General features: G+C 41.7%; 38 protein-coding genes (1 of these 38 only partly in view). 10 read left to right on the top strand and 28 right to left on the bottom strand.

Annotation, left to right across the window (positions count from 1 at the left end; translation table 11 throughout):
* Positions 1-177 precede the first annotated feature (177 nt).
* The 15 genes from tnpA to V7R39_RS14890 form a co-directional block, all read right to left on the bottom strand.
* Positions 178-495 carry an IS66 family insertion sequence element accessory protein TnpA gene (gene tnpA / locus V7R39_RS14960; protein ID WP_334031662.1) on the bottom strand — a complete coding sequence of 106 codons (318 nt, stop codon included), beginning with the start codon at positions 493-495 and terminating at the stop codon, positions 178-180.
* Between the two features lie 353 nt (positions 496-848).
* On the bottom strand, positions 849-1,967 hold the full coding sequence (locus V7R39_RS14955; RefSeq protein WP_334031661.1) for a glycosyltransferase: 1,119 nt from the start codon (positions 1,965-1,967) through the stop codon (positions 849-851).
* The gene (locus V7R39_RS14950; RefSeq protein ID WP_334031660.1) at positions 1,964-2,974 is read right to left on the bottom strand and encodes a glycosyltransferase family 2 protein; all 1,011 of its coding nucleotides are present in this window, start codon (positions 2,972-2,974) and stop codon (positions 1,964-1,966) included. The genes V7R39_RS14955 and V7R39_RS14950 overlap by 4 nt, the downstream gene beginning before the upstream one ends.
* A 29-nt stretch (positions 2,975-3,003) precedes the next feature.
* Positions 3,004-3,834, bottom strand: a complete 831-nt coding sequence (locus tag V7R39_RS14945) for a glycosyltransferase family A protein (protein ID WP_334031659.1) — start codon at positions 3,832-3,834, stop codon at positions 3,004-3,006.
* A gap of 1 nt (position 3,835) precedes the next feature.
* Complete coding sequence (locus V7R39_RS14940) at positions 3,836-4,687, bottom strand: polysaccharide pyruvyl transferase family protein (protein ID WP_334031658.1); 852 nt, start codon at positions 4,685-4,687, stop codon at positions 3,836-3,838.
* Positions 4,688-4,742: 55 nt separating this feature from the next.
* The gene (locus tag V7R39_RS14935) at positions 4,743-6,677 is read right to left on the bottom strand and encodes an acyltransferase family protein (RefSeq protein ID WP_334031657.1); all 1,935 of its coding nucleotides are present in this window, start codon (positions 6,675-6,677) and stop codon (positions 4,743-4,745) included.
* A gap of 12 nt (positions 6,678-6,689) precedes the next feature.
* Positions 6,690-8,018 (bottom strand): O-antigen ligase family protein, encoded by a 1,329-nt coding sequence (locus tag V7R39_RS14930; RefSeq protein ID WP_334031656.1) that lies wholly within the window; start codon positions 8,016-8,018, stop codon positions 6,690-6,692.
* Positions 8,015-9,199, bottom strand: a complete 1,185-nt coding sequence (locus V7R39_RS14925; RefSeq protein WP_334031655.1) for a glycosyltransferase family 4 protein — start codon at positions 9,197-9,199, stop codon at positions 8,015-8,017. Before V7R39_RS14925 ends, V7R39_RS14930 begins: the two co-directional genes overlap by 4 nt.
* Positions 9,200-9,208: 9 nt before the next feature.
* Positions 9,209-10,321, bottom strand: a complete 1,113-nt coding sequence (locus V7R39_RS14920; protein WP_334031653.1) for a glycosyltransferase family 4 protein — start codon at positions 10,319-10,321, stop codon at positions 9,209-9,211.
* On the bottom strand, positions 10,321-12,219 hold the full coding sequence (gene asnB, locus V7R39_RS14915; protein WP_334031651.1) for an asparagine synthase (glutamine-hydrolyzing): 1,899 nt from the start codon (positions 12,217-12,219) through the stop codon (positions 10,321-10,323). Before asnB ends, V7R39_RS14920 begins: the two co-directional genes overlap by 1 nt.
* 11 nt (positions 12,220-12,230) lie before the next feature.
* Positions 12,231-13,316 carry a FemAB family XrtA/PEP-CTERM system-associated protein gene (locus tag V7R39_RS14910; RefSeq protein WP_334031650.1) on the bottom strand — a complete coding sequence of 362 codons (1,086 nt, stop codon included), beginning with the start codon at positions 13,314-13,316 and terminating at the stop codon, positions 12,231-12,233.
* A complete protein-coding gene (locus V7R39_RS14905; protein ID WP_334031649.1) occupies positions 13,306-14,334 on the bottom strand; it encodes a polysaccharide deacetylase family protein in 1,029 nt (342 codons plus the stop codon). Before V7R39_RS14905 ends, V7R39_RS14910 begins: the two co-directional genes overlap by 11 nt.
* The gene (locus V7R39_RS14900) at positions 14,327-15,439 is read right to left on the bottom strand and encodes a glycosyltransferase (protein ID WP_334031647.1); all 1,113 of its coding nucleotides are present in this window, start codon (positions 15,437-15,439) and stop codon (positions 14,327-14,329) included. The genes V7R39_RS14905 and V7R39_RS14900 overlap by 8 nt, the downstream gene beginning before the upstream one ends.
* Positions 15,440-15,441: 2 nt before the next feature.
* On the bottom strand, positions 15,442-16,407 hold the full coding sequence (locus tag V7R39_RS14895; RefSeq protein ID WP_334031646.1) for a glycosyltransferase: 966 nt from the start codon (positions 16,405-16,407) through the stop codon (positions 15,442-15,444).
* Between the two features lie 10 nt (positions 16,408-16,417).
* The gene (locus tag V7R39_RS14890) at positions 16,418-18,943 is read right to left on the bottom strand and encodes a hypothetical protein (RefSeq protein ID WP_334031645.1); all 2,526 of its coding nucleotides are present in this window, start codon (positions 18,941-18,943) and stop codon (positions 16,418-16,420) included.
* 275 nt (positions 18,944-19,218) lie between these two features.
* Here V7R39_RS14890 and V7R39_RS14885 point away from each other — a divergent pair, with 275 nt between their 5' ends.
* Positions 19,219-20,424, top strand: a complete 1,206-nt coding sequence (locus V7R39_RS14885) for a TIGR03087 family PEP-CTERM/XrtA system glycosyltransferase (RefSeq protein WP_334031644.1) — start codon at positions 19,219-19,221, stop codon at positions 20,422-20,424.
* Positions 20,421-21,002, top strand: a complete 582-nt coding sequence (locus V7R39_RS14880; protein WP_334031643.1) for an acyltransferase — start codon at positions 20,421-20,423, stop codon at positions 21,000-21,002. Before V7R39_RS14885 ends, V7R39_RS14880 begins: the two co-directional genes overlap by 4 nt.
* On the opposite strand, the gene V7R39_RS14875 is transcribed toward V7R39_RS14880, so the two are convergent.
* The 6 genes from V7R39_RS14875 to V7R39_RS14850 all read right to left on the bottom strand — a co-directional run bounded on the left by V7R39_RS14875 (position 20,956) and on the right by V7R39_RS14850 (position 28,498).
* A complete protein-coding gene (locus V7R39_RS14875; protein ID WP_334031641.1) occupies positions 20,956-22,065 on the bottom strand; it encodes a GNAT family N-acetyltransferase in 1,110 nt (369 codons plus the stop codon). The genes V7R39_RS14880 and V7R39_RS14875 overlap by 47 nt on opposite strands.
* Entirely contained in the window at positions 22,062-24,725 is a 2,664-nt protein-coding gene (locus V7R39_RS14870; protein ID WP_334031638.1) for a tetratricopeptide repeat protein, read from the bottom strand. Before V7R39_RS14870 ends, V7R39_RS14875 begins: the two co-directional genes overlap by 4 nt.
* A gap of 250 nt (positions 24,726-24,975) precedes the next feature.
* Entirely contained in the window at positions 24,976-25,854 is an 879-nt protein-coding gene (locus tag V7R39_RS14865; protein ID WP_334031637.1) for a PEP-CTERM sorting domain-containing protein, read from the bottom strand.
* 144 nt (positions 25,855-25,998) lie between these two features.
* Positions 25,999-26,853, bottom strand: coding sequence for a ThiF family adenylyltransferase (locus V7R39_RS14860; protein ID WP_334031635.1), 855 nt, complete (start codon positions 26,851-26,853; stop codon positions 25,999-26,001).
* A gap of 3 nt (positions 26,854-26,856) precedes the next feature.
* Positions 26,857-27,681 (bottom strand): PEP-CTERM/exosortase system-associated acyltransferase, encoded by an 825-nt coding sequence (locus tag V7R39_RS14855; protein ID WP_334031632.1) that lies wholly within the window; start codon positions 27,679-27,681, stop codon positions 26,857-26,859.
* 142 nt (positions 27,682-27,823) lie between these two features.
* A complete protein-coding gene (locus V7R39_RS14850) occupies positions 27,824-28,498 on the bottom strand; it encodes a YdcF family protein (RefSeq protein ID WP_334031631.1) in 675 nt (224 codons plus the stop codon).
* Between the two features lie 52 nt (positions 28,499-28,550).
* Between V7R39_RS14850 and V7R39_RS14845 the strand changes: the two genes are divergently transcribed.
* The 5 genes from V7R39_RS14845 to V7R39_RS14825 all read left to right on the top strand — a co-directional run bounded on the left by V7R39_RS14845 (position 28,551) and on the right by V7R39_RS14825 (position 33,826).
* A complete protein-coding gene (locus V7R39_RS14845; RefSeq protein WP_334031629.1) occupies positions 28,551-29,375 on the top strand; it encodes a S1 family peptidase in 825 nt (274 codons plus the stop codon).
* Positions 29,376-29,769: 394 nt separating this feature from the next.
* Positions 29,770-30,648 (top strand): hypothetical protein, encoded by an 879-nt coding sequence (locus V7R39_RS14840; RefSeq protein ID WP_334031628.1) that lies wholly within the window; start codon positions 29,770-29,772, stop codon positions 30,646-30,648.
* A 175-nt stretch (positions 30,649-30,823) separates the two neighbouring features.
* A complete protein-coding gene (locus V7R39_RS14835) occupies positions 30,824-31,711 on the top strand; it encodes an HprK-related kinase A (protein ID WP_334031626.1) in 888 nt (295 codons plus the stop codon).
* Position 31,712: 1 nt separating this feature from the next.
* Positions 31,713-32,813, top strand: a complete 1,101-nt coding sequence (locus tag V7R39_RS14830) for a nucleotidyltransferase domain-containing protein (RefSeq protein ID WP_334031624.1) — start codon at positions 31,713-31,715, stop codon at positions 32,811-32,813.
* The gene (locus tag V7R39_RS14825) at positions 32,810-33,826 is read left to right on the top strand and encodes an NAD-dependent epimerase (RefSeq protein WP_334031622.1); all 1,017 of its coding nucleotides are present in this window, start codon (positions 32,810-32,812) and stop codon (positions 33,824-33,826) included. Before V7R39_RS14830 ends, V7R39_RS14825 begins: the two co-directional genes overlap by 4 nt.
* A gap of 95 nt (positions 33,827-33,921) precedes the next feature.
* Here V7R39_RS14825 and V7R39_RS14820 read toward each other — a convergent pair whose 3' ends face one another.
* The 4 genes from V7R39_RS14820 to V7R39_RS14805 form a co-directional block, all read right to left on the bottom strand.
* Positions 33,922-34,821 carry a patatin-like phospholipase family protein gene (locus V7R39_RS14820; protein WP_334031620.1) on the bottom strand — a complete coding sequence of 300 codons (900 nt, stop codon included), beginning with the start codon at positions 34,819-34,821 and terminating at the stop codon, positions 33,922-33,924.
* A gap of 217 nt (positions 34,822-35,038) precedes the next feature.
* Positions 35,039-37,237: a malate synthase G gene (locus V7R39_RS14815; RefSeq protein WP_334031619.1), complete on the bottom strand. Its 2,199-nt coding sequence runs from the start codon at positions 37,235-37,237 to the stop codon at positions 35,039-35,041.
* Between the two features lie 215 nt (positions 37,238-37,452).
* A complete protein-coding gene (locus V7R39_RS14810; protein WP_334031617.1) occupies positions 37,453-38,397 on the bottom strand; it encodes a LysR family transcriptional regulator in 945 nt (314 codons plus the stop codon).
* Between the two features lie 269 nt (positions 38,398-38,666).
* Positions 38,667-40,262, bottom strand: coding sequence for an isocitrate lyase (locus V7R39_RS14805; protein WP_334031615.1), 1,596 nt, complete (start codon positions 40,260-40,262; stop codon positions 38,667-38,669).
* Between the two features lie 697 nt (positions 40,263-40,959).
* On the opposite strand from V7R39_RS14805, the gene V7R39_RS14800 reads away from it, so the two are divergent.
* From V7R39_RS14800 to glsB, 3 genes are all read left to right on the top strand, one after another.
* Positions 40,960-41,919 carry a chemotaxis protein CheV gene (locus tag V7R39_RS14800; RefSeq protein ID WP_334031614.1) on the top strand — a complete coding sequence of 320 codons (960 nt, stop codon included), beginning with the start codon at positions 40,960-40,962 and terminating at the stop codon, positions 41,917-41,919.
* Positions 41,920-42,420: 501 nt separating this feature from the next.
* Positions 42,421-43,779: an alkaline phosphatase gene (locus V7R39_RS14795; RefSeq protein ID WP_334031613.1), complete on the top strand. Its 1,359-nt coding sequence runs from the start codon at positions 42,421-42,423 to the stop codon at positions 43,777-43,779.
* A gap of 108 nt (positions 43,780-43,887) precedes the next feature.
* Positions 43,888-44,796, top strand: coding sequence for a glutaminase B (gene glsB / locus V7R39_RS14790; RefSeq protein WP_032097243.1), 909 nt, complete (start codon positions 43,888-43,890; stop codon positions 44,794-44,796).
* Positions 44,797-44,845: 49 nt separating this feature from the next.
* Here glsB and V7R39_RS14785 read toward each other — a convergent pair whose 3' ends face one another.
* The 3 genes from V7R39_RS14785 to V7R39_RS14775 form a co-directional block, all read right to left on the bottom strand.
* Positions 44,846-46,087, bottom strand: coding sequence for a lipocalin-like domain-containing protein (locus V7R39_RS14785; protein ID WP_334031611.1), 1,242 nt, complete (start codon positions 46,085-46,087; stop codon positions 44,846-44,848).
* On the bottom strand, positions 46,084-49,059 hold the full coding sequence (locus V7R39_RS14780; RefSeq protein ID WP_334031610.1) for an ABC transporter permease: 2,976 nt from the start codon (positions 49,057-49,059) through the stop codon (positions 46,084-46,086). Before V7R39_RS14780 ends, V7R39_RS14785 begins: the two co-directional genes overlap by 4 nt.
* Positions 49,060-49,189: 130 nt before the next feature.
* On the bottom strand, positions 49,190-49,466 hold the 3' end of the coding sequence (locus V7R39_RS14775; RefSeq protein ID WP_334031608.1) for an ABC transporter ATP-binding protein. It continues 503 nt past the right edge of the window; 277 of the gene's 780 nt are visible here — the last part of the coding sequence; its start codon lies beyond the right edge, outside the window — the gene reads right to left on this strand; it ends in the stop codon at positions 49,190-49,192.

Raw genomic sequence — 49,466 nt, 5'->3', positions numbered from 1 at the left:
ACTTTAGCAGCAGCGACAACTTGGCTATTTCGTTTTCTATGAGTCATATATATCGTGACCTGTTGATCCGTGATTCGTGTTCCCGGCACAGTGAACTTCCTTCGTTCTGCTGTGCCGAACCTTATCAGATCAACCGGCCAAGATAATTGACGCTAGACCGGCCACCGTAATTGTCGCTTAATACAATGCCTTCATCACAGCAGCAACCCAGTGAGGGTTAATAGTGGTTGGCACGCTAAGTTGGGCCTTACCCAATTTTAGAAGAAGTTCGCCAGCCATTTCTTCGGTGTAGGATTCAACCTTCGTGACTTCGCGTTTAACCTGAATGAACTTGCTACTTGTTCGTTGAAGCCGAATATCACGGCGCCGCGTATAGTAGGTTTGAACGTTAATCTGCTGCTGGCGACAAAACTCCACCGCAGTGAGTCCACTTTGTTTTTGTTGCTCAAATAAATTGAGCCAGTCTTGCATTTCTCTTCGTTGGTATTGCTGCATGGTCATTCTCCTAAGCAAAGAGAACACCATGCTGTAGCTAATTTAAGAATTGAATGTGGGGATTACCGGACGCTTACGAAGCGTGGAGCTAAATCCGGAGAATAAAAAAGAAGCTGCTTAACAGCTCAGGCGACAATTATCTTGAAAAACGCCGTGAATCGACCAAAAGCTAAATTGCAGGACTTATTCGCGGTTTCCCTAGGTAAAGAGGGTTCCAATAGCCATAAAATACAGCGAGGCGATCAGCAGAAACAGAAGCGCGATTTCAACTGATAGTCGCTTAGCCAGTGTTTAATAAACTAAAACGGTTATGGGTAGAAATAGGAAAATGAACTCGAATTAATTAAAAAGCATTATTCATTACCCGTCAAAAGTTTATCGTACTGTGTAATGAACTTGTTTACGAAAACATCAAGTGTGAAGTTATCTTCAATACTGCGTCGAGCGTTAGCCAACAACTGATCGCGAAATTCACGTTCGTCTATTAAACGCACAATATTACTCACCGCTTTATCAACGTCGCCAACGGCATTGAGTAGCCCTGTTATATTATCCACTACTGATTCGGGAATGCCGTCTACATCGGTACTTATTATAGATACTCCTTTTGCCATAGCTTCAAGAATATTCATTGGGAATGCTTCTTTTTTTGATGTGCAAACAAGAATATGCAAAGATTCTAAAGCGTCGGCTGGGTTATCGACGAAACCATGAAAAACAAAATGATCAGTTAACCCAGCATTAGATATGGTGTCTCTTAATACTTTTTCTCGTCCTGAACCGCTCTCTTCTTTTCCAAAGACATCAAAAACACAGTGATATCCTTTGGCAATTAACGCTTTCGCAATCTGAATAAAGTCCTCATGGCCTTTTCGTTCCTGAAAATTGCCAACTATGCCAATGTGGTGCGTTCCATCCAAGGTTTTTGGTGTGAAAGTAAACTGATTAAGATCAATACTATTATGAATAATCTCAATAGGAACATTACTATAGAAATCTGCAAGACCCGCTCTACTAGGTTGCGAAATGGACTCGCAACAAAAAACATGACACTCGGGCTTTTTTAGGTGCTTAAAAAACCACCGTAACGCATCTTCTGAATAGGGAAAGTGATGATGAAATATAATTTTGACGTTACAAATAGAACCAGCTATGGCGGTAGCTCTGTATGCGACGGGATCTACTGTATGGATAATATCGATATTGTTCTTTTTAAAAAGCGAAACAAGCTTTATTGTTGAAAGCAACGTCTTTAAGCAGTTCTTAATCACTAAATCATTGAACTCAAAGGCACATGGTGTTACACCATAGTACGCAGCTAGACTATTAAACTCTGTATTCTCAGGAGCATGAAGTAAGTACAAACCAAATCGTTTATGTTGTTTTAGACCCTTGAAAAGTAATTCACTAACTCGTTCGCCGCCGGCTAATGAACTACTGCTATGTACGAAAAGAATATTTTTTTTTTTCATTTTTTTATCTCAAACAACAATCTAATAAAACAAAGCACTGTGGTTTTATAGTAAGAAAGTGACAAGTTGTAGTACTTAAAAGCTTTAAAAAAGTACTTAAACGCTTTCCTTGGCTTGTCGCTTTGCCAATAAAGACTATAACCAACCCCCCAAAATAATTCGTCAGCGATTTTTTTTCTAATTGCTCTTTTTTCTTTTTTAGTAAAGTTACTGATAAAGTTTAATGTGTCTACATATGATTGAATTAAATGAAGGTTTATATTCACCCTTGATGATAAGTTTGCGCTTTTGTCTGTATCTGAAATATTTGAGTCATGAATATTATAGATAACAGTTACCTCATTTAGGTAAGCAATTACTATCTCGCTTTTGATAGCTTCAGTGATAAATAACCTATCTTCTCCTATCCTGTAGGGTCGAATTGGTACTTCTGATAAAACTTCTCTTTTAACAACACTGCATTGGAAACAAGCCTCTATACCGTATTGTATTGAATACAAAGCTGCTCTTTTGTCGTTAATAATATGAAAACTATCATAATTAAGAGTTTTTAACTCTTGGAAAGCTTTTGGCTTTCCATCTTCTTTAAAAAAGGAATTTTCTTCAACGACGTTTTTGCTGTAGTGATTTACTCTTTTTAGTGCTGTATAAACCCAATCTACCTCCGGGTAAGTTTTCAGATAATATATACACTGTTCAAGATGGTTGGGTTTCCATTCATCGTCACTATCGTAAAACGCAATAAAAGTACCATTTGCAACCTCAGTTCCTGCTTGTCTTGCGGCACCTGGGCCTGCGTTTTCTTGCTTTAAAAAAGTAAGATTTAAAGGATACGAACTAACTATATCTGATAAGTTATCCGTGGATCCATCATCAACTATGATTAATTCCCAGTCTTTATACGTTTGAGCCTCAATACATTTAATTGCATTTATGATGAACTTGGCTCTGTTGTAGACAGGAATAACTATACTTGTTTCTGCTTTTTCTTGTATTTTGTTGGTCACGACCATATCACCTACATTTCGGTACAAAATTAACCGTTTGTACTATGTTTATTATTCACTGAAAACCTTCGTATTATGTGTTTGTTTAAACGTTTGATGTAAGTAATAGCTCGAAAAGCTTCAACGATTTTTAAATTTCTAATGTGTGGCTTTACAAACATAGTAAAAATATCAGATGATTGGCTATGTGCATTCACATTGCCTATTCGATACATCGCACCAAAAAATGGGATTGGCATTAAACTGAAGCCAATTTCATTTAGCCACTCTTTAACCAGTAAATGACTACCAAGCCTTTCTTTAATTATATCTTCATCCAATTCGATATTAATTGTTTGAGGCGTATATAATTCGTTCCTGATGATTAGAGAGGTTCCGCACAATTGGTCGAAAAAATAGCATTCATATAGAAGGTTTTTACCCTCTGGCCAGACATAGCCTTTATCTATGTACCACCCGTTTTCTCCTCTATTTTTTTCAACGTACTCTACGAGAGAGGAATTTAAAAAGTCATCATCATCAACAACCATTAAATACTCTGAATTTGGTCTTGTTTTCATACCTGTAAGTATGCGGCGACCTTTATCTAGTCGGACGTAATCATGAACTTTTTCTAAATCGTGTTTATCCTTCTCGTAAAAAGGGTTTGGTAGAAAATCTACCCAAATTGCTTCAAATTTTTCAGGTAATTCTGGTAAGTCAGATCCGCTATTAGCAACGATTACACAATCCCAGTTATCGCTTTTCTGGTTTTGTATAGATTTGATCGTCTGAGACAAATTATTTTTTATTTGCTCCCAATTTTTTGCGTTGAGGTAATGCCTCACTGGAATGACGAAAGTAATTAGGTCTTGGCTCATACTATTTGACCTTAAAGTGGTCTGACTCAGTTAGCTTTAGCACGTCTCCAAGCTTTTGCTCGAAAACTTGCTCTGCACTTAAATAGGTCACGTCATCAACTAATGTTTTGAGTTTTGTTTTGAAAAGTGAAAATTTGATGTGCGACTTAACGTTTGATATCAGGCTAGTTGTTGGATCGTATATTGGCGTCAAAACATTGGGAGAGTAATCGATCCCCATTGAACTAGTCCAGTCTTCCCATTTAAATCCAAGTGCATTATGAATTTTTACTGGAATCCATGGCACACGTAAAGTATCGGCAACAATCGCACCATGCATTGCTTCTGTAATTACACTTTCTGATTTGTTTATCGTATCGAGGAATTCTTCTAGGTCTGCATTTGGGGCGATATAGCGAATATCTAGATCGTCGCATGCGCGTTTTATAATCTTACCGCTTGACCAATCGGTATTGATATGAGGTATAAAAGTGGTTTTATATTTCTTTTTTGTATCGATTTTTTTGTCAGCTAAAAGTATCGCTGCATCTGTTTTTGCTATATCTCCAGGTAATTTTAACGCCTCACATGATTTTGGGCCACGTACCCCAGCAAAAGTCAGCTTTTCATGGCCTATTAATTGTCCATGGTTGCCGTAACCCACTCCTGAGCAGAAGATAATAGCCTTTTTATAAGGTTTAATTTCAACAAGAAGACCGTTGTTTAATAGTGTGCCAATGCCAATAACGCACGTGTCTTCCGACGCAATGACTGATTTTGGCAGGAATCGTTGAAGAATATAGGGGTTAATGTCATCGCCAAAGTTGCGTTGCCCATGTTTTTTACTGAAGTCTGAATGATAATAAATTGCCAATTTTTAATTTCCTTTTGAGCAAAAATAACTTATAGCGAGCGATTTCATTAATTCTTTAGTTCGTCGAAGCACCATAAAATAGGCTTCTTTCTAACACATATTTTGAAGCCTCAACCGTTAAATGATTAGAATCAAACAGCACTTGACTCTCATTCAAAAAAAATGGACATACACCATTTTGTTGACACAGTATGTTTTCTACATTAACTATTTTGACTTTATCACTTTGTAAAGAGCTCAAGAGTTCGAAATTTGACGCTTGGTTAGTGAAGTTTTTTAGTTCTTTACCAACGCGTAAGTTACGAACTATGAGTTCCGGTGCTGGAGCTGCTGCTTCTGGTAAACTATTCATTATGACTATCTTATCAATAGAGGCCTCAAGATATTTAATAACAAGTTTGAGTTGTGTCTCGATGTCACTGTATTGACTTTTTTCATTATCTTGCAGCAGCTTCTTATCGGCATATACCGACCATCTGGCACTTATAACTGCGGTATTAATTAATGGCGATGTATCTAAAACACTTTTGAATCTGTTTTGAAGTTCCAGACATGCCTCACGGTTCAAATTTGTTTGCTCTAAAACTGCACCAAATAGCGGAGGGCATCCTCCTTTAGTAAGATATCTGGCTGACTCACCTTGTTGCACAAGCTTTTCATGCAACGCCCAAACATGCATTTGTGCATGAGAGTCACCATAAACCAGCATTGTTGGCTCAGCATCAACATTACCTACAATACAATCAAAATACTCATGTGTTTCATGTCTGGCTATACATCTTCCAGGCACTTTTGCCCACCTCTGAACACTTAGTAAATGGCGTTGATTCTCTGTAAGGCGATTAAGCAACTCAGGTGAAGTTTTATTCACTCCATATGCAATTACGCCTATGGATAGAGGAATAATCGCTAAAACAATCGCTATCCAATTATTTTGGAGCGTATTTTTTCTAAACATATTTTCGAAATAGCGGTGGGTTAAATCAGCTAGAACAAAGCTAGCGATACCAACGATAACTACTTGTTTTATGTCGGGTTCAGGCTGATATAGCCTCACACCAATTATTAAAGGCCAGTGCCATAAATACAAGCTATAAGAGATCTTACCGACGTATTTCATAAATTGGTTATCAATGATTTTTAACGCACCGAACGGAGTAACACGTGACAAACCTATCGCCAAAATTAAGCAAGTTGCTAGTGAAACCCAGATAGCGCTGACACCAGGAAAAAGCGTGTTTTTATCGTAGATAACCGATAAGGAGAGCAGAGTAACTATTGAAAGTATAGCCACAAAATTTGCGAGAAATTCGCTTTTACCCATATAGCGTTTAAGCAAATTCTTATTTTGCATGACGAAAACTAGCCCTCCGAGACTGAATTCAAACGCTCTAAATGGGGTTAGGTAGAATACAGCGTCACTACTGCGGCTCAAATAGAACTGAGCCGCTATTAATGTAATCAAACTGAGTAGTGAAAGACAAAGAAAAGCGAAACGTCCGCGAGCAAATAAATAAATGATGAATGGATATAGAAGATAAAACTGCCATTCAGCGGATAGAGACCAAGTATGTAGAAGCATGTTGTTATCTTTGGTACTATCAAAATAGTTCGCTGTAAAAAAGAAGAAAACGTTTGATGCATAGACTGAAGCTGCGATTATAGACTTACTTAGGGCATTAATTTCTGTAGGCAGTGCAATGAAAAAAATCCCCAGCAACGCAATAACTGCAATGACAAGAGCCATTGCTGGTACGAGACGTCTCGCTCTGGCCAGAAGGAACTGAAAGTATGGGAGCTCCTTTTTTTCTATCAATATTTGTGTAATTAAAAAGCCCGAGATAGTAAAAAAAACATCGACACCAATAAAACCACCAGATAGATAATTTGGCTCTAAATGAAAAACTAGAACCATTAGTACTGCAATGGCCCTTAATCCGTCGATAAAACCATAATAGGGTTTTTCTATGTTACTGATGTACGTCGTCATTTATTAATTCTTTTAGTCTTTTGCATCGTTCTTTGAGTGAACGATATCAGGCTTATTGTTTGTAAGGAAAATATTTACGCAGCATACAGATAGTGCAATCAACCAATATAGCACCTCTGCCCTAAGTCTGTTTATAAAAGTCATTGCCATGATAAAAGTCACAAACCCACTTGATACCGAGAGAACAAGTGCGCTGTTAACAAAGTCTCTCGCATTCCAAAGATGCGTTCTTACCTTTACAAAAGCGCGGTGAGTGTAAAAAATCATTAAGGTGAAAAAGAGTAATCCCAGATAACCTGCTTCAGAAAGAGTTTCAAACCAGGTTGAATGAACTGCCCGATTTCTCGAGCCTCCTGTATTTACATCTTGCGGAATATACTGTGGTGCATAGTACTGAAAGCCACCAGCGCCAGCACCAAACGGGTGATCTTTTGCCATATCCAGTGTCGCAAGCCAGAAAAACACACGTGTCGAACCTGTTTCTTGGTCTTCGTTTAGGGTGGACTCTTCCTTCACACTCATCATTCGATCTATAAAGGTGGTGTCGGCCAGGCGAAAGAAGGCTGCAACGAATAAGATCATACCGGCAAATATTGCGCGTTTTTCCTTAATCGTAAACGCGTCGTTCTTAAAGCTGATAAAAAGGAAATAGCCTATACCGGCGACAACGCCTAACAAGCCGCCACGACTATTAATCAAGATGAGCGAGTTAAGAACAAAGACTAACCCGATGCCGTATAGCCCCCGGGCAATTAAGCGTTTATCTGCAATAAGTTTGGCAATAAAAAGCACAATGGTAGGGGCTAGTGCGGCAGCAACTAGGTTGGAGTCGGGAGCATCTACCATTCCAACCCCGGAGACCCGCCCTGAACTGTCTCGCCCCCAGCCATAAATATAAAAACTGAGCAAAAACGCACTGAGCAAGTATGAATCAATAATCCAGTAAATGTGTTTTTTTTCAGTACATAATTTAACCATTAACAGCGTTACAACCCCAATTGTGAGAAATGCGTCCATTGATGATATGTGGTATTCTGTGAACGGGGCATTAAAGTAAGCAGCACAAAAACATATTATTGTTAGCCACATAAAAGTAATTTGAGGGTGTTTGAAATATTTGTTTGGCCAGTATTTTCCAAACCCAATGAAAAATACGATTAACATTGTAAGCACAAGATAAAACTGTGCACCTAAAAACGGCAGGTAGCTTCCCCACCACTTGTTTTGAGGGTTTAAGAAGTAATCGAGCTGGTACACCATAAAAATAAGTACCGGTCCATGTCTAAGCGACATGGCTAACCCCGTCAAAAATGGAATGAGATAGAGCAGTGCAGATATCACTTGCCATGCTCCATGCTTTCTATTTTACGTATCACTTCGGGGCCTTTTATTTTCCAATCGAACTGCTTGGCATGTTTTCGAGCATCTACGCCCATTTGCTTTCGTTTTTCGGTATCATTTGCTAACAGGGTAACATGCTCTACTAACGCATCAGGATTACTACAATTCAGGCTGAAACCTGTTTTACCGTCTAAGAGTGTTTCGGGTGTACCACCAGATAAACCACCAATAACGGGGATGCCACACGCCTGCGCTTCTATCATTACTATTCCAAAGCCTTCAATATTACGCCCTACATCTCTATTGGGTAATACAAATACGTCTGCCTGTTGATAGCACGCTACCATGTCTTCATCGCTCACGTTGGGCATAAATCTAATGTTATCACGCAAGTTCAGTTCGTGAGTTAGCTGTTTAAGGTATTCAATACGCGGGCCACTGCCAATAATGGCATACAATGCATAAGGAACGTTTTTCACAATATCTGCCATGGCCTTAACCATCATATCGTGGCCTTTGCGTTCCTCTAGTCTTGAAACAGTCACTAAAACAAACCTGTCTGTCCAGCCAAGTTTTTCGCGAGTATTTTCACAGCGGGGTGCTGGTACGAATGCAGATGTATTTGCCCCGGGATTAACAATACAGCATTTATCTTTCTGTACATCCCAATGTTCAAGCAGCAAACGGTGTGAATTTTTACTATTACAAATTAGAAGGTCTGCTCGCTTAAGCACCGGGCGTAGAATGGCTGTCATACTTCGGCTGGTCGCGCTATTCTCAATATCTTCACCATGTATATAGCAATAATAAGGAATACCTTTAAAAAGCTTGAACAGCATGGCAACAAAGCCTTCAGGAATGCATCGCCCGCAATGAATAGCGGTTACATTGTATTGTTTAATAATCTTTCTAAGTTTTAAAAAAAGTTTTGTGTAAAAAATTAGGCCGCCCAGTGAAAATAAAGCCCAATCAGACCAAGACGTATAGTCGAAAGAAATTCTATGAATATTTAGTTCGGCTTTATTATCAAAAAGTGTGTCACCTTCTGCACTGCCGGCCACCACAACATACTTATCGGCATCTTGGCGAGAGTATACCTCCCATAACCAACGGCCGCTTCCACCATGCATTGGTGGGAACACTTCAGAGAAAACCAACTCTACTTTTTGTTTATGTTTCACGTTAAATTCTCACTGAACCGAAGGCATAAGGTTATTGTATTTAACTCGGAATGCTTCATTCATTTTTTGTGCACTAAATTGCAATTCAAATTTTTCGATCGCATTTTTACCAAAATTTTCGCGCATTTCATGGTGCTGTGTTAATTGTGATATTGCTGCTGCAAATGCATTTTTGTTATCGTTTTCTGTTACTAGGCCGTTAGTATTGTGAGTAACAACTTCAGCGTTGCCGCCTGCATCGGTTACTACACAAGGCTTGCCTAAGCTCATTGCTTCAAGCAACGTCATTGATGTTCCTTCGCTTAACGACGAAAGTAAAAAAACATCCATTAGTGCTAAATAGTTTGCAGGCTTGGCAATATAGCCAGTAAAAACAACCTTATCATTGATGTCTAACCTACCTACTTCTTGCTGCAGTGCTTCACGCATTTCTCCATCTCCTACAAGGAGTAGGTAAATGTCGTCTTGGCTTTTTGCGGCTTCCGCAAATGCGTTAATCATCATTAACTGATTTTTAATCGGGTCGAACCGTGCAATGGTACCCAAAATTATGTCGTTTTCATCAAGCACTAACTGCGTGCGCAACGCATCTACTTCGTTCTGCTTTACTACTAATGCTTCAATACCGTTGTAAACCACGTCAATTTTACGACTAGGGATAAATTCATAGGTCACCAAAGCATCTTTTGTTGCCTTTGAAATGGCGGTTACCTTCGACGTGAAACAGAGCAATATTGGGTTAACGAGCTTTCTTTTCCAACTTGTAGAGTCAGGGTAAAAGCGCCCATGTTCCGTAAAAATAACCTTGGTTTTTGTAAAGGCGGCTGCTAATGCACCATAAACCCAAGGGGTGTACTGGTGGCAGTGCAAAATGTCTATGTTTTTTTCTTTAATATGTTGCCTTATTGCCTTAATAAGTGATGTATCGAAACCTGGTTTGCGTTCTTGCGTAGTGATGGAAATACCAGATTGCGCAAGCTCTTCACCCCAAGGGCCTAAAGGGGTTTCAATGCAATAAATTGACATGTCGATATTGGCGTCGGTGTTGCCCTCTATGAGGTTCTTGACCACCATTTCCGTGCCGCCAATACGCATGTCGTAGGTAACGTGCATTACTTTCATTATGATGCACGCTCTTGTATAACGGCATATCGGTCATACCACATTTGGTACATCAGCATGCTCCACAATACAATGCCGTGGTTTTTGCTACGGCTTTGATGCTCCTGCCAAATGGAATTAATGGCGGCTGTACTAAATATTTCGCTCAACCCCTTATTGCATTGAAGCAGTTTTGATTCTGACAGCACTTTTAATTCGTCCCTGAACCAATCATCTAAAGGCGTACTAAACCCCATTTTCTTTCTATACAGCAAAGAATCGGGAATAAACGGTTTAAACACTTCTTTCAGTAAGTACTTCTTTTCTCCATCACGGTATTTTTGTGAAGAGGGAAGGGTAGCGGCAAATTCTGCCACTTGATAGTCAAGAATAGGGGCCCGAACTTCCAAAGAGTTAGCCATACTCATTCTGTCTACTTTCACCAAAATATCGCCTGTCATATAGGTTTTAATATCGGTGTATAAAATTTTGCTTAAATGGTCTGGTCCATCGGCCTTGTTATACATATCAAGAGTATATTGGCTAGGGTGGTAACCGTTTAGCGTTGCGGCTACGTCGGGTTTAACCAGCTTATTCCACATATCGTCGGTCATCATACTGTTTGTGATGAAAAAGCCCATGGCGGGGTCGTGCGATAAACTGGTAAGTAGCGATTTCCCTTTCCTTCCAATAGCCCCTGGAAATACACTGGCTATTTTTACAAGACTTGGAATTATCTTTTTTCTAATGCTTTCAGGAAGCTTATTCCTGAGTTTGTTTTCAATGTCGTCCGTAGTGTACTTTTCGTAGCCCGCGAACATTTCGTCGCCGCCATCGCCTGCTAATGCAACAGTAACCGCCTTTCTGGCTAGTTCAGACACAAAAAACGTAGGCACCAACGAAGGGTCGGCAAAGGGTTCATCAAAAAAGCTAGCAATATGTTCTAATTGCTCTGCAATATTTTGATGTACCGTAAATTCATGGTGTTCTGTATGGTATTTTTCTGCTATTTCTCGGGCAAAATCGGCCTCGTTAAACGCTTTGTCATCAAAACCGATGGTACACGTTTTCACTGGGCTGTTGCTTGCTTCAGCCATCATAGCGACAACACCAGAGCTATCTACACCGCCGCTTAAAAAGGCACCTAAAGGAACATCACTAATCATGCGCTGCTTCGTTACTTTTTCTAGCAGAGTTTTAAGCTTTTGTTTGTTCGTTTCTTCGCTGTTCCCCGTGACATGTTTGAAACTTAAGTCCCAATACTCTTTTATTGAAAACCCATTTTTATTTAAAACAAGGTAATGCGCAGGGGGAAGTTTATGTATGTGTTTAAAAATGCTTTTAGGGTCTGGCACGTACTGGTAGGCAAAAAAGTCGTGCACGGCGTCTAACCGTATTTCTCTTGGAATATCTTGTAGTGCAAGTATGGCCTTTATTTCTGACCCAAAGGCAAAACGCCCGTTGTCTGAAAAATAGTACAGCGGCTTTTTGCCTAAACGATCACGAGCAATGAATAGCTCTTGCTTTGTTTTATCCCAAAGGGCAAAAGCAAACATACCATTTAGTTTATCGAGGCATTTAACACCTTCTCGCGCGTAAAGTTCTAATATTACTTCCGTGTCGGTATGGCTTTTAAAAATAACACCTTGTTGTTCAAGCTCTGCTCGTAGTTCCAAAAAGTTATAAATTTCACCGTTAAATACAATAACTAAATTATTGTCGGCAGAATACATGGGCTGGTTGCCCGCTTCCGATAAATCCAAAATACTTAAGCGACGATGGCATAAACCAATATGATCATCTAAATATATACCGCTCGCATCCGGGCCTCTATGCACGATGGCTTTGTGCATTGCCTCTAATGAAGCACTTCCACCTTCCTGATAATTAAACAGGCTAAACCCTGCAATGCCGCACATACGTTACGATCCTATAATGAAATGTAAGGTCGAATTAACGACCCTGCTGAAACGGTTATACTAAGTGGTAGCTTTTGCCATATGCTTTCTACCATTGAACGCAGTTTATTCTGTTGCGACGAATCAACTTTTTCTGTAATCGGTCTACCTGCTGAATTGTACTTTTGCCAGTTAAGCAATTGCGGCTCAGCACCCCATTGCTTTTTAAATTTGTAAGTACCCTCTTCAAAGGTAGAGCGTCCAAAATCAAAACATTCAATGCTGTTATCTGCACAATGGGCTAATAGCGACCAATACAAAAGCATATTAGGTGCAAGTTTGTTGTATTCCCGAAGTGTTGATGCCCACGGAATAGAGGCATTAGTGTTATTTTTAATAACTAACCCTGCACCAATGGCTTTGCCGTCGTGATACACCACACCGATAACGCTATTGCTGCCGTATACTTTGATAATGTGTTGAAACCACTTTTTAGCATGTACTGGAGAGCCTAAATCTCGCATGTTTGTTGCATAAACGTTGTAAAATTCGTCAATGAATTTTTGTTCAGTACCAAGAGCTGCAGTTAAGCCATTCTTTTCAGCTTTGCGAATTTGACTACGAAGCTTAGATTTGAAACCTGCCAATAGCGCTTCGCTACTTTCAGGTAAAGGCAAAAGCATACGCACTTTTTGGTGTTTAAGTGATTCAGGCTGTTGGGTTATGTTATCTACATTGCGTACTTCTAATTGTTTAATGTTCGCCTTACTTACGTGTTGCACTAAGAACTGTCGCAGTTGTTCTTCAATTTCTGCGTTGTCACCAATAGCATAGCCAACATCACAGTAAGGAAGGGCGCAAAGCTGTGTGCCCAGGAAAGGCGTTTTCATAAGTACTGAGGGCATTACGCCTACGATACACTGAGTCTCTTTATTTTTAGCTATGATGCCAAAGCTGTCGTGGCCATACGCATCTTTGACTGCTTGCAGCCAACCAAAACGGTGGTAGGCAGATGCACGGGTATGCTGGCTTACGTAATCGTTCCACCCGTGTAAGTCGCTATACGCAGCGATTTGAATTTCTATCTGACTATCAAAATTTTGAACATCATTTTCCAAAATAATGCTCCTTGGGCGAGTTTTCGATTAATGGTACTTCGTTCTCTTTTAGTCGCTCAGCTGCTTCAGTGATAGTACAAAACGAAATATTTGCTTTTGTTTCCAAGTCTTTTAAAAAGTCAGTAATACGAAGGCAAATTAAGTCATAAGCGTTATCTACATTAAGTAAACCAGTTACACCATCAATTAAGCTAGAGCTATGCAAATACATGTGTATTACCTTATGCTGCTTACCCAAGCAGGTATCACTTAGCTCCACCATACTGCTAGTGTCGGATAACTCAGGACTAAGGTATATTTTTTTAAGAATTTTGGTATGCCAAAGCATGCCAATTATTCTTAACATTGAAAATGGAGGCCTAGATAAAACTGAATGGATATTATCTGCATTGCGGAAGTTTGATACATTAAAGCCAGCAGTAACAGGAATTTCCATTATATTCCGTTGGCTGCCAGGTTGAAGGGCATTGTCAAAGCTAGGGTAGTATGGAGTATTAGGTGCGCCCTTGCAGTGAAAGAATGGGTTTTCGTAAAACGGATATACACTGCTGTCTACGGTAATGCCTCTCGAGGCAAGCAGTTCAAGTGTTTTACCTTTCATACCCCAGCGACCGCTTCTGAAGGAACGTGGCGTAACCCCTATTTTTTCATTGATAACACGGTTCAGTTCATCCAGTTTTTGCACAACTTGCTCTTCAGGCAAATTAATGACATGAGATTCCGCTTCTGTTGTTTTACCAAAGTAGGGCGGGTTACACCACGGATGTAAATGGGCACCAATCTCTGCTTTTTTGGTTTTTACAAACTCGCGAAGAATATGGCTGCCCTGAGCGTCGTTGGCCACAGCATAATCAACAAAATAGGTGGGCCTTATGCCTAGCGACTCACAAAAGGCTTGAAATGCAGGAAGCTTCTCAACATTTTTTACTGAACAATCATGCTGGGGAAACTCACTGTCCCACTGCCATTCTTCTTCAGTGTCTATGGTGAGCACAAACAATACGTTTGGTTTACCCATTTTGCTGCTCGTTTAGCATAGTAGAGAACAACTCATGATATTCGTCAGCCATCCGCTGTGCTGAGAAGTTTTCTTGCACAAATATGCGCGCGTTTTGCGCTAGCTGCTGAGCGTAATTTGTATCGTCTAGTAACGTTTCCCAGTCTTTTTGAAGTTGCTGAGTATCGTGAAGCGGCGTGAGTAACCCGCTTTCTCTATGAGTGATAAGTTGATCGATACCTGCAATGTCATAAGCCGATACAGGAATTTCCATAGCACAGGCCTCCATTAAACAGCGCGGAATACCTTCAAGGGTGGAGGTCATTACAAACATATCAAAATCACGAAGTTGCTCGAGTCTGTCGTTTCTAAAACCTAAAAACGATATTGCACTCTCGCTGTCTAGGGTATTTGCATAAGACTCTAGCTTGGGCCTGTCTTCACCATCTCCTAGAAATACTAACTCTATATCATTACGCTTTTTATACAGCGCATCAAAGCAGTCTAGTATAGCGGTAATGTTTTTGCGGCTAATCATTTGGCCAACAAACCCTATTACCTTTTTACTGTTTTCCGGCTTTGGTTGCTTGGTTACTCTCACAGCTTCTACTTCTGATAAATCTACGCCATTTTGAATATAAGCTAATTTATGTTCGGCAATATTAAATTGCTTTACATCAGCCATTAACTGCCTAGAAAGTGGCACTACTTTGTCTGCAAAGCGCATTGCCTGGCATCCGGCCCAAATAAATAGGCGAAGTTTAAAGTCTTCCGCATTTTCAAAGCCGTGTGGCGTTACAACGCAGGGAATGCCTGCTTTTTTAGCCGCCATAACCCCTAAAATATCTGATTTATAACCGTGGGTATGAATAATATCGATGTTATTGTCTTTTATAAGTGCAGCGAGTTTTTTTACGGCACCTAAATCGAATCGGCCATGCATAGGAATGTGGTGGGTTTTACCGATAGGTTGAAATTGTTTAACGAGCTCTAAGTCTTCGGTGCCTGGCTCTAACGTTACTGCCAGCTCGCTAGTCACACTGCTAGGCATGTGTTTAGACAGTGCCAATACCCAGCGCTCTGCGCCATAAAAACCCGTAGAACAAATAAACTGCAATATTTTCATTATTATTTATGCGAGCTGGTGGTTACCGCGCCGCGTGCTCCTAATAGTGTTCCTATGGCTCTTGCTGGAAAGTACACAAGGTAAAAGCGTAGGCAATTTAAAAACGAAACTGTGTTGCCTACCAACTTTTTAAGCCTAAATGTATATGCCAAAAGAGGTGCCCCTGCGATTATGCTGGATATAATAGCGAAGTTGGTTTGTGAATACAGCAGGCAAAGCAATAAAATTATAATGCCTAGAGTAACGGCAAAAGGAACTATAAAGCTGGGTAACTCACGAAGGGGGATCGGCCTGCCACTGGTTGACGCGATGTTTGATTGTCCACGCCAAATTTCTTTTTTAAACATGGGGCCGAAAGCTTTGTCTTCCCCTAGGTGCACATAATGAGTCTCAGAGGTGTAGTAAAGGCCGCCATGTTCGTTAACTTGTCCAGTAAAATAATAATCTTCACAGGTTAAAAGGTGTTCTGGGAAGCCATTTACTTTTGCAAAGGTGTCTTTGTGCAAAAACAGGTTCCTGCCAGGCAAAAAGCTTACGGTGGTATCTAATTCAGCATTGCTAAGCGAGGTTCTTATTCGTTCTAGCGGCGGCGCATTTTTTGAGTTAATTTGCATTGCAGCAACTAAGGCAAGTGAAGATGACTGCTGTAGTTTTTGAAGCATTACCAACGCATAGTCACTTGCAAGACTGACATCAGCATCGAGAAAGGCAAAATAAGTCCCTGTCGCTTTTTCCGCGCCTAAGTTTCTAGAATGCGAAATACTGTTTTCATCATCGTTGTAAATAATTTTTAAAGAAAAGAATTGCTCAAACTCTTTGAGCCTTTGCGATACATTACTATTTTGACTAACAATAACCACTTCAAATTGCTCTGAAGGCAGGGTTTGATGCTTTATACTATCGAGTGTGTCGATAAGCATCTGTTCTCTGCCTTTGTGAGGAATAATAAAGCTAATTAACGCGGTCATTTTAGCTCTCTCACGGTTTGCCCAGCCACTGTTGAAGTTGCACAAAGCGCTTCACTGCTTGGGTGCGTTCTTTGCTAAGGGAAAAATGACGAATTGAAGCAAACAAAAACGTACTAAGACTCTCTGAGTGTGTTTCTATCTTCATGCGGGTGTCTATAAACATTGGGCGCGGTATTGCTTCAAAGGATTCAAAGTTCATATTTTGCATCATTAAACACAGCAGACGTGTAGTCTCACTTTCTTTAGTGTTACTAAGTCTATCGATAATCTTGGTTTGTAAATCGAGCTTTTTGTCTTCTATTTCGCTCACTAAGTTGGGTAAGTATGCTTTGGCAAAAGCGAGTAAACAAAGCTTTCGTAAATCTTGACCTGTCCATGTTTCATTCGGAAATTCTAAAATGTCAGGCTTCTCTAAATACAGGTATTCGTTGTTTACCATCCAGGTTACATAATGCGATAGTGCTTTAACTGCATAGGCATAGTCGTAATCATTTTGCTGGTGCAGTTCTTTAAGCTGAATAAACCGGCAAACTGCCTGAAAGAAGACAGTATAAAACCATGTTGCTTCAACATTGTCTAAATTTCTTTCACTAATTTCATCTGTTGGCGACACTGTGTGCTGAATGATATATGCACACTTTTTTAAATCTCCAATTTCATTTAACAGGGTATATCTATCCATTAATGCTTGAAGATAGTTACCCGTTCCCCTGTCTAAAGGATATTGGCCTGTTTTTACGTTTTTAAGGCCTTCGGTACCTGCATTTTTGATTAACAGCAATGCATTTAATAGTGTGCCATCACCTTCATAATAGCCCTCTATCCAACCGCAAATTTCTAGCAAGGCGTTTCTGGAAGTATTGCTGCCGGTTAATAAGTAGTGATGCAGCAGCCCGTTTGTATAACAATGCTGTCCGCCAGGACCACCACCGCCTGCATGATCTTCGTATACGTCGCTAGGCTGGTTTTTTGAATACGTTCTATGACCCGCGGTATGGGCGGGTACATAATGATCGGTATGCCAAAAAAGCCCCCCAGAATACTCTGGCTTATCAAGAGTCGTGTGATAAACATCAATATTGGCAACATGTTTTGCCAAGTTATCTGCTAACTCTTTCCAACGGTGATCGCCACTCACTGTCCATTGATATAGCATGCCGCAAAGCGGATCGTACTGATTGTTGTAATGGGAAACGAAGTACTCTGTGTCTGTCGCCAACGCTTTTTCATGGTCGGCGTATAATTCACCAAAATGCCGCCAGCCAAACTCGTCAATAGCATCCCGTTTGTTAAAAAATGAGTTGTCGCCCTTTATTCCTTTATCTATGAGTTGCTGAAGTTGTTTTGGGGCATTGAAGGGCGTAAAGGGAAGGCATGAGGTGTACTGAACCCAGTCTTTGCAAAGTGTCACTTCGAAGGTGGTAATGGGGCCTGCCGATAAAGATATACTTCGCGTTAACTGCTCTCCTGGTTGTAGTTCTTGTGGTTCACTATCTTTCGCACCTAGCAAGCTAACAAACGTACTTTCTTTAGTCGCGGTCATTGCTGAGGGAAAGTGCTGCCAAAACTCTTTTGCTTCAAGCACATAATCAGAACTGTCTTCTAATTTAAAGGTAGCAAAAGGTTGGCATTGATCAGCTTCGTATTCTAATTCGCCATTGCAATAAACTTTAGCGCCCTTATGGGATAAGTTTACTTTATTTGCAGCGTTCACATGCACAGGGCTTTGCCAATGTGGCTTTCCACTGGATGCCTGGTGAATGAACGCACTGTCAAAGGGGGCATCGAGCGTTTGATTATCGTTTACATATAAGGTGTTAGCTTGCTTACTTATAGCGAGTGACAACTCATTAATACATATAGATGATGGGTCTCCTAAATCCCATTGTCCATTTGGGTGCAAAGATGCCGCTGGGTTAGTAATGGTGATATCGCTTAACACGTCACCATTGGCTAAAAAAACCGTGCTTTCAAGTTCAACATCTAGAGCTTTGTTTTGTATCTCAAGCTGCCCTTTGTGTTTGATTCTCACGGCTACATTATGGCAATGGCTTCTTAATACCGTATAACTAAAATCACTTATATGTGAAAAGGGCAGGGCGTTGTGTTTGTTGCCGTTGTAGTGGGCTAACGATGTTGTAAGCGCGTTATTTACGTTGAAACAACCTGGATGGTTACGATTTACCGTAATCATCTGGCCGTTTGATATTGTGATGTCTATTTGGCCCTTCGAATCCCTTGGCCTAATGGGATTGACATAAGAAGGTTGAGTAGATTTTGCCAGTTTTAGCAAATAATTCCTCGTTTCATTTGACGGTATAGACGCTATACCCGTGATGTACAGCCACTTTATTGAACCGTCGTGCCATAACAGCCGTGGTTCTAATGAGGCCCTTACATACTCGTCATTCTCATCAACTAACTGAAGTGAGTCTGATACCGAAAAATTACCCTTAGGGCAGGGCACTCCAACACAGAATGAGCCGCGTTGAGTGTGCGAACTCGCGTTACGTAAACTAAAAACAATATGCTGCATTGGGCTACTTGTACTTCTTCCGTGATAGGCAATTTAAAAACACCGTAATACTTTATATCACTTGTTATGTAATGCCAACGTGTTTACCTTTCTATGCAATCGAACAATAGAATGGCAGCACGGCTAGAAAAAATGCAAACAGAGTTTGTAGTGTGAAGTGAAAGACATAGTCAATATATTGGAATCAAAACTACTACTGTTGGTTATTTTGACGAGCTAAAGCCTTCAACGTACTATAGCTACGGGAATTAAAAATTTTGCTAATGGACGTAAAAATGGCGAAGCTTCGCAAAATCACTGTCGTATCTCAGCGGGTGCCTTACCCGCCCAATAAGGGCGAAAAGCTTCGTACTTATCATCAGATTGAGTTTTTAACACAACTTGGCTATTGCGTTGATGTGCTTTGTTTAGGCGAAAACACACAAGATAGTGCCGACGCAAAGGAGCTTGGTAAGAAGTTAGGTATTTCGGTGACAGTATTCCCTCTTCCTCATAAAATTAAGCGCTATAGTTGGGCATTGATGCATCGACAAGCCATTAGCGTTGGCGCGTTTTATAGCAGTGCACTTCAAAAGGAAGTGAATGCCCGTTTAATAAATGGCTGCGATGCACTATTACTCAGTGCTTCAAGTCTTGGATACTATGTGTTTAATGCTGCTAATTATGACGATAGAACGTGTGCGCTTTTTATGGATATGATGGATGTAGACTCTGATAAATGGAGACAGTATGCTGAGTCGAGCTCATTTCCTATGAGCGTGGTATATCGTCGAGAGAGCAAGCGAATAAAAAGGCTTGAAGCGAAAGCGAATATAGAGTTTGAAGATACATTTCTTATTGTTAAAGAAGAAACCCGGTTATTTGAAAAAACAGTGAGTGCGTTCAAACCGGTTAAAGTGCTAGGAAACGGTTTAGATTTTTCTGCTTTTTTTCCCGCCCCAACGCCCGCGAACGACACAAATTTTCTCTTCACTGGCGTTATGGATTACAAACCAAACGTAGACGCCGTTATGTGGTTTGTGGAGTATTGCTGGCCAACAATAAAACAACGTTTGCCTGGCGCCACCTTTACAATAGGTGGAATGAACCCGACAAAAGAGATACAGCAACTATCAGAGCGAGACAAAGCGATTGAAGTTACTGGTTTTGTAGACGATATGCTGCCGTATTTTCATAAAGCGACTGCCTTTGTTGCTCCGTTTCGACTTGCGAGGGGCGTTCAGAACAAAGTGCTACAGGCTGCTGCATGCAAATTACCCGTGATAACCACCAGCATGGGGGCAGAGGGAATTAGCTACGCGAGTGAGAATACTATGTATATTGCAAACGAAGAAAACAGATTTATAGAAGCCTGTGTAGACTGCGTAAAAAAAACTGACACAGCACAACAGCTAGCAGATAAGGCATACAGTGCGCTGCACAGTACCTATTCTTGGGAGCAGCAGTTACAGCCTCTTAAACAGGTTTTGGAAAGAATATGAAGCAACTTATCAAGCATATTGTTTTTCTGGTTCTAGCGCTTGTTATTAGCCCTGTCACGATCTCTTATAAACTATTGTCGTTGCTTTTAAATAAAGATGCTCTGATAGCGAGTTACAGCCAGGCTCTGTCACTGTTACCCGGCAAGATGGGAAGTTATTTACGCAGCGCCTTCTATCGATTTGCTTTTAAAAAATGCTCACCTGATGTGGTTATTTCCTTTGGTACGTTGTTTTCTCAGCAAGACACGAGCATTGATGAGGGCGTGTATATTGGGCCTCAATGCAATATCGGCAAATGCGCTATTGGAAAAAACACATTGTTAGGAAGCGGTGTGCACATTATGAGTGGAAAAGGACAGCACAACTTTTCAGACCCTTCAAAGCCAATAAAGGACCAAGGCGGTATATTTTCCAAAGTTGAAATAGGCGAAAATTGTTGGCTAGGTAATGGCGCGTTGGTAATGGCCAATATAGGTAAGGGAAGTATTGTTGCAGCCGGTTCTGTGGTGGTTGATGATGTGCCCGAAGGCGTTATTGTTGGGGGAAATCCGGCGAGGGTGTTGAGAGAAGTCTGCTGATCAACGTCTTTATTCTCGCAAGATAAGAAAGTACGCTTTTCTTTTTCACAAGCTTATGGGTATACATGGAATAGTTTGTATCAGAAAAGCTTTGCTTGTACCTGAAATCACCTGCGAGAAAGTCATAGGTAAGATATCCGAGCGATGCAAAATAATGCATACAATATAAATGTAATATATGGCCCACCTTAAAATACGTAAATTCAGGCGAAGGTGTTATCGCTGAGCAATAAAAATAGGCAGTGTTGTTTTGTGTGATGAAGTAAGCGTAGCCTAGTACAACATTGCTAGCGTGAAGCCTTACTATAACCGATGTTTCTGGTTGTGCTAGCATCATTCTGTGAAAGTAAACAAATTTCTCATTGTTAAAACCACTCCCTTCATTGGTGTTTCCCCAACGAGCTATATGAAAGCTAGACATTTGATCAAAAAATGAATTTTGTTCAGCTTTTGTCTGTGGTGAAGATAGCTCAATTTCTCCCACATTTTCTTTTAATCGTTTAATACTGCGCCGAAGTTGAGAGCGTGAGTTTTTCGATAACGTCAATAAAATGTCATCGATGTTACATAGGCGACTGAGTGTTTTGACATAACTTACGTTACAGTCACTACTGTAAAGTGTGCTGTTGTTGCTAATATGGTTGAATGTAAGCCGCTGGTCTGTGAGCGAAATTACAAGTTCACTCACAGAATACTTCGTGAAAAGTGTTTCACTAACAAGATTTAAAAAATTAGATTCATGCTGTTCTGCACAAAAAAAACGGTTATTTTCAACCCAAATTTGATCGACGTTAGTGTCGCCAGACTGATTTAAATAGGCGGCCTTCCATGATAAGCCATATTTTCTTACGTTTTTAACAGTAAAAAAACAGAAACCCACAGGCTTGTTGTTTTCTAACAAAATAAAAAGCTCTGGCTTGGTTTGTGCTATTCTCAGCCAATTACCAAGCCACTTATCGCTGCACATGCCATACGTCCAAGTAACGTCTATACCTTTACAAATATCTTCGAAAACGCTGACGCTGCACTGAGGTACTACTTCTATCGATAACTTTGGACTCAAGAAGCCGCTCGCTGTAATTCATTATTCAGTCGCTTTATGACTTCTTGCTCTTTAGCATTAGCCGGCGAGATGCCGCGAATTCTTACCCTGGCTTCATCGAACTTAGCGGCTTGAATTAGCGTTTCAACTCGAAGTATTTCAGCGCTAAAACTCCCTTTATTTTTATCAACAGCACTATTGGCTAACTCTATGGCTGCAGACGGCTTGCTCAATGCCAATTTGATGGATACAGCAGTATCAATGACTCTAATATTATTAGGTTGCAGAGTCAGTGCTTTATCAATCAGAGGCTCCGCGTCTTGTGCTTTATCATTCTGTAACAACAGCCATGCTAGGTTGTTGTAAATGGCAGTTGTTTCATGATTGCTGTCAATCAGGTCTTGGTATAATTGTATCGCTGTTAAAGGCTCATGCACCAGCATCCATTCTGCATATCTCAACTTAAAGCTAGTATCATTTGGAAACTCAGAATTGCGTTTTTCTGCAAATGCGCTTGCGGTTGAGACGTCTTCTAACGCTTGATAGCTTTTAAAAACTAACAATGCGTTTTCTGTTGATGGTAATTTCCCATACACAGTGGTGAATTTCTCAAGTGCTTGTCGCCACTTATTCTCTGTAGCGAGTATTAGGCCTTGGGTTTTAACATTAAAGTAGCTAGCATTAGGCGAGACGCTCTTCAACATGCTTTTTGCATTTGATATTTTGTTGTTTCTCGAGAGAAAATATGCGTCGATAGAAGATATATATGGTGTATTCGAAGCGCCAGAATTTTCTTTTATCAACTTTACAAACTCAAGCCCAGCTTCCCACTGTTGTTCCAGTTCATAGTAGTTTAATGCAACGCGAGTAACTTGCTCATTTACGCCACTATTTAACACCCATTGCTTAATGGTGTTGTGCACTTCCTCATGATTGCGCTGCTCTCTATGCAACGTAATAAGTAAAATATAGTATCTCTGAGGTTTATTGTCGGTGCCCTCTAGCTTTTGCAAGTAAGTTTTAGCAGCGTCCATATCTCCGTTTTGATAATTAAGAAAAGCGATGTCTACAGCCAAATTAGGAACAATGTTTTGCGCATTGGCGTATAGGTTGGTTAACCAATTAATGCTTTGCTTCAATGTATCATTTAAATTCGAGGCCTTTATTAATCCAGCCATACTAGAACTCGAGTACTTCTGCTTGAGTATTGTCTGAAACTGACGTATGGCGTATTCATACTCCTTGTTTTCAATTGCCTCAAATGCGGAGAATTTTTGAGCTATGAGATTATTAGGATCAATTTCTAATAATCTGCTTATTTCTCGTTTCGCCTCTGTCTGCCGGTCTACTTTTAATAATGTTGCTGCTTTTAACGACATTAAATCTGTATTTGAAGGTGAGGTTTTCAATAATTCACTCAATGTATTAAGCGCAAGCTCAATACTCTCGCCGGCGATAAGCGCACTGATATAAAGGGTAACCACGCTAATGTCAGCGTCAGTGAGTAATTTAACGAGTTCGCTTTTGGTTAACTGAGGTATCCCGCGAGAGACCAACGTTAAATTAGCAACTTGGCTCAAATCGTCATTTTGTATGTCTATATCCTTGATAAAATCAAGGAACGGCCCTACTTTTTCGGTGGCGTTTGAGCTTTCTAACTTCTCAATGATATCAAGGCCGAACAAAACACCACTGTCATCTTTAGGTAGCGCCTTAGCGTTGTTATTAAAAATACCTAATTTTAGCTCTGTAGCAATGAGGTATTTGCGCAGGTCTTTATTTTTTTCAACGATATCTCGATATTTTGTAAAATGTTCGTGAGCCTGCTCAAAATTCTGCAAATGGTAGTTTGAAACCCCTGCTACAATGCGCGAATCAATATTTTCTATTCCCTCTCGCATTGCAATGTTGATGTATTTTCTCGCGTCAGCGAAATTTTTTGTGTTTAACAAGAAAGCACTTCTAATAAGATTGGCAACGGCATTGTTACTTTGTTTAACAAGAAGCGCTTTTGCAAGTGTGTCTGCTTCTTGAAAACTTCCGTCTTTATAGTATGAAAGCATCGAATAAAACAGCGCCTGATTGTCGAAAGGACGCAAACGTTTAAGCGGCTCAGATATATGAGCAGCCTGCCGGTAATCGGCCTGAGAGAACAGTTTTTCGAGCTTTGCAAAGTACAGATAATAATTGTGTTGTGTCAATTCGTCGATATCAAGAGAAGTGGTATTCACATCGTGAAGCACCGTATTCTGCTCTGTGGTTTGAGGCGTTTCAAACCCACGGTTCGAATTTACCAGCGTCGTTACTTTTACGCTTTGTTGTTGTGCTTCAAGCGGAACAGTGTCTAAGAGGGCTTGATTTTCGGTGAAAAATAATACTTCTGCATATAATTCATAAAAGGTATTCGTTAGCAAATCACTTTTCGTATTCTCTAGGTAGTTTATAAATTCTTTTTCGGCACTTTCGTACTTACCTTGATAAAGATAAGACTGCCCTAGTAATAGCCGTAATTGAATATTCTCGGGAGCGCGCTGTATACTCTCTTTAAGCAATACTTCTGCTTCACTAGAAGAGTATTGTTCAAAAAATGCATCAGGATTAGATGTGTCTATATTTTTATGCGGTTGGCTGCACGAAAATGCAGTTGCGCAGAGTATGAGGTAAAGTGCGTATCTTTTCATAGCGATTCCTTTTCGCTTTACTTTACCTTCCTAAAGCGAAGAAATAAATACAGAAACACAAAACGAATGTATTTTTACAATGATGAAAAAAGCCGAGGAAAAATAATATTAACTCTATGTTGTTATGAAAGCTGTTTATCATATCAAAAACAAAGGGGCACATGAGCGCCCTAAATATGCTTTACGGCTTAACATAAAAAAGCCCCCAGTTGTAAATTGGGGGCTTGGCACTAGTATGCTATATCAATATTTATTTGCTTTTTAAGCGTCTAGAGAAACCTAAACCTAGTAGCCCAAGTCCGAAAACAGCTAGGCTAGATGGCGCAGGCACCTCAAGTGTAAGGCTTGCAGTATTGATGCTAGTTGTTCTTGTTAACCACTGAGCAGTTTGGGGTAGTGTACCTAGACCAAGAGAGTCAAGCACGTTCTGTTGGAACGTTGTTACGCCAAAGTTGTTGTCTACCGTTGGAGCCTGTGTCGCATCGCCGATGAGTAAACTAGACAGCGCGCTGATGTTAACAGGGTCTAAGTTGTTAATCGAATCTCCAAAACCAGTACTACCGAAAAACGATTCTTCAGTATTAAGCATGTTGCTTGCAGAAATTGGCTGGCCAAAGATAGAAAAATTAACGCCCTGGTTAATGTTAAACGCTGAGCCTGTAACGTCTATTTGTAAAAACGGGGTGCTTCCGTTACTGTCTGAATAATTCATGTTTAAGAAGCCGTCGACAAACTGAGCCGCTAGCGTATCGCCAGCTTCGAAAAGACCATTGTTGTTAACGTCATCAGCAATTGCAGCAAACCCGAATAGTTCATATTCGATTTGAAGGCCCCAATCAGTGTTAAAACCCTCTAGCGAAGAGCCAAACCCTAGAGGACTCAGCGACCCAATGGTTGCAACACCGCTGTCAAACACTAATGTTCCGTTGTTAATGCCGTCGCCCTCTAAGTCCAAATATGCTGAAGTAGGGGTGAATTGGTTGAACACGAAAGAAAGGAAAGTGTCTGTTCTTGTATCTGCGTCTCCATCTCCGTTCACGCCAGTGTCAACAAATAATGGCGAAGCGGTTGTTACAGCTGCGCTACTAAGTAAAGCTAATCCTGCTACAATTTTAGTTAAATTTTTCATGACGACTCCGTCTTTTAAAGTCTGGTTGTTGGTTACCTAAATCATTAAGCTAATAGTGTGCCATGTTTTTAAGGTGTTGTTTTTTTTACGTAAAGTGATTCTTTGGATCGTCAGCGTAATTAGTTTGTAAAAAATTACGACACTCTATTGGTAAACTAATTTTCTCGCTACTTTGAGCTTGAGCTTTTGTAGTGGACCGCGATTTCCCCAAGTTAATGTGGTGACAACAAACTTATTCTTATAAGCATCGAAATGCTGTGCTTTAGGAGCTTGAATGACATTTCCCCGCTTCAACAATAACTTAACTACGTTAGTGCCAGTTATGCCGGCACACAACTTTACGGCCATCGCAACAGAGGGCCCTTTTTTCTCCTTAAAATTCGCGGCTCCCGGCACCATTAAATACTCTCGCTGGAGCATTTTAGGAGACAGACCAACCAAAAACTTTAGAAGCTGTTGTTCTTCTTCCTCGCTATCATTCATATCAAAATAGTCGTCAAAGCTCATACTAGAAGCAGTAAAACATAGCACCGAAGTACCCATGCCCAAAGGTGCGGCGGTAATAGCAGGTATGTTTTTTCGTTTACAAAAGTTGAAGATAAGTCTGCGGATTTTGATCACGAAAAAGTCAAGACTATCGACGTAGATATCTACGTCATCGAAGAATGATTCAAGGTTACTTTCCGCTACACCTTCATTGAATATTTCAATTTGGCAATTTGGGTTGATGTCTTTCAATACTGAAGCTAGAACCAGCACTTTAGGTTTATCAATCGTCGAAACAAATGCACCAGCTTGCCGATTAAAATTGTGAATTTCAAAATGGTCGAAATCTGCAATCACAAACTTTTCTATGCCTAACCTCGCTAGGGTTACGGCGTGTTCGAAGCCCACACCACCAGCACCTGCAATAGCAACTGTTTTCGATTTGAGAGTTTGTTGTTCATCTTCAGTTACCCAACCAATATTTCGTGAAAATGCGGCTTTATAGTCGAACATGTCTTACCCTCGTGGAAACGTATCAATTTGTCTCTGAATATCGTTAAGCATAATTTTAAAGGTTGGTTTGAGGCTTTTATAAAGCAAAGAGGGGTTAATGTAATAAGGAGCTCTCTTGCCATGATAATCTACGGTAGGCCCTATTTGTTCGAAGTGAATGCCTATAAATCTCATACTACGAGCGAGCCTTGGTTCCATCATTACATACGTGTGCTTAATGTCTTCTTTGATTACTATTGCTGCTGCTGAAAAATAAAGGCCGATAGCAATAAACGGAAAACATCGTAATTCCTCTTCAGAATAAGTTTCTTCATTGATCACACCCAGAGCCGCGCCAGAAAAGCGATCCATTTCACGTTTTCGAAACTCTTTTGGAACGGCAAGGCGAGAGATTTCGCAAATTTGTTCGCGCTTAAATAACGATGGGTTAAGTGTTTTATGATCGATGGAATCTAAACAATATTTTTCGATAGGCAGTAAATCACTGTTCAATTTTGGGCGCACCAAACGCACAGTACCGGCAAAGTTTTTTGATCGCCTATGCTTGATGAGACACGTCGTTGAAAATGAATCAAAATCGTCAGTTTCCATATTAGAAGCTTTTACTTCTTCAAAACCTAATTCTTCGCAATATACTCTATGGCGAATATTGTAGCTTGCCGCTTTATTTTCCTCTGAGTTTGCAATAACAGGCTCGAGAAAATCTGAAAAGTGTTTTGAGATAAACTTAGCCTCTTGGAGCTTTTCATACCCACCAAGTATTCTACCTATTCGATGATTTGCACCAATCAGGTCTCTTACCTTTCTCACCATTGTTTTCTTTGGCACTTACATTGGCTCCCACGAGTATTTATTGATTAGTCTAGCAAAGATTTACATTAAGTTTATATCACCGAAACAGATAGTGGACAAAAGTATAAAAAAATATAACTTTTATTATTGCTATTAGCTGCTCTTTGGTCGATTGCTATCAAATGTTTATTAACCAATACTTTAGTCGAGCACCATATTCATAGATCGCCCGTTCAATTCGAAATATAGCATTAACGGAAGGACGTTCTAAGAAGGGGGTCAATGACCCAGAACTATGAAAATCGACTGGCGCGGAGTAAACCTCGTTGCAATATTGTAAGAGTAATGTTGTGGCTCTTTCTAAATGGGTTGCGGACGTTACTAAAACAACATTTTTATCGCGAATAAAACGTTTAATAGCGCTGACTTCGCTTTGTGTATTAGCTCCATGCGGAACAACAATTATATGTTCGTCGTTGACACTAAGCGTTCGCAATAATTCGCGCGCTTGCTCTGCATAATTAATGTTAGGATCGTGTAGAAAATTTCCGCCAGTAACAAGAATGGGAATATTTAATTCTTTTGATAACTGACTCGCCTTTACTAAACGTTGCAATGAACAATGAGGCCATCTAGAAATGGCCGAGATGTTTCCTTGGGTAGCGAAGTAACATGCGGGTACAAATATATATTCGGCGTTTGATTTCTCTGGATTAAATGGTACCCGCTCATGTCTGTGTTCAAGCGGATACAATAGAATGTCTGCGACATAAGGTTGTGAAGTGAGTAATAAAATGCATATAGAACATTTGAAAATACGTTGCCCCCAATTAGTAGAGACTTTAGATTTCACAACGTATGCCACCGCTAATAGTACACATACTAAACTTAAGGGCGAAAATAGAATGAAAAATATTTCTCTAAGTATTGTCACGATTATGATTATCCAAGTAGTTCGCTTTCAATTCCACCGCGTAAAAACCCTATCACTTTTCTGCCTATGCGTTACTACATTTATTTCTTTCCTTTCAAATGCAACAGAAAGACAGTTTGTTGATGTTGTTAAACACGTTTCTAATAGCACTTTGGCAATAGCAATAGAGGCGCCGATTAAACATACTTCGCCCAAACTGCTCGGCACAGGGTTTGTTGTTGGTGATGGAAGTTACGTTATTACTAACTATCATGTAGTGTCAAAAATATTAGACCCTGCTATTGTTGAGCATTACGTTGTTCTTAGTGGTGAAGGAACTAGGGTTAAGAAAGTAAAAGCCGAAATTGAGAAGATAGACCCTAAACACGACTTAGCGTTACTTAGGATTAATGAAAAGTTGAAACCTCTTTCTTTGGCGCAGAGTACACTTCTTCCACCTGGCATTGAGGTTGCTTTTACTGGGTTTCCAATTGGTGCGGTACTTGGTTTGTATCCAGCCACTCATAGAGGTTATATTTCTGCTATTACCCCAGATGCCATACCTGCCAGAAATGCCGATGAGCTTACCATCGCAATGATGAAAAGATTAGACTCTACTACGTTAATTTATCAGCTTGACGCTGTGGCATACCCTGGAAATAGCGGTAGCCCGGTTTTTGACCCGAAAACAGGTAGTGTGATAGGAGTGATAAATAAAGTGCTGGTAAAAGACACAAAGGAAAGCGCGTTGTCCTCGCCTACAGGGATTTCCTATGCTATTCCCGTTGAACATGTAGTGAATTTACTCAGTCAGTAAGCAAGCGCAGCGGTAAATTAACGTAGCAATACTGTTGTAATTTGCGTCTGCTCTACGCTGAAAATATACGCTTAAAACCTTCGGTTTGCTGAGCGTTTAACTTCACAAAAAAGTGAATTTAGCCTAATATATGTGATGCGATTGGTGTGCTAAAAAACTTATGCGTTAAACAATTTTTTACTCCAGCCCGCGTGCTAAAGGGGTTTTGCAAAAGGAATAGCGTATAGCATTAATTGCAAGTCTTTATTATTGATGCTTTGTGACTGTCAGAAAAGTTTACAGTTTTGTACGGTGTTTATGTAATTTGTTGAAATGTATGTCTATTTTTAATGGCTTGATAATTGCTTTAATCGAGATTAGATGACGTTTAAGCGCGAAATATTTGGAGTAGTTTGTGGAAGACAACAAAGTGAACAGCAGACGTAAGTTTATCAAGTCCTCAGGTGCCATTGCAGGGATAACGGTTATCCCTTCAAAGTCTGTGTGGGGTGCATGTAACGCGTCTGGTGTGTCTGGGGGGTCTCAAGCTCTTGAAGACGTGTGTCGAGTAAGTGGTTCAGAGTCGCCTGATAACATCAGTACAGGCGGGTTTACCGCAAATAGCTTTAACACGCTATTCACATCAATTAATTCTGGCAACAAGCTCCCAAGTGGCAAAGCGCGAAAGATGGCGGGAGACATGTTCAGTAAGGCAAGCTGGCTAGACGAAACGAGTTCAGCAGGTTCCTTTGTTTTTCCAGTATTTCGCTGCGGCAACTCTTTTAAAACGCTAATCTGGGATAACGGCTCGATACGCGATAACAATCTCAAAAAAGAAATTCAGAAAATAGACAGTAGCGTAGAAGACAATGCATCAAATGTAAGCATTAGGTCGCTAAAAAGTGTACTCAACCCACGATACGACTGGCATATGAACGAGTTACATGCTGTGATCAACAAGCTCAAGAAAATTGCTGATGTCAATATTGAGTACGTGTCGGGTGTGCAATCAAACGGAAAAGCCTCAACGGCCTCCTTCAATGTTCTTGATATGCTTGAGCAGCTACCTGCTGAACCAGTGAAAATTAACATTGCGGCATTATACTTGAATTTAGCAGCAGGTTTCGCAGGCAATATTCCAATCGGTTACGATGCAAAGTCGTATTGTGAACACCTAGTATCTATAATGCTCGAGAACGCAACTTATCCAGGTTTTGCTTCTGACTTGATGGCAAAAGTGTCTCAAACATTCTCACGGCCGCAAAGCATTAGTGCATCTACACTTTTAAGTTAAATGTTAGACGTCTTTGCTGATAGAAATATTAAGATATTCAACGATGGCTCTGGGGTTGCTTTGTTCAGAGAAGATTCGTCAACAGTTGTTTTGCTTACTGACTCGTTGAGAAACGACTACCCTTTGTTATATAAACTTCTCAGCGACAGTAGCGTGTGCAAAAATGCGGTAATGGATGAGATTAAAGCACAAGGCCTATTCGACGTTGACTATTGCTATAGATAGTGGGCTGTATCGTTTTTCTATTAGCGGTATACCTGACACAATTAAAAAAGAACTAGAAACATTGTATGGCGAACAGCTCACCGAATTTAGCGAGAGCGTGTTTTACGATTTTTCGTTGTCGGTACAGAATACTTCACCTGTTAGACGCTATTTTCGACGCCAACGGGTTATCGCCGTCGAGGGTGTTAAACCATTTAATCCAATTTCCGAGCGTCATTTATTGCCCTCAATCGAGTGGGCAATGAATTGGGCTGTAGCAGCTTACCAACATACTCGATTGAGTATGCACTCATCCGTTGTTGTAAAAAACAATAAAGCAATTATTATCCCGGCATCATCAGGGGCGGGAAAATCCACTCTCGCCACTTTGTTAGGCTATGCAGGGTGGCAAATGTTTTCTGATGAAATGGCGCTAATTGACATAGACACACTGTGTGTTAATCCGTTGTATCGACCTTCATCGTTAAAAAATAAGAGTATAGAAGTGGTTTCTCGGCATTTCCCTGAAGCAACTATATCAAGCACTACGCTCGCCACCCACAAAGGCGATATTGCGCATGCTCGCGTGCACAGCCGAGATGAGTTTTTACACTTTAAGCCGGTGAAGCCTGTCGCCGTAGTGTTTTTAAAGTTTGTACAAGGCTCTGAAACATCGCTTCGCACTGTTTCTCAAACAGAAGCTTTTGCAATGATGCTAAGAAATGCATTTAATTACAATATTTTAGGTAATGAAGGGTTTAGCGTGATAGGCAAAATAGCTGAAGCCTGTGAAACGATTTATCTCGAATATAGTGATGTTGATGATGTAGACAACTTGCTCACGGACTTAGTGCGTTAACATGTTAACAAAGCATCAGTTTTTAAAAGCGTATTGTGAGGTCTCCAACATAGCTTCGCTTACTACCGGTGAATGGAACTCTTTGGTTCGCATATTAAGAGAACGTTCTTTGCTAGCCTCCTATTATCACCGTCTTCGTCAGTATGGGCAGACTCATCTTGTGCCACCAGCATGCACAGATGCATTTTTATCATCGATCAATTTTGCCTCTGCGCAAGCAATGCAAACAAAAATTCAAGGCCGCAAATTAACGGCATTATTTAGCGCGCATCAAGTACCTTTTATTTTTCTGAAGGGGGCAGCGTATATACTCGGTGAAAAGAGTAACAGCCTTGGCCGTTTAATGACTGATATCGATATTTGCGTTGAGCGAAAATACATAGAAAAAGCGGAACACATACTCATTAATAGCGGTTGGTCTTTTAAAGATATGGATGAGCATGATGATAAGTATTACCGCAAGTGGTCGCATGAAATACCTCCTCTTCAGCACAGTGAAGACGGAGTCGTATTAGATGTGCATCATACTTTAATTCCGCCTATAAAGGGGCGAATACTTGATATTGAACGGTTGGTCAAAAGCAGTAAAATAGCAGATGACAGTTGTCCTGTCCCTTCAATTGAATGGATGGTGTTGCATTCTGCTTTACATTTAATTATTAACGAAGATGTTGAAAACGGTTTGCGCGATTTAACCGACATCTATTTACTTTTAACAAATGCGAGCCCGCAAAAGACATTAGAAACTGAGAAGCTTTTCGTACAGGAAGGGTTCGAAAATGAGTGGTCGATAGTAGTGAACTTACTACGCTATTTCTTCAATTTCCCCATTGCCACTCACCAAAACCAACCTAAAACGTCAAAATTGACGGCCATGCGATGCTATGTTCTTAAAAGCGCGTTGCTACCCACGTCTTCCTATTTACCAATTCGATACCTTTGGTTATGGAAAAGTATCAATTATGTGGTAGGTTATTTATCGAAAATGCCGTTAAGTATATTAATAAAACAAGCGTCTTATAAAAGTTATCGTCAAATTGTAAAAGTGATCTTCGGCGATTATTTTTTTCGAAAGTCAAAACAGCAGAAGAGCGAACTATGAAAATTCTTGTCACCGGCGCTGCAGGCTTCATTGGCGCAGCGGTATCACAGTATCTTATTAATCGTGGTGACCATGTTGTCGGGATTGACAATATTAACGACTATTACGATGTTAATCTGAAGCACGCTCGTCTAGCACATATAAAGGCGTCAGATTCAGCATCGCACTTCACGTTCATCGAGATGGGCGTTGAAGAGCGGGATAAAATGGCTGCGCTATTTGAAGAGCATAAATTCGACAGGGTTGTGCATTTAGCGGCGCAGGCCGGGGTTCGATACTCACTTGAAAACCCCAATGCGTATGTAGATTCAAACATTGTTGGCTTCGTGAATGTTCTTGAAGGTTGCCGACACAATAATATTGCTCATTTAGTGTATGCCTCATCTAGCTCTGTATACGGCGCTAATGAAACTATGCCGTTCTCAGAGCAGCACAATGTAGACCATCAAGTTAGCCTTTATGCAGCATCGAAGAAAGCCAATGAGCTGATGGCGCACACTTACAGTCACTTGTATAACTTGCCCACTACAGGCTTACGCTTTTTCACCGTATACGGGCCTTGGGGCCGACCTGACATGGCGCTGTTTAAATTTACGAAAAAGATTTTAGAAGGCGACACTATTCAAGTGTACAACTTCGGTAATCACCGGCGTGACTTTACCTATATTGACGATATTGTTGAAGGTGTTATTAAGTCCCTCGATAATGTGGCATCGCCAAATGAGCAGTGGGATGGCAAGCAACCCGATCCAAGTACCAGTAAAGCGCCCTATAAGGTATATAATATTGGTGCTCAAACGCCAGTACACTTGCTTCGGTTTATTGAAACCTTAGAAGAGGCATTAGGTGTAGAGGCTAAAAAAGAGCTGTTACCTATGCAGCCTGGCGATGTGCCAGATACCTACGCCGACGTGTCTTCCTTAGTAGCTGACACTGGCTACCAGCCAAAAACGAATATCGATAAAGGTGTGAGAGCGTTTGTTGATTGGTATCGTGATTTTTATAACATCTAAGCTTTCAGTTGTTGTAGATGGCCGAGCGAATCGACTCCCGCAATAGTGCTGGGTCGATTCAGTCGCTTACCGTTTAATAGTACGTTTATTAGTAGTTAAGACACCGTACTCTTTTGCTCAATTTCCTCTTGCCCGCTGCTTTTCCCATTTGTTTGTATATATCCCGCGTATTTTTTCGGTAAAAACTCACGGGTTGTAGAATATCCAAGGTCGAATAGGGTGTTTTTTATCTCTGGCGTAAGCGAAAAATCTACCGCTGAAATTTCACCCGTATTCACCACTACGGTGTTGTGCCAATAACGGGCGTTTACATATTCTCGAGATATGGCCGTCATGAAGGTGCGAATTAACATGCCGATATACTGGGGAAGCTGCAATGCATTTTTTTTGATAATTCTGCGTTTTTGCATGGTGCTTTGTAGGCGAAAACATACTGATGGTGTGCCGTCACCCTGCCAATCTTCAAATAGTGCGTCTTCCGATAATATAGCGCCGTCTACCAGCAAGTACTCTTTGAATGGTTTAAATGAAAATATGAGAGGAATAGACATGGAATACCGTACCGCTTCAGACACTTTCATGTTTGGTGTAGTGGCTCGATTAAATAGCACGGGCCCACCACCATTTACATCGGTAGCTAATATATTCAAGGCCATTGGCATATCTGAAAACGTGGCGCCTTCTAATTGATCATCAATCCACTGCTGAAAAACATCCCCCGAAGACAAACCGCCTTCTCGAAGTAATCTGAATAAGCTGAAAGCAGTAAACTGCTTAAAGTCGGTATTAAGCGCAAGCTCCCGCATTTGCTCAACGGAGTAACCCTTGGCAAATAATGATGCAACAATAGAGCCGCCAGATACCCCAACTAGGGTGGAGAATTCGATGTTCATATCTTGCAGCGCTTTAATGATGCCAATATGTGCACTGAGGCGAGTTCCTCCCCCTGAAAATATCGGTACGATATTGGTATTTTGGGCAGTTGCTGTTGCCATACTTCTCTCTATTTCAATTCGTGCTTAAAATGCAAAGCCTCAATACTGAGTGGTTATAGACTGTGTATATCGAAGGCAAAATTCGAGCTTAAAGTAAGCATAGTGTAGAGACGGTAAATCACCACTTATATTTTGCGTTTTTTAACGATTAGCCTTTGCTTTACAAAGAAAAAACGGGTGCTAAAAAGCACCCGTTTGTCATTTCGCATCAGTAATATCATTGCTGCGCTAGTTTTGCTTTCATCTCACGGCGTTTAGCATGCAGTAAAGGCTCGGTATAACCTGATGGTTGCTCCTTACCTTTAAATATTAGGTCGCTAGCGGCCTGAAACCCAATGGAGTTTTCCAAATCTGGCGTCATTGGAATGTATTCAGCATCGCTGGCATTTTGTTCGTCGACCAACACAGCCATGCGTGACAGCGATTCTTTAACCTGGTCAACGCTTACAATGCCGTGCTCTAACCAATTAGCAATGTGCTGCGAAGAAATACGCAGTGTGGCTCTGTCTTCCATTAAGCCTACATCGTTAATGTCAGGGACTTTCGAGCACCCTACGCCTTGGTGCACCCAGCGAACAACATAGCCTAAAATTCCCTGAACATTGTTATCTATCTCACGCTTAATACCGTCTCGAGTTAGGCTTGAAGTGTCTGCTAAAAGCGGAATAGTGAGAATGTCGTTTAAACCGTCGAAGTTTTTGTCTAACTGCTTCTGCACGTTAAATACGTTTACATCGTGATAGTGAAGGGCGTGCAGTGTTGCTGCAGTAGGGGAGGGCACCCATGCTGTATTTGCTCCAGCTTTTAAGTGTCCAACCTTCGTGTCCATCATGTTTTGCATCTCATCAGGGGTTGGCCACATGCCTTTCCCTATCTGAGCTTTACCAGACAATCCACAGCGCAAACCAACTGCTACGTTTGCGGTTTCGTAGGCTTTAATCCACGACATTGTCTTTAACGAGGCTTTTTCTGCAAACGGTCCGGCCAACATAGAGGTATGAATTTCATCGCCGGTACGATCTAAAAAGCCGGTATTGATAAATACTACGCGCGATTGTGCTTCAGCAATGCAGGCTTGAAGGTTAACGCTGGTTCTGCGCTCTTCATCCATAATGCCCATTTTAAGCGTATTACGCGGCACATCGATGATGTCTTCAATACGTTCAAACAAAACATTGGAAAACGCCACTTCTTCTGGACCGTGCATTTTAGGCTTAACGATATACACGCTACCCTCACGGCTATTTTTATACTCGCTGTTGCCGAGTAAGTCATGCTTTGCGATAAGCGAAGTGATGAGTCCGTCCATAATCCCTTCAGGCACTTCTTCGCCATCAAACAGCATGGCATTGTTTGTCATTAAATGACCTACATTACGAACGAACATCAAACTTCTACCTGATAGCACTAACTCGTTTTGCGAGTTCTTTTGCTCTGAAGCTACGTGCTTTGACGGGTGATAGATACGATCGCTATGCATAGCGCGCACTATATTTTTGCCACCCTTTGTTATCTCAATGCGTAAACTGCCTTTCATTAGCCCAAGCCAGTTACTGTAAACCAATGTTTTATCTTCAGCATCTACAGCGGCAACTGAATCTTCACAATCCATAATTGTGGTTAACGCAGCCTCGACGAGCACGTCTTTTACGTTGGCTGAGTCGCTTTCACCAATAGGGTGATTGGGGTCTATTTGAATTTCAAAGTGCAGGCCGTTGTGCGCAAACAAGAGTGCAGAGGGTGCGCTAATATCGCCTTGGTAACCTTGCCACTGCTCGGTGTTGGCAAGCGTAGTCACATCGCCATCGGTCAGTTGAACCGACAGCTTCCCCGTCTCTATTTTGTATTTTACCGCATTTGCATGACTGCCTTTTGCAAGGGGGATCATGCTGTCTAAGTAAGTCTTGGCTTTTGCAACCACCTTTGCGCCGCGAACTGGGTTGTACGCTTTGCCAGGTTCAGCGCCATTTTCTGTGCCGATAACATCGGTGCCGTATAACGCGTCATAAAGGCTACCCCAACGCGCGTTAACCGCATTGAGCGCATAGCGTGCGTTGTTAATAGGTACAACAAGCTGCGGCCCCGCCATGGTAGCAATTTCAGCATCCACATTTGTGGTGGTCGCCGCAACGTTAGAAGGCTGCTCTACGAGGTAACCGATTTCTTTTAAAAAAGCGGTATATTCGCTGCCAGGAGCGGGGTTACCTGCTTTGTGATAATCATCGATGGCGCGCTGTAGCTTTTCACGCTTTTCTAATAATGCGCGATTTTGGGGAATTAATTCTGCAAAGAGGGCTTCAGCGCCTTTCCAAAATGATTCTGGCTGAACTTTTGTGCCTGGGATGGCCTGATCGTTAATAAAGCTATCAAGTTGCGCTGCAACCTGTAGTCGACCGTGCGTGATATATCCTTGCATAACTACCTCTATACATTGTGTTACTAGGAAAGGTTTTACTTGGTAAGCATCTACTACGTGCTTATTGTACTTTTCGTAAAGTACATTTGAGTAAAGTGCATTTTAGTAAAGTCTTGGCTTAGTGTAGTGCGTATAGAGATAGTTTTTTAATTTATGGTTTGTATTTCTGTCATAATTTTTGTGAATGCAGTCGCTTTCTCTAATTCAATGTATATTTACACGGCATTCATTTCACTAGCAACATCACTGATTAATCGGCGTAGCCAAATATGACCTGCGTCGTGATGAAGTAGTGCGCTCCATGCCATTTTCAGCGCAATAGGAGGAATATCAAACGGAGGTTCTTTTATTACCACATCCGGATCGTGTTTGAAAAGCTTAGCTGCTTTACTTGGTAATGTTGCAATAAGCTTTTGTTTTTTCGCTATTTGAAGCGCCGCATGATAATGGCGTGTAAATACGCGAATGGCGCGCTGTTTACCTATTTTCGTGAGCTCTGCGTCTACCCAGCCTAGCTTTTGAACTTCATTCGGGTCGATACCAACGCCCACGCCAAAACCTGTCTTACTTACCCAAATATGCTGTGCGTTAATGTAACTTTCTAAGTCACATTTTTGCACTAAAGGATGGTCGGCGCTCATTACGCAGCTAAAGGTGTCATACCACACCACTTTTTGGTGAAACGATAGGGGCAGTTCGTCAAAGCGGTTTATCGCCATGTCTACCTTGCCTTGCTCTACATCGTGAAATGTCACGTCACTGGGTGTAATCAAATCTAGCGTAATATTTGGCGCCAGTTCTGCTAAGCGTCCAACAAGTTCAAGCAATAGCGTGCTCTCGGCATAATCGCTAGTCATGATACGAAAGGTTCTCTCGCTGGTTAGCGGATCGAATTCGGTTTCTGGCTGAATGGAACTTTCTAATCGGCCGAGCACGTCGCGAATAATAGGCTGAAGCTCTAAAGCGCGTTTAGTGGGGGTCATACCGTCGCTTGTTCGCACCAAAAGAGGATCTTTAAATAAGTCGCGAAGACGTTTTAAACCGTTACTCATGGCCGGCTGCGTAATACTCAATTGGTTTGCCGCTTTTGTTACACTGCCCTCTCGCAATAAGACATCTAAATAAACCAATAGATTGAGATCGACCTTCGCTATATTCATTGCTGTAATGCTCTTTTTGAAAATTATTAGAGAGGTGTATTGTAAAGCGTTTTGTGTCTGTTGTCAGATAAGCGATTAGTCTTAAATAAAATTTGAATGCTCACCTTAAGTCTATGATTCTAAATGTTTAGTTAGCAGGGCGAGTAAGGCGAGTAAAGGTATTCAGTTTTTTAGTAATGAAATTACAAAGATATAATATAAATATTATGAATAACGATAAAAAAGGGCACCCTAAGGTGCCCAATAAAGGAAAGGTTGGGAACTTTCCGTTAAACGTCGAACTGGTTCATTGTGTTGTCATCACCTGATGCTTTAAGCGCCGCATCACCAGAGAAGTATTCTTTATGCGTATCGCCTAAATCTGAACCTGCCATTGCTTGGTGTTTAACACACGCTAAGCCTTGGCGAATTTCTTGGCGTTGAACACCGCGTACATAAGCAAGCATACCCTCTTCACCGAAGTACCCTTTAGCTAGGTTGTCAGTCGACAACGCAGTGGTGTGGTAAGTCGGAAGCGTGATTAGGTGATGGAAAATACCGGCTTCGCGAGCAGCGTCTGCTTGGAAGCTCTTAATTTTCTCATCAGCCACAGCAGCAAGTTCTGTATCGTCGTACTCTACTGCCATTAAGCCTGCACGGTTATAAGCAGAAACGTCTTTGCCTTCTTCACTCCACGCGTCGAAAACTTGCTGGCGGAAGTTAAGCGTCCAGTTAAAGGATGGCGAGTTGTTGTAAACCAGTTTCGCATTAGGTACTTGTTCACGGATAGCGTTAACCATTTCCGCAATTTGACCTACGTGAGGTTTTTCAGTTTCAATCCAAAGAAGATCTGCACCGTGTTGAAGTGATGTAACACAGTCAAGAACAACGCGGTCGAAACCTGAGCCGTCTTTGAATCTGAACAATCCGTTTGGTAAGCGCTCTGGCTTAACAAGCTTTCCGCCTTGCTTAAGGATTAAGTCGCCTTCATTAACATCGTCAGCACCGCCAACATCGCTCGTTTTAAGGAACGCGTTGTACTGAGCCGCAAGGTCGCCTTCAGACTGAGATACCGGTATTTTTTGCGTAAGGCCAGCACCCAATGAATCGGTACGAGCAACAATAACACCGTCATCTACACCTAGTTCAAGAAAGGCGTAACGCACAGCGTTAATTTTTGCTAAGAAGTCTTCGTGAGGAACGGTAACTTTACCGTCTTGGTGACCACATTGTTTAGCGTCTGATACTTGGTTTTCGATTTGAATACAGCAAGCACCAGCTTCAATCATTTGCTTGGCAAGCAAGTAAGTTGCTTCTTCGTTACCAAAGCCCGCATCGATATCTGCAATAATTGGAACGATGTGAGTCTCATAGTTTTCAATTTCTGCTTGAATTGCTGCAACATCGCCGCCGTTTGCTTTTGCATCATCAAGTTTCTGGAAAAGGTCGCCTAGTTCGCGAGCATCGGCCTGACGAAGAAATGTGTATAGTTCTTCAATAAGTGATGAAACCGATGTTTTCTCATGCATTGATTGGTCTGGAAGAGGACCGAACTCTGAGCGAAGAGCCGCAACCATCCAGCCTGACAAGTATAAATAGCTTTTGCTTGTAGTGCCCTGATGCTTTTTAACAGACAACATTTTTTGTTGACCAACGAAGCCGTGCCAGCAGCCTAACGACTGAGTGTACTGTGAAGAATCGGCATCGTAATCTGCCATATCTTGACGCATGATAGCCGCTGTGTAACGCGCTATATCCAAACCGGTCTTGAAACGGTTCTGAAGCTTCATGCGAGCGGCGAATTCTGGATTAATACCTTCCCATGCGCCTTTTTGTGATGCTTTTAAAGTTGCGAAGTTATCGATATCTTGTTGGTATTGCGACATGAGCGTCTCTCCCGTCTATGATTATATTTTTACGTTAACGCGTTTTTTATGAAACTTGCCTTTCGTTCGTCACTATTCAGCTGTAGGGCGTTTACGTGAGTTCCATTTCATCCTAGTGTGGTTATCGGAATAATAAAAATATATATTTTGCATTGCCATCATTTATTTTGTGAATGCTTGGGCGGTGAGATCTACAAGGGAACAAGAGTGGCTAGGGCTTGTGTCGGATTTATTTGGTAACGGCATTGGCTTTGCCCTAAAAAGAACACAGGCTAATGCACAACTGTACAGTAAATACAAACACGCTCTAGGCAGTTGTCTCCAATGAAATAGGAAGATTCTGCCATTTGCCGCTATATTTAAAAGGTCGTAGATAAGATTTTAAAAAAAAGGACTTACAAACATGAGCAGAGGTCAACTGTCAAATCGACCGACAAGTCGACGTCAATAGCGGTTTGTGAACAAAGCTCGCGTGGTATGGTTGTGAATGGCGTTGAAAAGTTCTTACTGCAACGATCTTATTGGAAATTGAATTGGGTTTTGAATTGGATAATGCGTAATGCGTTAGGCTTTAGACTTTAGTGCAAATGTATTCATACCAGCAGTGAAGGCTGATACTCTAGCGCCTCACGTTGTAACATTAATAACTATTACGGTGGGTTTATTACCTTCTTAATACTAAATAAAAGTGAGTAGTATGAGTAAAAGTGTATTGTCGTCTGTCGACCAAAGAACCAAGTTGGTTGGTGAAAATAGGTTGGAACTACTGATGTTTCAGCTAGGTACACGTCATATTTTTGCTATGAACGTATTTAAGATTAAAGAAGTTATCAACATGCCAAAGCTCAATGCGATGCCGGGCTCCCACGAAAACCTACGAGGCGTGATGAATTATAGAGGTAGTGCGATCCCTGTGATTGATCTTCGCCAATCTATTAAAATGCGCGGTGTTGCCACGGACGAAACTGCCAGAAACGTCATCATTACTGAGTATAATCGCAGTGTGCAGGGATTTATCATTGGTCAAGTCAGAAGCATCGTTAACACCTCGTGGGATACCATTCAGCCGCCTCCTAGCGGGATGGGCAAGTCGAACTATTTAACCGCCATAACGCAAGTGAATGTTGAAGGTAAAACAGAGCTGGTAGAAATCATCGATGTTGAAAAAGTGCTTGCTGAAATCATTGATTACGATATTACGATTTCAGAAGAAATACTCGACACCGACATTGTGAACCATTTTCTTAATAAAAAAGTGCTCATTGTGGATGACTCCAGCACGGCAAGAAAACAAATAAGCGATACCCTCAAACAACTGGGTATCACTATCATAGAGCGAAAAAATGGTGCACAAGCACTGGCACTGTTAAAACAATGGGCTGATGAGGGTAAAAACCCCTGCGATGAAATTTTGCTTATGTTCACCGACGCCGAAATGCCAGAAATGGATGGCTACCGCTTAACTGCCGAGGTTCGTAGCGATCCAAGAATGAGCAAATTGTTTATTGCGCTGAATACATCATTAAGCGGCAGTTTTAATGATGCAATGGTAGAAAAAGTAGGTTGTGACCGCTTCATCTCTAAATTTCAGCCCGATATGCTGGTAGATGTTGCCCAGCAACGTATGCGCGAGTATCTATCGGAGCAAAAACAGTAAGGCATCTCCATGACAGATAGACATGACTCTGCGCTCGAACATGCGGTCCTAAAGAAGACCCAGTAACACGAGCTAATAAAAACTCAATCTTATAAGCTAACAATACAAGCTAGCGCTTAAGTTTTATACCAGCATCTGCCTTTGTGCCTATTTTATCCTCACTTCATCGCCCCTACGACCTTTTAGTTTTGTTGTTGGGGTGAGTCTGCTTTACAATTGTATAAAGAAAAGCAATGCCTTATTCGTAAACGCTCTTGTAAACACATACTCCTATGAATAAATATCATTTAGAAGAGCGTATCTTTAAATGAATAAACAATGACTTATACATGAAAGCACTTTAGTTAAAGCCTAACTTGTCGTTGTATTATAATGACTGATGTGCAACAAGAAACAAGACGCTTAAGCGTGAAAAACGATTTCTAAATATATTACTTAGCAGTATGCGCCGTTTCGTTTTGCTAAACACATTGCGCATGTTATTACCCAGGGAAGTTCAACATGGTTAAACACGTATTACGTGCCTCATTAGTAAGCAGTTTGTCTGTTGCATTCATTGCAGGCTGCACAATGACTAAAAGTGTCGATAACACTCAACAAGTCGCACCAACAAACGCGCCGAAAAATATCATAATGGTTGTTGCAGATGGAATGGGACCCGCCTATACCACTGCCTATCGCAATTATGTCGATAATGCAGCTACGCCTGAAATTGAGAGCGTGGTTTTCGATGACATTCTTCTCGGTAATGCAACGACGTACCCTGCTAAAGTATCTGGTTACGTGACCGATTCTGCCGCTGCGGCCACCGCACTTGCAACTGGCGTGAAGTCATATAATGGCGCTATTGGCGTTGATGTTAATAAGAAGCCTGTTAATTCCGTTATGCACTATGCAAAATCAAAGGGCATGAGAACAGGGCTGGCCGTTACATCGCAGATTGTCCACGCCACGCCTGCTTCTTACATCGCACACAATGAAAGCCGCAAAAACTATAACGAAATAGCCGACGATTTTTTCGATATTCGCGTAAATGATGAGCCTGTTGCTGACGTAATGCTTGGCGGTGGAACCGTTTATTTTGAGCGAGAAGACAGAAATCTACTATCGCAATTTGTAAATGAAGGCTATGAATACGTAGACTCCTATGAAGGCTTGTCATCCATTCCAGCGGGAAGCGATGTTATTGGTTTATTCGCTCCTGTAGCCCTTCCGGCGGTGCTAGACGATAACCGCAAAGATCGCCTAGCGTACCTTACTGAACATGCCATCAAGAATCTCGAAAATGACAGCGGTTACTTCTTATTAGTTGAAGCTAGTCAAGTAGATTGGGCTGGTCATGCAAATGATGTGGGTTCTGCCATGGCAGAAATGCACGATTTAGCGCAAACCATGGTGTACCTGCGTGAGTATGTAGACACGCACCCAGACACATTAGTAGTGCTTACCGCTGACCATAGCACGGGTGGCTTAACCATTGGTGCTGGTGGCGATTACCGCTGGAGCCCTGAGTATCTTCATAATATGTCCGCTTCTGCACGCACTATAGCCGCGACTATGGTTGATGAAGACATGCCGGGCGAATACGCTGCAAAACAATTAGGCCTGTCGCTTACCAATGAAGAGCTTGCCATGTTAGATAGTGTTTCAAACCAAGATGAAAAAAGCCGATATGCCGCGATAAAAACCTTTTTAGACATTAAAACAAACACAGGGTGGACTACCACAGGTCATACCGGTGTTGATGTTGAAGTGTTTGCATTTGGTGCAGGTGCCACGTCGTTTAGCGGACAAATAGACAACACGGATATTGCCAAAACTATATTTACCTTGTTAGACGGTAGCGCTTTAAATAAATAGTTTATTGAAGTAAAAACTCAGCGTAGGTTTGACGCTTTATTACGTATTAGCACGTTAAGTGTGCCATAAATGTAACTGGGTGGAGAAATTGATTTGATGAACGATGACATGCGAGCGCTACTTCAAGATATTTATGACGAGGTAGAGCCCATGCTGGGTATGGGTAAGGTGGCTGATTATATTCCTGCCCTTGCAACCGTTAATCCACGTCAATTCGGCATTGCGATTTGCGATATTCAGGGCCAGATCACGTCGATTGGCGATGCCGGTGTGCCGTTTTCTATTCAAAGTATCTCGAAAGTGTTCAATTTGGTACTTGCTATCAATCACTATGGCGAGACCATGTGGGACCGAGTGGGTTGCGAGCCGTCCGGATTGCCATTTAACTCGCTAGTGCAGCTTGAATACGAAAATGGGATGCCAAGAAATCCGTTCATCAATGCTGGGGCATTAGTAGTCAGCGACATGGTGCAGTCCCGTTTCGCCTCTCCCCATATCGCTATGCGGGACTTTGTTCGCCGTCTATCGTGTAACGGCGAAATCATGGTGAACAAAGTGGTGGCTGAGTCAGAATTTCAGCATCGCTCAAGAAATGCGGCAATGGCCTACTTAATGAAGGCTTACGGCAATTTTGAGAATGAAGTTGAAGATGTTTTGCACAACTATTTTCATAATTGCGCTTTAGAAATGAGCTGTGAAGATTTGGCGCGTTCTATTAGTTTTCTCGCCAATAGAGGCATGTCAGCGTGTGCCAATGAGCAAGTGCTAACCCCTTATCAAACTAAGCAGGTTAATGCGTTGCTTGCCACTAGCGGTATGTACGATGAAGCAGGCAGCTTTGCTTTTAAAGTAGGCTTGCCAGGTAAGAGTGGGGTAGGTGGCGGAATTGTTGCTGTCGTTCCTGGGCGCTTTACCATTTGTGTATTTTCGCCCGCTCTTAACAGTGTCGGGAATTCTCAACTTGGCGTGGCAGCATTAACCTCGTTAAGCGAGCGAATTAACTGGTCTATTTATTAGCTTAAATGCGTTAATACCAGTTAATAAGAACCTTCGTAGCCTCAATATATCAATAACCCGTTAGTTCCATGAAGCCAGCACCCTTATGGGTGCCGGTGACGTTTACTCTTCCCTCATAATACGCAAATACGCTGCTATTCCATTGGCCAGATTTAAATGGCGATACAGTAATATCCACATCTTTACTAGGAATGGTTATTTGCCACGTGGTGGGTACATCGCGTTCGGTATTTAACGTAGTAATTTGTTCATTATCTAAAGGCACTATGCTGGTTTCATTCAATGCTAGTGTTTCTTTATTTCCTGATGCCGTGATGTAAGAGGCTGTCGTATATATTTCACTGCCTCTATTTTTTGTAGCTTTTGTACCTGCACCAGTGGCATGCATACGAAACGCCATCAGCTTACTACCGTCGTCTAAATGCAGTGAAAACCAGTCCCAACCCATGGCATTGCTGTTAGCTAGGTGGCTTGTCCATTCATGATCGTACCAGCCCAAACCTTTCACGTTGAACGTTGTGTCGTTTATATTAAGAGTACCGCTTGCGTCTATAAATGGCTGGCTGTAATAGTAGGAGCGAAGGCGTGCGTCTTCAGTTTTTTTACTGTAGCCCTTATCACCCTGTTTAACGAATGGGCCAGTGGCGGTGAGTGACAGAGCAATATCTACGTCGTTATTGATAGAGAATTGTAATGTTGCGGGAAAAGGAGAGTCGCTTTTTGATTGCCACGACCAGTCATCAATAACGGCGTTAAAAGGGGATGGCTTAACAAAGGCGTTTCCTACGCCTCCAGCAGCTAAGCGCTCTTCAAAAAAATGTTCATCTTTTGAGTGTAGTGACGCATGTCCCATCCACTGCTGTGGCGTAGACCATGAGCTTGTGTCTTGAGTTTCTTTTGCGGTAGCAAATCGAAACAAGGTAAATTGTAAGCCGTATTCGTTATTCTCATCATCTTCTAATACAAAGGTTAGGTACCACCACTCAAGCTGATAATCAGGGTGGCTGCCATGATCCTTAGGTAACACTAACGGTGTTGTTTTATTCACAGATTGAAACGAGCCGGTTGAAGAGTCGCTGCCACTGCCATTTTCAGCGCTATCTTCAGAGCTATCTTCCGAATTACTTTTTGATAGATCCCCAAAGAAACGAGAAGGGGCTGGCGCATCTGAGCAAGCACTGCAGGTTAATACACAAACGGCCATTGCTACTGAAAGGGAAAATTTGAGAGGCTCAATTCTTTTTAAGAGCGTGGGAAAAATCTCCGAGAGCAGGTTAAGCGTAGGTTTCATAGCGGTGCATCCTGTCGTAAATCTACTTTGGGCTTTAGCCTGCCTAGTGGAAGAGCAATTACCAAGCATATGATTGCTAGCGACACCGTTACACTGCTTATGATAAGGCTAACGTCGATAGCTAGCGGATAGACCCAGCTAAAGGCAAGTCGATTAACTTTGAATATAAATACATACGCTAGGTAAACGCCAAACGGTACGGCAAGTAAGGCGGTGAGTAAGCATAGAAAAATATATTGTCCTAGTAAGCTGAGCTTTACTGCTGTTTTACTTACCCCGAGGGCCCTCAGCACTGTTAGCGATGATGCATTGCTTAGCGACAATATACTTAGCGATACTGCAAAGGCTATTCCCGCTACAAGCAGCGTTGTGATATTTAAGCCATCAGTAAGGACAAACGTTCTATCAAAGGTATCCATCGAAAGCGAGAGTAATTCTTCTCTACTGTAGAGATTGCCCTGGGTGGCGAGTGCTGTTTCCTTCTGCTCAAAGGTTTGAGACGCTTCAGGTGTATTAGCTGGGAAAGTAGATTGACCGTAAGAGATAGCAAGCACCCCAGAAAATGCGGCGTCACCAATGGTATCTCTATTAAAGCTTGATAGTGGCAACAGAAACTGCGCTTTCATATTGCCGTAATCTGGGTAGATGCCTAATACGGTAAAAGAGGGTGGCTTGTTGAAGAAACGATTGTTAATTTGGTTTGAGCTCTCATCGATATTGACAGCCTTTACCTCTTCAAGAAAAAGCGTGTCGCCCAGTGAAATATCATAAGAAAACGCAAGCTGTTGATTAATGTAAATGCCTTCACCGCTTTCAAACTTGGCCCATGCATTAGGAACACTAGCGTCTACAACAAGGGCATTACGGCCATTATCATGGGTAGGGTAACTGCTAATTGAAATAGTGGTAGCATCCGCGCTTTTAGAGCCAACGCTACTAAAATCATTGCTACTAGAGCTATTGTTATTAGAAGCACTGCCACTAGGGTTCGCATTAGACTGGGCAACAAGTTTGCCTTGTAGTCTTAGCAATGGCGTTGAGGCAACGCCTTCGGGTATAACAAGTTCAGAGAGTGCTTTATCGGTGTACAAATACGCAGGGGCGTACAATCGCTGTGTTAGCCAACTTTCCGTAGCCGCACGAAAGCTATCGGTCATAACGTTCATGCCAATGTTAGCGGTAAGCGCAATGAAAAAAGCACAGACGGCAAGACGGGTACGAGAAGAAAGCTGCGCAGTACTTGCTACTATAAAGTGTAAAACGGGTCTACTAGCTGGCGTAACCTTCATCACACCGTTGGCCAGTATTGGCAACCATACAATCACCAAAGAGCAGCTTACCAGCAGTAATAGTGCAACAAACAGCAGTGCGTGCAGCGTAGATGATATTAACGCTTGGGTAATGGCTAATAGGGCAATACCGGCTATCGTCCAAGCAAGGACAGAGCGTTTTCGCATAGGCTGAGCGGCTTTAACTGTTCTTGTGCTTAATGCAGTAGAGAGTTGTTTTGCTGGAATGAGTGCAAATATGCCCAGCGATAAAAAGGTAACAATTACCGAGAGCGCGAGTGTGCTGATTAGGTTGACGTCAGGGGTAATAAACACCGCATCGAAAAGAGAAGAAAAGGTGCCGCTAATAATGGGTGAAAGCATTGACGCGGCATAAAAACCTGCGGCGCAACCAACGGGAACGCTCAATACGCAATAAAGTAAAAGCTCTGCAAGTAGTGCAGTAGTTAAATGGCGGCTGCTTATGCCCAATTGTCGCAATCTAATGATGTTGGGTAACCGAGTTCTGTACATCAAGTTCAGCGCGTTTAACACAATAAAGAGCGCCACTACGGCCATTAACGCGCCCATAGCCCACAAATTCAGCTTAAAGCTATCTGGTAACGAGCCGGTGTCTTGCTGCGTACTGACATCTTCAAATTCAACGGTCTGTGAAAGCCTTTGTTGTATATCTAGCTTCTCGTTTTGTGAGAGAGTCTGTAAGGACAAAAAGCCTGAAAGGGGCCATGTGGCCTCAGTGATATTTCGGCGATAAAAGTCTGCTAGCGACACAACAACAGTATCTTGCGGCACTGCGGTGCTGACCCTTAATTGTACAATAACGGCCGATGAGGATGATGAAGTGATGCCAGAAGAGGGCGGCAACGCACCTGCTGTTTCAGCTGCCGCCTCAGGTGAAGCGGCAGCTGAAGACGCTCCTAATGAAGAAGCTTCGCCGTCTTGTGTGTCACCACTGGCTAGTTGGCTATTTTTTTGACTGCGTTTTTGGCTGCCTTTTTTACCACCTTTTTGATTGCGTTTTTGAGCACCACTAAAAAACAACACATCGCAGCCGAGCTTTGATTTTGTAGCTGGGTGTATGGCGCCCACAACATGATTTGACTGAGCAGAGCCGCTATTTGTTAACATTAACCCAGCCATATTATTTGACATTGAGCCTGCTTTATCCTCAGCAGCTGGATAGCTAAAAAGGGCATGGTTATCTATTCCCAAAAGAGACAGCTCTGTAGCCGCTTGTGACGTTTCTACTTGGTTATCGCTATTAACATCTTCAGCGCATGAAAACCTGTATTGTCTTTCGCTAAACGCTACCAGTTGGGTAAACCCTGCCATTCTTAAATTCGCATAGTCAGCTTTGCTGAGGGAGTCGTCTTTACCTACTTCCCCCTCTTTACCCACCTCACTTACTTTACCTACTTTACTTACTGGAGGCTCACTTGCAGCCTCACCCACAGCTGTGTTGGCAACAGCAGCCTTGTCGACAGAAACAGTAGTACCGCCATTGAAAATAGAAGATTGGCTACTGGCTAGCTCACCTTGCGAAGCGCCTTCGTTAATAAGCAGCACGGTAATGAGGCCTGCATTGGCTAAAATGATGGCGAACATGATGAGCAGCGGCTCCCACGGTCTTGCCCGCGACATGGCCAAAAGTGCTTTGAGGGTGAGGTTTAAAGTTCTATGCAAAGGGACACTTCATCATTTAAATAGTGGGCCGGTTTGACACATGCGTTAACTGTTGCATTAGCGGCTGCGCTTGCTTTTACTCTCACTTCGGATCTCAATATTGCGACCATTTTTGCTGCGATTAGTGCGTTCACTGCAATTCCTTAATCGGCGCTTTTTCTTCGTGCAATTTGCCTTTATGTAACCACAATGGGAACTTCGCCTTTTGAGCCACATCAGGGCTGTGTGTCACAACCAGTAATGTTGTGTTCATCGCGCTGCATACGTCATAGAGAATATCGGAAACAGCTTGGCTGGTGGCTTCATCTAAATTTCCGGTAGGTTCGTCGGCGAGTATTAAAGAGGGCTTGTGTACCAGTGCCCTTGCTATTGCACAGCGCTGTTGCTCACCGCCAGATAATTGAGAT

The sequence above is a fragment of the Alteromonas sp. P256 genome, assembly GCF_036864455.1.
GTDB lineage: Bacteria > Pseudomonadota > Gammaproteobacteria > Enterobacterales > Alteromonadaceae > Alteromonas.
Note: the sequence above shows the minus strand (reverse complement) of the source record. Positions and strands in the feature narration are given on the sequence as shown.

Coding starts and splice junctions, on each gene's coding strand:
- glsB (WP_032097243.1), top strand. CDS start 43,888: ATGCGAGCGCTACTTCAAGATATTTATGACGAGGTAGAGCCCATGCTG.
- V7R39_RS14830 (WP_334031624.1), top strand. CDS start 31,713: ATGTTAACAAAGCATCAGTTTTTAAAAGCGTATTGTGAGGTCTCCAAC.
- V7R39_RS14935 (WP_334031657.1), bottom strand. CDS start 6,677: ATGACGACGTACATCAGTAACATAGAAAAACCCTATTATGGTTTTATC.
- V7R39_RS14880 (WP_334031643.1), top strand. CDS start 20,421: ATGAAGCAACTTATCAAGCATATTGTTTTTCTGGTTCTAGCGCTTGTT.
- V7R39_RS14895 (WP_334031646.1), bottom strand. CDS start 16,407: ATGACCGCGTTAATTAGCTTTATTATTCCTCACAAAGGCAGAGAACAG.
- V7R39_RS14890 (WP_334031645.1), bottom strand. CDS start 18,943: ATGCAGCATATTGTTTTTAGTTTACGTAACGCGAGTTCGCACACTCAA.
- V7R39_RS14805 (WP_334031615.1), bottom strand. CDS start 40,262: ATGTCGCAATACCAACAAGATATCGATAACTTCGCAACTTTAAAAGCA.
- V7R39_RS14870 (WP_334031638.1), bottom strand. CDS start 24,725: ATGAAAAGATACGCACTTTACCTCATACTCTGCGCAACTGCATTTTCG.
- V7R39_RS14860 (WP_334031635.1), bottom strand. CDS start 26,853: ATGTTCGACTATAAAGCCGCATTTTCACGAAATATTGGTTGGGTAACT.
- V7R39_RS14825 (WP_334031622.1), top strand. CDS start 32,810: ATGAAAATTCTTGTCACCGGCGCTGCAGGCTTCATTGGCGCAGCGGTA.
- V7R39_RS14920 (WP_334031653.1), bottom strand. CDS start 10,321: ATGAAAGTAATGCACGTTACCTACGACATGCGTATTGGCGGCACGGAA.
- V7R39_RS14885 (WP_334031644.1), top strand. CDS start 19,219: ATGGCGAAGCTTCGCAAAATCACTGTCGTATCTCAGCGGGTGCCTTAC.
- V7R39_RS14810 (WP_334031617.1), bottom strand. CDS start 38,397: ATGAATATAGCGAAGGTCGATCTCAATCTATTGGTTTATTTAGATGTC.
- V7R39_RS14845 (WP_334031629.1), top strand. CDS start 28,551: ATGAAAAATATTTCTCTAAGTATTGTCACGATTATGATTATCCAAGTA.
- V7R39_RS14900 (WP_334031647.1), bottom strand. CDS start 15,439: ATGAAAATATTGCAGTTTATTTGTTCTACGGGTTTTTATGGCGCAGAG.
- V7R39_RS14945 (WP_334031659.1), bottom strand. CDS start 3,834: ATGAGCCAAGACCTAATTACTTTCGTCATTCCAGTGAGGCATTACCTC.
- V7R39_RS14795 (WP_334031613.1), top strand. CDS start 42,421: ATGGTTAAACACGTATTACGTGCCTCATTAGTAAGCAGTTTGTCTGTT.
- V7R39_RS14820 (WP_334031620.1), bottom strand. CDS start 34,821: ATGGCAACAGCAACTGCCCAAAATACCAATATCGTACCGATATTTTCA.
- V7R39_RS14955 (WP_334031661.1), bottom strand. CDS start 1,967: ATGAAAAAAAAAAATATTCTTTTCGTACATAGCAGTAGTTCATTAGCC.
- V7R39_RS14865 (WP_334031637.1), bottom strand. CDS start 25,854: ATGAAAAATTTAACTAAAATTGTAGCAGGATTAGCTTTACTTAGTAGC.
- tnpA (WP_334031662.1), bottom strand. CDS start 495: ATGCAGCAATACCAACGAAGAGAAATGCAAGACTGGCTCAATTTATTT.
- V7R39_RS14815 (WP_334031619.1), bottom strand. CDS start 37,237: ATGCAAGGATATATCACGCACGGTCGACTACAGGTTGCAGCGCAACTT.
- V7R39_RS14785 (WP_334031611.1), bottom strand. CDS start 46,087: ATGAAACCTACGCTTAACCTGCTCTCGGAGATTTTTCCCACGCTCTTA.
- V7R39_RS14905 (WP_334031649.1), bottom strand. CDS start 14,334: ATGGGTAAACCAAACGTATTGTTTGTGCTCACCATAGACACTGAAGAA.
- V7R39_RS14835 (WP_334031626.1), top strand. CDS start 30,824: ATGAGATTAAAGCACAAGGCCTATTCGACGTTGACTATTGCTATAGAT.
- asnB (WP_334031651.1), bottom strand. CDS start 12,219: ATGTGCGGCATTGCAGGGTTTAGCCTGTTTAATTATCAGGAAGGTGGA.
- V7R39_RS14800 (WP_334031614.1), top strand. CDS start 40,960: ATGAGTAAAAGTGTATTGTCGTCTGTCGACCAAAGAACCAAGTTGGTT.